This window comes from Bacillus sp. ISL-7 (assembly GCF_018613065.1).
Genome location: NZ_JAGGQW010000003.1, coordinates 1 through 57671, shown reverse-complemented (window position 1 = coordinate 57671; position 57671 = coordinate 1). Strand labels below are relative to the sequence as shown.

Sequence of the window (57671 nt, the reverse complement as noted above, 5' to 3'; positions counted from 1 at the left end):
AGTCCAATTGATGTACCGAATTTACCAAACGTTCCATCCTTATGCATTGGCAGGAGCATCCATTCTGGTGTAGTTACATGCGGACCATTTTCATAAACAATCGCCCGTTCCTTCCCTACTTCCGCGACCATCTTTACTTCGAATTGTTTTAAATACCTGAGACCACCGTGAACAAGCTTCGTTGATCGGCTTGATGTCCCAGCGGCAAAATCTTGCATTTCGACTAATGCCGTTTTCATTCCCCTTGTTACGGCATCTAATGCGATTCCAGCGCCTGTAATTCCCCCACCGATAACAAGTACATCAAATTCCTCAGCTGCCATTTTCTTTAAGATCGTGTTCCTATTTGAACCCGAGAATTTTAACATTTCCACTATAGTTACCTCCATTGGGGATAAAAAAAAGAGGCCACAACAATCACAATGATATTAAATCCATTGCTTTGTTGTGGCCTCTCGAGTTTCTCCCGCCAAAATATTAACTTAAGTATAGTTTACCATAGATTACGATTATTTAAAAGCCATAGCTGCGTTTACAGCCTTTTTCCAACCTGTATATAAATTGTTTCGATCCTCTTCAGCCATATCTGGTGTAAATGCTTTATCCATATTCCATTGAGTCGCGATTTCTTCTTGGCTTTCCCAATAACCTACCGCTAATCCTGCTAAATATGCAGCTCCTAATGCTGTGGTCTCTTTTATTTCTGGACGTTCCACTGGAACATCTAGCACATCGCTTTGGAATTGCATTAAAAAGTTATTAGCAACAGCTCCGCCGTCTACACGCAAAGCCTTAAGCGAAATACCTGAATCCGCCTCCATAGACGTTAAGACATCCTTTGTTTGATAAGCAAGGGATTCTAACGTTGCGCGAACAAAGTGTTCTTTCGTTGTACCACGTGTTAAGCCAAAGACCGAACCGCGTACATCACTATCCCAATAAGGTGTTCCTAACCCGACGAATGCTGGAACGACATAAACACCGTCAGTAGATGCTACACTAGTAGCAAATTTCTCGCTCTCTTCAGCGTTTCTAAACATACGGAGCCCATCACGAAGCCATTGAATGGCAGATCCGGCAACAAAGATACTTCCTTCTAATGCATATTCTACTTTTCCGTTAATACCCCATGCAATTGTTGTTAACAAACCGTGCTCTGATTTTACTGCTTGTTCTCCGGTATTCATTAACATAAAGCAGCCAGTTCCATAAGTGTTTTTCGCCATTCCTTTATCATAACATGCTTGACCGAATAACGCTGCTTGCTGGTCACCCGCCACTCCGGCAATTGGTACATTACAGCCAAAGAAGTGGTAATCAACTGTTTCTGAGTATACTTCTGAAGATGGGCGGACTTCTGGAAGCATCGAAGCAGGCACAGAAAGAATATCTAATAACTCTTCATCCCATTTAAGGTCATGAATATTGTACATCAATGTTCTCGATGCATTGGAGTAATCTGTTACATGGGCTTTTCCACCAGATAGTTTCCAAATAAGCCATGTATCAATCGTTCCAAATAGCAGTTCTCCACGCACTGCTTTTTCTCTTGCACCTTCTACATTATCAAGAATCCATTTAACTTTTGTTCCAGAGAAATAAGCATCAATTAAAAGGCCTGTTTTATCCCTGAATAATTGATCATATCCTTTTGCTTTCAATTCTTCACAAATCGCTGCTGTTTGGCGGGATTGCCAAACAATTGCATGATATATCGGTTGGCCAGTTTCTTTATCCCAGACAACGGCTGTTTCCCGTTGGTTTGTAATACCGATTCCAGCCACTTGTTCTGGTTTTACATTAGCCCCGGCCAAACAAGAAGCCATTACCGCTAGGATCGAACCCCAAATTTCATTTGCATTATGTTCTACCCAACCTGGTTGAGGGAAGAATTGTTGAAATTCCTGCTGTGCGACTTGGACAATCTTCCCTTCTTTATTAAAAAGAATAGCACGTGAACTTGTTGTACCTTGATCTAAGGATAAAATGTATTTTTCCATATATAAACTCTCCCTTTAATTAAAATTATGCACTGACTTTTTCTATCCGGGCCGTTTCCTGAGGTTTCTTTCCCATTACGGAAGCGATCGCAAGAACAACTACAATTGCCCCTATTATAAACCAAAGACTCATGTCTGTTTTACCGAGAAAGGCAGCTTTATAAAATAATCCTCCCAAACTTCCTCCAAGGATTGGGCCTACAATGGGAATCCATGAATATCCCCAGTTAGAACTTCCTTTTCCCGGAATTGGAAGAAGGGCATGTGCTAACCTTGGACCAAAGTCACGGGCGGGATTGATCGCATATCCTGTTGTTCCCCCAAGACTCAAACCGATACTAACAATAAGGAAGCCTACCACAAGTGGATTTAGTCCATCTGTAAATTTATTTGCACCAATCGCTAATATTCCTAAAACAAGAATAAATGTACCAATAATTTCACTAATTAAATTTGCAAAAGTATGCGGAATGGCAGGACCTGTTGCAAATGTACCTAACTTCGCCCCTTGATCCTCTGTTACCCTCCAATGTGGAAGGTATTGGAAGTAAATAATTGTTGCACCAATCATTGCTCCAATTACTTGACCGAAAATATACGATGGGACTTCTTTCCACGGAAGATCACCGGTAAACGCCAGCGCCACGGTTAAAGCAGGATTTAGATGGGCGCCACTAAATTTACCTACTGAGTATGCAGCAACGGCTACCGCAAATCCCCAACCAAACGTGATCACAATCCAACCACTTCCATTAGAGAGTGTTTTCTTCAGATTCACACCTGCACACACGCCAGCACCTAACGTAATTAAAATTGCCGTGCCAATTACTTCACCCCAAAAAGCTGTCATAATAAGCCTCCTCTTTTTTTAAAAACATCTTTATCCATTGAAAATAATCCAGAAAAAACAAAAGAGACACACAGAAATATCCCAAAAAAAGGGGAATTCCGTGAGTCTCTGGCTCTTCTTCACATATTATCAACTTAATTACTAGTATAATATTCATCTGAAAGCGCTGTCAACACATTCACAAAATCTTCATATTTTCACTCATTATTTGCCTATATTAATCTACTGTAGCTGCCGAAAACCAACATAAAAAAGCATTCTCTATGAAAATAAAGAATGACTTTTGAGTACAATTTAGTATTCTATTACTTTTTCTTTTCTGGCTCAAAATATTTCCATAAATCTTTTTTGGATGTTGTTACTGTAATTGCTCCAGCTGCAAATGCTTGTTCAACCTCTTCAATGGTGTCAATAAATCCTCCAGCAAATACTTCCCTTTGCGTTCGATTGCGAATATCCTTAATAATTTTCGGCATAATTCCAGGTAATACTTCTATAAAATCTGGCTTGGTACGATCGATTAACGCAAAACTCTTTTCGATCGAGCTCGTATCTAATAAAAACAGACGCTGAATTGATATTACACCTTTTTGCCTTGCTTTCAGAATAACGCTTCCCTTAGTTGAAATCAGTCCAAATGGTTTAAATTCCTGACAAATAAATTCTGTTGAGTATTCATCACTTTTTAACCCATGAATTAAATCCATATGGATAATCAACTTTTTATGGTTTGCCTGCGCCATTTGAAAAATGGGTTTCAGTCTGGAAACATGCAAATCCAAAATTACAAGATATTCATAATTGCTAGACATCATTTTTTCGACATCTTCTATTTTTCGAATTGCGGGTAACACCTTTTGTCCAAAGAAGCTCATCCCCATTGTTCACCTTTCATCTTCGTTCTCTTATTCTATTATTTTATAACACTTTTTGGCTTCAATACAGTCTTTAATTAGAAATACTATGCTTGGTGATGTCGAAACTGTGAATAAATGGAAAATCTCCATTTATCAGAGCTTGATTGAAAACATATTACATGCCGGTTTGCCAAATAGACTGAAACTTTCTAGTGGATATTAAGCCAATGCTTTTGATCGTTCATATGATTCTGCTACTATTTGCATTGGATGTTTAACCGCTTTTTCAGTCAGTTGATCGAGTTGATTTTTACACATACCACATTCTGTCACTGTGTAATCTGCATTTGCTTCCTTCACTGCTTCTGCCATGGGTCGGCCAATTTTCATCGAAACATCATATTTTTCCGTTTTAAATCCAAAAGTGCCACATTGCCCGCAGCAGCCAGCTCCGACGTCATTTATTTCATATCCGGGAATAAGCTCTAAAATATCCATTGCAGGATTTCCGATTCCTTGTGCTTTCATATGGCATGGAGCATAGTATCCTGCTCTTTCTTTCATTGGAGAAAATTCCATGTTAAGCTCTCCATTTTCCTTTAGCATGAACAAATATTCATCCGCATCATAGACATGGCCGGCGAATTCCTTTACTTCCTCTGTCTTCACATAAGCTACATACTCCTTTTTAAGCGTAAGGGTGCAGCTTGTACAGGTGACAACAATGTCAAAGCCTTGACGGGTATACTCTAAAAAGCTATTAATATTGTAGTTCGCATTTTTCAATCCTTGTTTCATTTGTCCGTTAGCGAACATAGGAACACCGCAGCATTTTTGGTCGGGTTTAACCACCTCGATGCCATTATGCTCCATCACTTTAATAAAGCTTTCTGCCACTTCAGGAGCATTATAGGTCGCATAACAACCAACAAAATATGCGACCTTGCGCTCCGTATAGGCGTACTTTCTGGTATAAACACGGTTAAAATTATTAAAACGATACTTTGGAAATTGTCGCTCTGCTGGAATTCCCATGACCATCTCCATCACTTTTCTTACAGGTTTCATGCCCATTGCAAGATTTGTAACAGGAGCAAACGCGGAAGCCAGTTTTCCTACCATTTCAGCATTACTTAACACCAAGTCACGGAATTTTGTTCCCGACTTCTCCGCATGAATCGCTTTTAAATAAGCGGTCAACGTCGATACATGGACATTCTCCGGACAAGACATGTCGCAATTGCCACATAACGTACATAATTCAATTCGTTTATCATCGAGGAGTTGTTGATTTTCCATAAGCCTTTTTAACTCAGGTCCTAAATGTTTCGGGCCGCCGAATTCCAACGATGTATTGGAAACAGGACAGCTTGCAACACAGGCATTACATTTAAGACACTTATCAAATGTGGATTCAGCAAATTGCAACTCAAGCACTACGTGTTCCCCCTAACATCATTTGCTGGCGAAGTTGTTCGATCATTTCATTAATCGATAAGAGGATAAAAACACCTCCGGTAATACCGTTCTGCGTAACCTGAATACCCCTGCTTGCACCTACTGGGTAGAGGTTGGTTGGACAATGAAGCAGTGCTCCCTTTTCATCTGTTTCCAGTCGTAAAGCCGTATCCTTTAACCCTTCCGTGGTTACTTCCAATCCACCACCTAAAATCCCTCCGGTTGCGAGGATAAATTGTTTCCCGTTAAGGTTCGTCAATCTATTTGTGGTATGGATAGTCAACGATTTGATTTCTTCTCCGTCAATGGTGCACCCAGTAACGGTGGTGTCTGCATAAAATCTCACACCTAATTTCACTGCTTCTTTTTTCAAACGTTCATAGAGACGGATGGCTGTCGTATTCGGTGGCATGCCAGGTGCCTCGGTGATCTTTGCATTAAGTTCAAAAGAAAACTGTTCCATTGTTTCTTTCCATTGCTCAACTCCAAGTGATGCTGGAAAGATAAACATATCGCCCTGTCTGATATTCTCTTCAACAATACGCCGTTTAATTTGGTTGATACAATGGTTCCGAATTTCCTTTTGATCCAATAGCCGTGCCGCATCTAATTGTGTCATCGTCCGCTGCGAGTGATTTCCTAACTTAATTTTTAATACATCTATAGCTAACTGAGGTCTAGCCTTTTGTAAATTCCCTTTAATATAAGCGGGCTGAAAATCGACTACTTCCTCAAACCCAACGATCACAACATGACCTTTTTCTGGAAGGGGAGAAATGGTCTCAGGGTAAAGTGCTGTCTTTTTCACATGGCCGGAGCCAGTAACAATGGAAGAGAGTTTCTCGATTTCACCCTCGTACGGATATCCTAATTTTTTCGTTAAAGTTTTAAATTGTTCTATTGCTCTTGTCAATTGAGATAGTTGCAAATTACTCATTTGACAAAGCTCTGCCCATTCATTTAATCCCTCCACTGATCCAGGGATTAGGTCCATCACCCCGGTTGATTGAATAATTTTCCCTGTTCCAGTGGCTACTAATGCCGTGCTATACCCCTGTTCTTTTGCCCAAATGGCAGAAATCAATCCCGATAACCCTTGACCTAAGACAACCACATCATACATGTTGATAATCCCCCTCTCCAAGTCCTAAAGAAACTTTATAAATCGTTTCCATCATCTGCAATTGCTTCGCGGTTTCACCCGTAGCAACCACATCCATACCTTTTTTCCTTTCAAAAACTGCCTGGTGAAGTGCCCATTCAGCCTCCTCAATCGTCGTCTTTCCTTTCTCAACAGCTAGTGCTGCTGTCCGGTGATTGCAGAAGGTTCCTTGACACGGTCCCATGCCTAAGCGGGTTCTACGTCGAATATCCCCTAGATGAAATCGGCCTTCCTCTGGTAAGACTGATTCAATTTCTGCCCAGGTTACTTGCTCACACTCACAAACGACAACATTTGAATGCTTCTCTTTTAAGGCTGATTCAATTTTCTTTGCCTTTGGACCGGCCCAATGAAATAATTTTTGTTTTGCAGCAGGAGCCATATCCACTTCTTTGAAAAACTCATCAGCGTTCCGGTGAGGGACCATTTCCTGGTCCGTGGCACAGTTTGCCTTTACCCCGAGTTTTCTGCAAATCAAATCGACTGTTTTTTCCGCCATAAAGCGGAAGGTTGTCAACTTCCCGCCTGTAATCGTGACTAATCCGTCCAATCCATCGCGTGTATGATGGTCTAATAACGCAACTCCACGGGTAACATTCCTCCCACTTACATCAGCCACATTCGATTCTTGATATAGTGGACGGCTGCCGCTATAAGCACGAATCAACCGTAATTCATTGATCTTTGGAATTAACTTTTTCCCTTCAGCCAGCATACCCTCGAGCTCTTGTCGACTTAAGGAAAAGTCATTCGGATCTTCGACATTCATTCCAGTTGTACCAAAGATTGTCACATTATGGGCCGGAACGAAAATGTCAGCATCTCCGGGCATGCGCAGACGATTAATAACTTGCTTATTGATACAATGGCTAAAAATCGCGAGCATTCCTTTATTATTAATCATTCTTAATGGAATACCGGCTAACTGTGCAATTTCCGCTCCCCATGGACCTGCTGCATTGACAACAAGCTGAGAGAAAATTTCCTTTTCCTCCCCTGTAAAAACATCGCGAACACGTACACCTATGACTCGGTTTTGCTCTGTTAATGCATCTACCACCTCATGATAGGTCAAAGCCTTTGCACCATGTTTCACCGCATCGGCTACCACATCAACAACCATCGTAAAACAGTCGACAGCACCATCTGGGACACGATACACGGCCTGCACGTCCTTCCTTAAAAAAGGTTCTTGCTGTAAGGCGTGGGCAACTGGAATTTCTTCAACAGGAATACCCACCTTTTGACAAGATGTCAGCCATTTTTGAATATATTGATCATCATCTTCAGGTATTTTTACGAATAAACCACCTGTTTGCTCGATTGAACCTGGAATCGTTTTTTTTAAGATTAGGTTTTCTCGATAACTTTCAATTGCTGCTTCTTCGTCACGAACAGCATATCGGGCACCCGAATGGAGCAGACCGTGATTTCGTGTGGAGGTTCCATGTCCCAAGTCCTGTTGCTCTATTAATGTCGCTTTTATGCCACGTAAGGATAGATCGCGGAGCACTCCTGCTCCCGTCATTCCTCCACCTATTACAATTACTTCCGTTTCTAGTTTTTGTCTCATATCCAATTCCCTCCCAACTTCATTCTTAAGGGTTATTTTTGCGCACAAAAAAGCCATAAAAACGCATAGGAATAGTAATGAACATTCCCAATGGTTTTTATGGCTTTCTCCGAGTCTCTAAGCCTGCTATTATATTTTCTACTTAAGCATATACCAAAAATATTTTTTTGCACAGATAAATGGCATGTCAAAATTGTGAATTTTAATTGAGATATATAGGGTAATGCTTGTATTTTTTTTTGATTACTTTTCGAATACTTCAATGTGGTAAATAATCGAGGTAAAATCTCTTTTTATCAATGGCAGCATTAATCCAATTTTCATAAGCTCATCGCCCACATATTCCTGTTCTCCCCTATTTACTCTATATAACTCATCCGACTTTAGTCCACGCAACTTCAGCCGGAAAAACGGTGGATTTGGTGTTGCCAACGTTTTAAAGTAAAAAACAGCAGCCCTTTCCTGATTCGGTGAAACATACATCCACGCCGAATCCATTCCATCAAACGGACTTAACAGCCTGAATAAGTCACCCAAACAGACGATATCCTTGATTTGATGATATCGTTTGATTTGCTCCATTACCACCTCCTTATCATCACTACTCAGCTTGTCGATATTTAATTCAAATCCCAAATTTGCAGCCATCGCCACATGGCATCTCATCAAAAGCGGTGTGGTTCTACCGACCTGGTGATTCGGCACATCTGATACATGCGCTCCCATTGTAATGGCAGGATAAATGAGACTTGTTCCGTATTGAATTTTAAGCCGTTCAACAGCATCAGTATCATCACTCGTCCAAGTTTGCGGCATATAATAGAGCATTCCAGGATCAAAGCGACCTCCTCCTCCGGAACAGCTTTCAAATAAAATCTTAGGAAATCGTTCGGTCAGTTTTTCTAGGATTCGGTACAAGCCAAGCATATAACGGTGTGCGGTTTCTTTTTGCCTATGAGGTGGAAGCGCAGCCGAACCCACCTCCGTCATATTTCGATTCATATCCCATTTCACATAGGAGATCTTAGCACTGCTAAAGACTTCGGTCAGCGTTTCGATTAAAAAATTACATACGTCTTCCCGGCTTAAATCAAGAATTAATTGATTTCTGGACTGTGTTCGGTTCCGTCCCGGTACATGGATACACCAATCGGGATGCTTCTGATACAAATTACTGTCAGGAGAAACCATTTCCGGCTCGACCCATATCCCAAATTGCATCCCCTTTTTTTGGATATAATCAGCCAATCCGTTTAAACCATTCGGAAGTTTTTTCTTAAAAACAAACCAATCACCCAACGAACTTTTATCATTGTCACGATGCCCAAACCAGCCATCATCCAATACAAACAGCTCTATACCCAACTCTTTTGCTGCATCCGCAAGGTCGATAAGTTTTTTTTCATTAAAATGAAAATAGGTGGCTTCCCAGTTATTAAATAGAATTGGGCGTGTTTTGTCGCGGTATACCCCTCGACAAACCCTTTCCCTTAGAAATTTATGATAAGTCCTGGACATTCCTCCAAGCCCGTCCGAGGAATAAACCATTAAAGCCTCAGGAGTTTGAAAGGTTTCCCCCGGCTGCAGCACCCATGTAAAATCAAAGGGGTTTATGCCAATGCTAAGTCTGAAAGTTTGATAAGGATCCACTTCGATGGAAGCTTGAAAATTCCCACTGTAGACCAAACTGATGCCAAATACATCCCCATATTCTTCGTTGGTGTCTTTTGAAAGCAGCGCAACAAAAGGATTATGTTGATGGCTGCTTGAACCCCGAGCTGATGAAATCATTTGAATCCCATGGTTAAGTGGCTGCCTTTCGATGTGACGCTCACGCCCCCATGTTCCATAAAGATGCAGCCAATCCCAATCTGATTGATGAATGTCGACTGACATACTCATACATTTATGTATTTCCACATCATGGCTGCCAAGATGCTCAAAGGAGACCGATCTCGTTATCACATCAAAATCACGATAAATTGTATAATGTAGATTCATCCCGATCCCAAGCATGGAATCTACCAGTGTTAGCACTAATGTTTCAGCATCAGAATTATCCTCGACATAAGCAGACGGCAATCCCTCAAGCGTATGTTTCCCTTGAAAAATTTCATGAGAATCAAAGACAAAGTCCGTTACCGTAGTTCCGTCAGCAGAACGGATCTGATAAGCCGGCGAACGAAAGTCCCCGTTCCCAAAAGCTGGATATTCCTGTGGTAGCGTATCAAGTGAAAATTGCGGAAGAGAAGGTTCAGTAGTCGGCGAAAAAGCCCTGCCTTTAAACGCCAGAATGGAAGATGGATGCAGCGTCTTAACCATCTTGCCCCAATACAAATGAGCGGGATATTTACCATGGACAATTTGAATCAAATAACTAATCTTGCTATTGTACAAATGAAAAATCCTATCCTTTTCATCCCAATCAATTGGCACGATCGCTCATTCCTCCATTGTTAGATAACCTAAATTACTTACTTATCTTCCTAATAAATATGATTTTCCCTATGTATATCAGAACAATAAATTTAAAAGGGTGTCAGGCACCGTTCGTGGACATTTGTCCACGAGCGGTGCCTGACACCCAAAACAACACAAAAATGGTTTTTATAGTGTAATGGTGAAGGTGGTTCCCTTCCCTTCTTCGCTGTCAACACAGATGGTTCCTTCGTGCATTTCGATGATTTTTTTTACGATGGAGAGTCCTAAACCGCTGCCGCCTTTTGACCGGTCCCTTGCCTTATCTGCTTTGTAGAATCGTTCAAATACATGGATCTGATCTTTTTTCGTGATGCCAATCCCCGTATCGGTAATTTTCACGATCGTTTTGTCATCGACCTGCTGGAGATGGACACGAATACTTCCGCGCTTTTCAGTAAATTTAATACTATTGTGAATCAGATTGGTCCATACCTGGCTCATCAAATCTTCATCCGCAATGATGATGACCTTCTCGAGGGACACATCCAGTTCCAGTTCCTTTTCAATCCAATGCGGTTCACAGGCCAATATAATTGTCCGTAATTGTTGGTCTAACCGATAGCTATGTCGCTCAAAGGGATGATGCTTGGATTCTAGTGAGGTTAGTTTTAGAAGATTATCACTTAATTTCGATAATCTTTTGCTTTCTGTTTCAATAATACTGAGATAATGACCTCTTTCATCAATCGAAAGCTGGCCATATTGAAGTGCTCTTGCAAAACCCATGATCGACGTCAGCGGCGACTGAATTTCATGTGAGACATTTGAAATAAACTCCTGCCGCATCTCTTCCAACTGCTTTAATTGCTTAGCCATATGATTAATATGGTCAATCAGACTCGTGAATTGATTTCTTTTACCAGCCTTTAAATCGAGGTATACATTAAAATCACCTTTAGAAATCCTATTTAATGCATCCAGTACTTCATGAAAGAGATTGCGTCGCCTTGAACGAGTGAATAAAGACATAAGAAAACCAACTAAGCTCATCGTCAATAAACTAGTAATTACCGATGCCATATGACGAAAGTAATCGGATGTATGAAAATCGAATAATCGATAAGTTCCGGAGACAATGAAATAGCCTGCTGAAAAACCAAAAGAGACAAATACAAAGAAAAAGACAACCCCAAATACATGTTGAAAAAAGCGCTTAATCTTCATGATTTTACCTCAAAGCGGTAGCCTAATCCCCAAATCGTCTGAATCCGGAACGGGAATTCTCTTTCTGGAAACCGCTCTCTTAACCTTTTAATATGAACATCTACCGTTCGTTCGTCTCCTCCATAGTCATAGCCCCAAATGTCTTCGATGAGCACCTCTCGTGAAAACGTCTTTCCAGGATAGCTGGCCAGTTTAAACAACAGCTCGAATTCCTTCAACGGAATCGTATACTCCTTATTTTTAAAAGAAATTTCATGTGTTTTTCGATTCAATTTAAATTCATTAATCGTAATCGTTTGCGAAACCGTTATATTATACCGTTTTAATAATGCTTTAACTCGAGCGGTTAACTCCATTGGGTCAAAGGGTTTAACTAGATAATCGTCCGCTCCCAACTCGAATCCTTTCAGCTTTTGTGTTGTTTCCCCTTTGGCGGTCAGCATTAAGATGGGAATATCACTAAATTCCCGCAGCTCTTTGCATAATTCCCAGCCATCCATATTTGGCATCATAATATCAATGATCGCTAAATCCATCTTTACTTTTTCCATCAGTTGTAATGCCATTACACCATCTGATGCCTCATAAAGTTCGAATCCTTCTTTTTTTAAAAAAAGTTGGATTAGTTCGCGAATATTGGCATCATCATCGACCATTAGAACTTTTGTCATTCATCCTCATTCCTTTCCTTCTATTAAGCAGGTTCGTTGATCCGTAATTGCTGCTCGGCAAATTCACGATACAAGGAGTGAGTTCTTAAAAGTTGTTCATGTGTACCGCTTCCGGTAATTTTCCCTTTATCCAAAAAGATAATTTGATCAGAATCGATCACCGTTGACAGACGATGCGCAATTACGAGGGTGGTTCTTCCCTTCATTAAATTTTGCAATGCCTGTTGAACAACACGTTCTGATTTGCTGTCAAGACTGGAAGTTGCTTCATCTAACATTAAAATTTGGGGGTCCCTTAAAAAGGCACGAGCAATCGCAATCCTCTGTCGCTGCCCACCCGATAATTTTATTCCTCTTTCACCAACTTCTGTATCATACCCGCTTGGCAGTTCCGCAATAAATTGGTCCGCAAAGGCCATTTTTGCCACCCTTTCGATATCTGCCTGCTCAATTTTTTTATCCATTCCGTAACAAATATTATCACGAATCGTTCCCACAATAATCGGGCTTTCCTGTGATACATAGCCAATTTGACTTCTCCAGGAAAACAGGGAGAATTGATTAATCGGTTCTTGCCCCAGACGAATTGCGCCTTGTTGCGGTTGATAATAACGCTCCAATAAAGAAAATAGGGTCGTTTTTCCGCTCCCGCTTGGACCGACAATCGCAGTCACCTTGCCTGCTTCTGCGGAAAAGCTAATATTCTTAAGTACGTCTTCCCCATTTTTATAAGAATAGTTCAGATCCTCTACAGTGATCGATTGATTCACATTATGAACATCCTGATTCGAATGGTCTTCTTCCTCGTTCATATCCATGATGGTGATAATTCGTTCTGTGGCACCGGTTGCTTTTTGAAATTGGGTAAAGAAGGCGGCTAATTGCCCCATTGGCATGACGATTTGAAACAGATACATAATAAAGGCAACTAAATCACCCGCCATTAATGCACCTGATGATACCCTCATTCCACCGTAACCTAGAATGACGACTAGTAATACCATGATTACTAAACCAATCAGGGGTGAGATTAATGCTTGAATCTTCGCCTCTTTCAACCCATATTGAAACAATTGTGTGATCCCGTTTTTACCATTCTTATACTCGATTGCCTCGGCGTTGGAAGCTTTGACTAATCGTATTTCTGATAAAACTTGCTGGAGAACTGAGGTAAAACGTGCTGTTTCGGTTTGCATCCCTTTTGGCACCTGATGCATCTTTCTTCCAAGTGTCATTAATATAACTGCTGCAAGCGGCAGTGCTATAAACATGAGCAAAGCCATTTTCCAATCCAATAGCAGCAAAACAACAATCGAACCAATGATGGAAATCGTTCCTGATAGGAAATTGGCGAGATGATCGGTAATTAATCCTTTGACCACCGCTGTATCATTGGTCATTCTACTGACGGTTTCGCCGGTTTGATTTTCATCATAAAACGGTACCGGTAAGACGAGCAGCTTTTTCCATAAACGGTCTCGAATCCCGGCCACAACAGATTGGCCGAGATGATTTAATAAATAGATGGATATCCCGCTAGCCACTGCTTGAATTAAAAGCGCAGTAACAAGAAGAAGAATCCTACCCGTACTTAAAGAGCTAATCGAAAAATCATTAATAAGATTTTTTGTAAACAGCGGGACCAATAGCCCCACTATTGTGGTACCTAAACTTAATAAAAGAGCGATACCAAGGAGCAATTTAGATGGGTTGGTATGTTGAACCAATCGAATAAATTGGCGCCAGCCCTTCTCTATCTTCACTTCCGTCATATATATTTACATCCCTTCTAAAGGTCACATTAATTTCAAGTCTACATTCTCAATTACAAACTCGATTATACAAAGAATATATGAATTGAATATGAACTGCCAATAAAGAATAGCTTAAAAAAGGTGTCAGGCACCAGCCGTGGACATTTGTCCACGGCCGGTGCCTGACACCCTAACAAGATCGACTTACTTCCACCTACTCTTTTGGAGTTGGAAATGAAGTCCCAAATTAATTATTGTTACTATCTAATAGCATACAATTTACATTTTTCATAGAAACTAGTTTTCCCAATTTCCAGTAGTTTAGCAGCCTCCAGCTTATTGCCATTTGTCACCTCTAATGCATTTAAAATGGCTTTCTTCTCGGCATGAGCAAGTGTTTCTTTCAATGAGAAAATCGGTAATAGCGGTTTTGGCGTCGTCTCAAGATTCTTGGTATTAGCTCCCTTAACAAAGTTAGTCTCCGGTTCCATGTCACGTAAGTATAATGGCAGGTGGACCATTTCAATCGTTTTCCCATCCAGAACATTGATGGATCGTTCCAAGACATTCTCAAGTTCCCGGATGTTTCCCGGCCATGAATGCTCCATTAGTCTCTCTTTTACCACAGTAGATAGCTCAATTCCTTTGCGGTAAAATTTCCCCTCTAACTTCTTCAATAAGCTTTTAGAGATTAGCGGAATATCCTCTTTTCGTTCTCTAAGAGGGGGAATTTCTATTTTGATAACATTTAATCGATAATACAAATCCTTACGAAACTTTCCTTCTTCCACCAGTTTCTCTAAATCCCGGTGTGTTGCTGCAATGATTCGCACATCTACTGTAATAGACTTTTGACCTCCGACTCGCTGAATCTCTTTTTCCTGCAGCACCCTCAAAAGCTTACTTTGCATCGAAAGTGGCATGTCGCCTATTTCATCTAGAAAAAGTGTACCATTGTTGGCAATTTCGAACTGCCCCTTCTTTCCGCCTTTCTTTGCTCCTGTAAACGCACCGTCATCATAACCAAACAGTTCCGATTCTAGTAAATGTTCAGGTATTGAAGCACAATTGATCGCAACAAAGGGTAAGGAGGCACGCATGCTGCTATTATGAATGGCATGTGCGAATAATTCCTTGCCCGTGCCAGAATCCCCGATCAATAAAACGGATGAGTTGCTTCCTGATATTCTTTCTGCTAGTTTTTTGGTTGCTAGAAAAGTAGAGCTCTTTCCAATTAAATCATTGAATTGGTACTTACTTTTCAGCTCTTTTTCCAGTTTTGTTTTATAATACTTTAATTCTTCAACTAGCCCCTGGATTTTTGTTTTATACATCCGCCATTCCTCAGGGGTACGGAACATGACAGTTCCCACCGCCCCGACGATTTTACCATCCTCAATGATTGGGAAACGGTTTGCAATCATTTCACTTCCATTAATCGGATGAAGAGCAGCAAGTTCTTTTTGTCCTGTTTTGACGACAATGTGCATGCGAGAATTTTCAATGACCTCTTGTACAGGCCGGTTGACAGCATCTTTAACAGTCGTTCCTAAAAACTCACAATATGCCTCATTTATATAAAGAATAGTCCCATCATGATCGACGACTACGATTCGTTCTGCTAATAGATGAATCATTTGCTCATGCCATTTATTGGGGATATTCTCAAATCCTTGGTACATTCTTTTCCACCTCTACACCTTAGATATTATAATTATACCAAACGAGTACGTTGATTTGAGTGAATGGAGGCATTTTCATACAATATGAAAATCCTATTCGAACAATCGAATAGGATTCTCTATTTGGAACTATTGGGCCGTGTAGCCGCCATCTAGAATGACTGCTTGACCTGTAACGCCTCTACCTTTATCACTGGCTAAAAAGACAGCATAATCAGCAATTTCTGTTACGGATAATAGCCTTCTTTGTGGAACCAGCGGGAAGAGTACTTCTTCAATCACACTGGCTAAGCTGACATTTCTTGTTTTAGCCAAGTCTCCCAATTGATTTCTTACTAGTGGTGTATCCACGTAACCAGGACATAAAGCATTTACGGTGATTCCGTCTGCTGCACCTTCCAATGCTGCAACCTTTGTCAAACCAATGACGCCGTGTTTGGCACTATTGTAGGCAGCCTTGCCAGCAAACCCGATTACACCATTAATCGAAGCCATATTGATTACTCTTCCAAAGCCTTGTTTCTTCATGATTGGGAATACATTTTTAATCCCAATAAATGGGGCGGTTAACATGATTTTTACCAGTAATTCAAATTTCTCAGTCGGAAATTCCTCAATTGGTGATACATACTGCATTCCTGCATTATTGACTAAAATATCAATACTTCCGAACGTTTTATAAGCTGACTCAAGACTATTTTTAAATGCTTCCTCATCGGTCACATCACATGGCGCCGATAATGCTTCAAATCCTTGCTCCCTTAATTCAGCAGCCACTTCTTCGCTTTTAACAACATTTAAATCGGAGATCACCACTTTTGCGCCTTCCTGTGCAAACGCCTTTGCGATTTCTAATCCAATCCCACTTGCAGATCCTGTAATAAATGCTGTTTTTCCTTCTAATGACTTGTTCATACGAGAATCCTCCTTTATAACTAGACAACTATTCTTCTATATTTACGCGCAATGTCTTTAGATAATCCCAAATAAAGTGTAAAGACCAATAACAAAGAAAACGGCTATGGTTTTAATAACTGTTACGGCGAAAATGTCGCGGTACGATTGTTTGTGTGTTAATCCTGTAACGGCGAGTAAGGTAATGACGGCACCGTTATGTGGAAGTGTATCCATACCACCGGATGCCATGGCGACAACACGGTGCATAACCTCTGGTGGAATATTAGCCGCAGTAATTGCCTGATTGTATTTATCAGCCATCGCTCCTAAAGCAATACCCATACCACCAGAGGCAGAGCCTGTAATACCTGCTAGTGAACTTGTAGTAACAGCACCGTTAACAAGTGGATTCGTAAAGGTACTAGAAATCCCGTCACTGATTTTTGCAAATCCTGGAAGCGAGGAAATAATACCGCCAAAACCGTATTCGGCACCTGTATTCATCGTTGCAAGCAATGCTCCGGCAATACTGAGGTTTAGTCCTTCTTTAAAGTTTACTGTCACACGCTTCCAATCGAAGGCAAGTGACGTGACGATCCCCACGACTAAGGCCATTTCAATGGCCCAGATAGCTGCAACAGTAGGAACATCTACTGTATATGCTTTTAAGCCAATCGCAGTAAAATCAAAACCGTTCGGGTACCATTTTGGTATGTAGGTAATGAACAATTTATTTGAAACAGCTACCAGCACAAGCGGTACAAACGCTAAAATTTGCTTTAAAACAGATTGATGAGTCGTTAAATCTGGAACGGTTACGTCCTTTTGACTTGATTCCGCCAAATCCAATGCAGCCGCAGTTTCGGCTTCAAATCCATAATAACCTTCCCCAGCTTTTGCTGCCTTTCTCCTTCTCATCTCCAGATAAAGCAGCCCTAGAGTTAAGACAAAAATAGCCCCGATAATTCCAAGTGTTGGTGCCGCATAAATATCTGTTTTAAAGAATTGAATTGGTATAACGTTCTGAATTTGTGGTGTTCCCGGCAGGGCATCCATAGTGAATGTGAACGCACCAAGTGCAATCGTTCCGGGAATTAAGCGTTTAGGAATATTCGCTTCCCTGAACATTTGAGCAGCAAATGGGTAAATTGCAAAAACAGCTACGAATAAGCTTACACCGCTATATGTTAATATGGCGCCTAATAATACAATGGTTAGCATCGCACGTTTTGCACCAAGCAAACGGACAATCGTCTTAGCTATGGATTCTGCAATCCCAGACATTTCAACTACTTTTCCAAAAATGGCTCCTAATAGGAACACTGGGAAGTATGATTTAATGAATCCGACCATTTTTTCCATGAACACACCGGAAAAGAACGGTAAAACATGGCTTGGGTCAACAAGTACAACAGCTAAAAGTGCACAGATCGGAGCAAATAAGATAACAGAAAATCCTCGGTAGGCAACAAACATTAAGAGCCCAAGTGACAAAAGAATAATAAATAATTGCATTTAAATCCCCCTTTTTACTTTTTGTATGAGCTTTAGCATCCCCTTGGTAAGCGTTTACAGGCTAAAGTTCACTTAAAAAAATGCAAGTTCCGTGCCAAAATCGGTTATAGTTTCTAAAAAATTTAAATTTTCTTTATTATCATACAAGTATTATACTAAATTAATAGTTTATAACTATACGTTACCAAAAACCACCCTTTATACTCTCGTTTATGATTCCGTAAATTTGGAAAATTCAGTGCGATCAGATTCCGAAAATCCGGAATTTTCCGTTTTTTCGGAATCGATTTATTTAAAACACTGGCTTTAAAAGCATTTGATAAATACCTAATCCCTCGCAATCTATGAAACTCGATTTACTTTTCATTTTCTATCATATTAATTAACCGTTTTTTTCTTTTAAAATAGCTGGATTGATCGTAAAAGCAGCTTCTGTTTTTTCCTTAACGGTATCAATTTCGACACCATCTTGAAGTTCCTCCAGTACGAATCCTTCAGCTGTTACACGAAAGACCGCTAGTTCCGTCACAATCAGGTCCACTACGCCCTTTCCAGTCAAAGGCAATCGACATTGTTCTAATATTTTGGATGATCCGTTTTTGGCCATATGTTCCATTGCTACAATAACTTTCTTTGCTCCAGTAACTAAATCCATTGCTCCACCCATACCAGGCACCATTTTTCCAGGAACCATCCAGTTAGCAAGGTTGCCTTTCGCATCAACCTCTAATCCTCCAAGGACCGTTACGTCCACATGTCCTCCACGGATTAATTCGAATGAGAAAAGGCTGTCGAAGAACGCACCTCCTGGATTAATACCTGAAGGCTGCCCACCCGCATTAACCATATCCGGATCAATATCTCCGTCTACAGGACCGAGTCCGATATATCCATTTTCAGATTGGAGAATGACGTTAACATTTCCAGGCAGGTAGTTTGGGACCATAGTCGGCAGTCCAATCCCCAGGTTAACTACATCTCCATCTTGCAATTCCTTCGCAACACGAGCAGCGATCATTTGTTTTGGATTCACTAGCGTTTTTATCATTATCGACTACCTCCCTGAACGAAAATTTTATCGACCAAGATTCCGGGTGTCATTACTTCATCCGGGTCAATTTCTCCAACTTCAACGATTTGTTCTACTTGAACAATCACGAGATCTGCTGCTAAGGCCATCAATGGGTTAAAATTCCGGGCCGAACGATGATAAATCAAATTGCCAGCTTTATCTGCTTTAAATGCTTTAAGAATGGCAACTTCAGCGCGAAGCGGTTTTTCGAGTAAATATTCACGGCCATCGACGGTGATCTTTTCTTTGCCTTCTTCGACTACAGTTCCAACACCGGTGGGAGTCAACACTCCGCCAAGGCCAGACCCTCCGGCACGAACACGTTCAGCAAGTGTTCCCTGGGGAACTAGTTCCACTTCCAGTTCACCAGCAATCATTTGTTTGCCGGTTTCAGGATTTGTGCCAATATGTGATGCAATTACCTTCTTTACTCGTTTGTTTACAATTAAAGGTCCAACACCCGTTTTTATGAAAGCGGTATCATTTGCGATTAGCGTTAAATCCTTCACATCTGCTTCAAGCAGGGCAGTTACCAGTTGTTGTGGTGTACCTACCCCCATAAACCCACCTGCCATAATGGTCATTCCATCTGTCAGAATGGAGGAAATTTCCTCTATTGAAATAATTTTATTCACTACAACGCACCTCCTGAAAGAATTAAATGAAATTAGTGTTAGTTACATACATTTATTATGCAAGAAGTGTGCCAAAAATAGAGTCCCTTAAGGCAATGTCCGAAGTCTTTTGAAAATCAATATTACGGGGAGCAATAGCCATAAAGTAGATTGGTGCGAATGCCAGATGAAAAATACTATAAAACAACCAAGAATCCGCTCCGTAAAACCCACTGCTAATAAGCATAAATACAGCCCACAGTACTGCTGTATAGGCAAGAGGAACAAGCCAAAGTAAAAAAGAGACCCTTCCGCATCACGAAAAGGTCCCTTTAAAGCTAGCTTATTTAATTAAAAACTATTTTGCTAACATCGTTAAAACCGTATCCAATAAAACATTGATCCCTTTTTCGCAATCTTCCCAAGTGGTTAACTCTTCTTCACAGTGGCTTTTGCCGTTAATACTAGGGACAAATAGCATGGCCGTTGGAACAAAGCTAGCAATGAATTGCGCATCATGGCCTGCACCACTAACCATTCTTCTATTAGAGTACCCGAGCGTCCGTGCCGATTCTTCTAAAAGTTGGCAGACTTCCGGTTCGAACCAAACGGTGTCCCGCTCCCATAATTTTGTTGTTTTTACCTCACAGCCTTCATTTAACGAGGTTAAATTCGGAAGTGCTTCGATGAAGTTTTTAACCGTACGGACAATTTCCATGTCCTTATGACGTGCTTCAAGAGTAAAGATGACCTTGTTCGGAATGACCGTATGGATGCTTGGATACACGTTTACTCTGCCAATCGTGAAGACTAAATCTTCATCTAAAACTCCTAACCGCCTGCGGATTTCATTGATTAAGTTATTAGTGGCAAACAAGGCATCTTTTCTCATCTTCATTGGAGTTGTGCCCGCGTGGTCGGATTCCCCTGTTACTTCAATCTCATAGCAAGCCATTCCTACCACACATTCTACGACACCGATTGAGAGTGCCTCTTTTTCAAGGATCGGTCCTTGTTCAATGTGGAGCTCTAAAAGGGCCGATGCCTCTTTTAATCGATTCTCCACATCGCCTTCGTACCCGCTCGACTTTAAAGCCTCCCCAAAAGTAACTCCCTCTGAATCTACCTTTTTTAACATAACTGACTTCTCAAATTTACCAGAGAGTACACCTGAAGCCATCATTGAAGGCTCAAACCGCGCACCTTCTTCATTCGTAAAGTTAACAATCGTGATCGGAATTTGTGGTTTAATTTGATTCTCCACCAACGTTCGAATCACTTCTAAGCCAGCCACTACCCCTAAGACACCATCGAAACGGCCGCCTTTTTTCACCGAATCCAAATGGGAGCCAATAAGAATTGGCGGTTTTTCTTCTTTCCCAGCCAGTGTCGCATACATGCAGCCCATATCATCAACCTTGACTGTCAACCCTAATTCCTCGCAGCAAGAACGGAAGTAATCCCTTACCCGGATATCTTCCTTGGATAAGGACAACCTTGTGACCCCATTGTTTTCTGTCCGGCCAAAGTTTGCAAATTGTTCTAATGTCGTCTTCAGTCTTTCTCCATTGATCAATAATTTTTGTCGTTGCATGATTAAACACTCCCCTTTTTTATCTGAGATTAAGTGCATAATTCAATGTTAAAAATCTCGTGGAGGATAAAAACAGAAATTTGCGGACTTTTGATTTTGAAGCTGTTCTGGGGTCCAAAGTAAGCCTATTATTAAATTTAAGTAAATATTCAGACAACAATTTAATTATACACCACTGCTAAGGCCTGTCATTAGACAAAACATCAAATCTTACATACAAATTGTTTTATAGTTTGTATGTATTGGTAACATCACAAAATATAAAAAGGTGTCAGGCACCGCTCGTGGACATTTGTCCACGAACGGTGCCTGACACCAAATTTTAAATACCAATCTACTTATTTTTTCTTTGCGTGTTTACGCATGTCAAAGGCTACTGCGACGATGATGATTAAGCCTTTTACGATGAATTGAATGTATGGGCTTACGCCAAGGAAGGCTAAACCGTAGTTGATGACTTGGAAAATCAGTACCCCTGTGATAACACCAGGGACGGTTCCAATTCCACCTGATAGTGATACACCGCCGACTACGCAGGCTGCGATTGCATCTAGTTCATACATGTTACCTGTGTTATTTGTTGCACTACCTACACGTCCAGCTTCCAGTGTACCTGTTAAGCCGTAAAGAAGACCTGCGATCGTGTAGATGATAATCAGGTTTCTTGCCACGTTTACACCCGAAACCTTAGCAGCTTCTGGATTGCCACCAATGGCGTACATATTTTTACCTAGCTGTGTTTTATTCCAAATTACCCAAATGATAAGTGATACTACAATGGCATAAATAATGAGGTATGGAAATTCATATTGGCCAATTTTTATACCGCGTTGCGCAAACGTTGTAAAGGCTTGGCTTAAACCACCAATTGGCTGCGCACCATATGGCGGGCGGTCAAAATAAATTGAAGTCAGTCCGTAAACACCAATCATCATACCTAAGGTAGCAATGAATGGAGGAACGTGAAATTTTGCTACAATAACACCGTTTAATGCTGAAATGATACCTGTTGCTACCATCGCAATGACAATCGGAACAATTAATGGTAATTCCGGCAGGTTTGGATACATTCGATAAGCATAATCCCCTGCTTGCAGCATCGAGGCTGATATGACGGCAGCAAGTCCAACCATCCGGCCCGCTGAAAGGTCAGTACCTGCAGTAATTAAGATACCTGCTACCCCAAGTGCGATAATAATACGTGAGGATGATTGACTTAAGATATTAATTAAGTTTGTCATCGATAAAAAGTCCGGAGAAGCAGCGACAATTCCGACGACAAGAAGGATTAAAACTACATAAATTACGTTATCAACAAGCCATTTTGATACGCTTGATTTTTTTGAAGCTTGAGTATTCATATCCATTCCTCCTAATACAAAGCTGCTAATTGCATAATTTCTTCTTGAGATGTTGCGTGAGTCTCAACAATTCCAGCTGCTTTTCCATTACTCATGACTAAAATTCGGTCGGTTACACCCAAAAGCTCAGGCATTTCGGAAGAAATCATGATAATTCCTTTTCCTTCCGCAGCTAATTGGTTAATGAGCTGATAAATTTCAAACTTTGCCCCGACATCAATACCCCTAGTTGGTTCATCTAGCAATAAAATATCTGGTTTTGTTAGCAGCCATCGGCCAATAATTACCTTCTGTTGGTTACCACCTGATAGACTTCCAATCGATGTCTTTTGAGAAGGTGTCTTTACCTTCATGGAGTCAATTACCCACTGGGTATCATCGGCGACTTTGCGGTCAGATAAGAATCCGCTTTTTGTTTTATATTGCTTCATGTTAGAAATGATCGAGTTAAAGCTAATGCTTAGTTCTGGGAAAATACCGGTTGATCTTCTTTCTTCCGTCACAAGGGCAAAGCCATTTTTGATGGCTTGCTGCGGTGAATGGTTTTTAACTACCTTGCCATTTAATTCAATCGTTCCTGATGTTAGCGCCCTCATTCCAAATAATGCTTCAACCACCTCGGTCCGTTTCGAGCCAACCAATCCGGCAATACCTAAGATTTCGCCTTTTCTTAACTCGAAGCCGACATTAGAAAAAGAAGGCTGTGTTTCTGCAGTCAAATCTGATACTTTCAATATTAATTCCCCTGGTTTGTTTATTTTTTCAGGGAACCGTTGTGAAAGGTCACGTCCTACCATCAATTTAATAATTTCATCGGTTGTTAGGTCCTTCGAACTTTTTGTTGCTATATACTGACCATCACGCATGATCGTTACTTCGTCTGAAATCTTTAAGATTTCCTCCATTTTGTGTGAAATATAGATAATCGCAACGTTCTCACTTTGAAGCCTTTTGATGATTCTGAACAGATGATTTACTTCCGTCTCTGTTAGAGAGGAGGTTGGTTCGTCCATTACTATAATTTTAGAATGATAGGAAACAGCTTTTGCAATTTCCACCATCTGCATTTCGGAAACAGAAAGCGTACTCACCTTACTGCGTGGATTAATACTGATATCAAGACTTTTAAAAATAGCCGCTGTATCTTCGTACATTTTCTTTTCATCGATGAAAATGCCCTTTTTCGGATAACGCCCCAGCCAAATATTATCCATAACATTCTGTTGACGTACCTGATTTAGTTCTTGATGTACCATGGAAACTCCGTTTTCGAGGGCTTGCTTCGAATTGGCAAAGGAAACTTCTTTCCCACCAAAGAGAATTTTGCCTTCATCCATCGAATAGATGCCGAATAAGCATTTCATCAACGTCGATTTTCCTGCACCGTTTTCGCCCATTAAGGCATGGACCGATCCAGGCTTTACTTTTAGGGAAACATTGTCTAAAGCGAGTACCCCTGGGAACCTTTTGGTTATATTCAGCATTTCTAGTAAATTGGTTGTACTTGATTCTGACATGAGCGAACCTCCTCTGAAACCATTTAAAAAAATATGAGAGCTCCATGGGATGCTTCTCAAACTTTTAAAGAGAGTAATAATTTTATTGCGGTATCCAGCTCCAAATATTTGGAGTCTTACCCCGAACGAAGGAAAAGCGTCTGCTTTTCCTTTGTTCGAGGAGCGCCAAGGGGCTGATTCCAGCCCCTGGACATGGCGCTTCTGCTTTTCTTACTGTCTAGCTCCAGCGCCTAGGGGCTCGGGGTCATAAGCCAATCCGTCAAGAGGTCAAAGAGCAACCTTCTCGCCGGCTCGTCTTATGCCTGTCGCCCCTGGGCAGGCGCTTCTGCTTTTCTTACTGTCTAGCTCCAGCGCCTAGGGGCTCGGGGTCATAAGCCAATCCGTCAAGAAGGTCAAGAGCAACCTTCTTGACGGCTCGTCTTATGCCTGTCGCCCCTGGACAAGGCGCTTCTGCTTTTCTTACTTATAAGCGTCTCTACCAACTTGGATATTATCTTTTGTTACTTCAATGTAAGGAACACGAACTGCTTTATTATCGTCTAGCTTCCACTCAGTTCCGTCTAATACATCTTTGCCGTTTGCTGCATTTGCTGCTAGCTGAATAGTGGCGCTACCTTGGTTTTTCGCATCATTTAAGATGGAACCAACCATTTTGCCATTTTCAATCATTTCAAGTGCTTCAGGAATCGCGTCAACACCTACAACAGGCATGAACTTGTCGCCGGAGAAGTAGCCTGCTTTTTCAAGAGATGCAATTGCACCTAATGCCATACCATCGTTGTTGGCAATAACGAATTCGATTTTGTCATTGTATTTTGCAAGCCACGCATCCATTTTTTCAGTTGCCTTCATTGCATCCCACATCGCTGTATCCATAGCTAATTCTTCCACTTGAATCCCTTTTTCTTTTACAGTATCCACTGCAAATTTTGTACGAGCTTCTGCATCTGGGTGTCCTGGCTCACCTTTTAGTAATACATATTGAAGCTTGCCATCTTTGTTTTTGTCATATTTATCTTTGTTAGCTTCCCAAGCTTTTGCAATCAGTTCACCTTGAAGTACACCTGATTCAGAAGATGTTGTTCCAACATAGTAAGCTTTATCATAGCCTTTTAATACACTTGCATCAGGCTCTTTATTAAAGAAGATAACCGGAAGATCTTTTGCTTTTGCTTTGTCCACAATTGTTTGCGCCGCTTTTGGATCAACCAGATTAATTGCTAGAGATTTTGCTCCTTTAGCAATTAGGGTATCAACTTGTTCAATCTGTTTTGCTTCGTCGTTTTGCGAGTCATTTAGCATGAGCTTTACTTTATCTTTTGCTGAAGTCTCCATTGCACGGCGAACATAGGACATGAAGTTGTCATCAAATTTGTAAATGGTTGCCCCAACTGCTGGAAGACTGTTGTCCTTGCCTTTTCCAGAATCTGTACCGCTTGTTGAATCACTGCATCCTGTTGCTAATAGAATACTAGATGCAACTGTTAAAGATAGAATTAAACCTTTTTTCTTTTTAAACATGTTGTCATTCTCCTTTTACTATTTAGTAAAGACTCTGGTAAGGCAGCAGAACCGATCCACTTAACCCCGTTGTAAGCCCTTACACTTATGTTAGCATGGGGGGATTCGCTTCAATAGGTCAAAAGTCTAGCATTAATTTGTGATTACCTAGACTTTTTTGCAAACGCTTTATTTTTTATTAAAAAAAATGAGACCAATCCAATACGACGGATTGATCTCATTAGAGAAATAGTATTAACCTACTGTTACTTTGCGAAATTCTGTTGGCGATAAGCCTGTATGCTTTTTAAACACGCGGCTAAAATAGTTTGGATCCTTGTAGCCAATCGAATAGCATATTTCCTTCAAGCTCTTTCCTGGGTCAACCATTTCAGCCTTGGCATGCTTGATTCTTATTTCCGTCACATAATCAATAAAGGTCATCCCAAAACGATCTTTAAATAATTTGCTAAAATAATAGGGACTGAGCTCCACATATTCTGCCACTAATTCCAATGTAATCGAAGCAGCATAATGGTTTTCGATATATTCCTTTGCCTTATGGAGCATGCCCTTAGCGTGATTGTTTCGCCACACCTGGACATGATGAACGACGGCTAATAAATGGGCCTTTCCTTTTTCAAAAACCGCCATAATATCCTCAGACTCTTCCACTGCAGGTGTTCGTTCATAGCTTATACCTAAATCATGGAGCATTCGGGAAATGAGAATAAACAATTCATCAAATGACTTTTTAACTAGTGACCCTTTTATTTTCTTATCATCTGCCAGCATCGTTGCAAACGATTCAAAAATGACCAAGACTTGATTGACATCTCCCTGCCGAACAGCTTCTAATAGTTTCTTCTCAATCTCTAACACCCCTGATTGAGAAGGGAGCTCAGTAGACCCTTGTTTAACTGCAAATAAATATTTTCGATTGGGAGTTTTTACGAGGTGCTGCAGAGCCATTAGCGCGTCATGATAGGATTTATTTAGTTCATGTGCATGGTTGTAGGGAAGACCGACCCCAATCCTTAGTTCCGCATCCAAGTATTTCTTTTCAAAAAGACTGTTCAGACCATCGATGACCGCCTGCGCATAAGTTTTAAATTGAACCTTTTCCGTCGTTTTTTTACAGAGGAATAAAACAGGTACCTGTGCGTCAGTTAACGGGCCAACCATCATTTCCTGTTTCAGCACGATAGAATTAAGGGTATCCTTAAGCCACAAATACCAGTTCTGTTTTTCAACTGCTGCAAGTTCCGTCATGCCCCGTGGCCTTAGTGAGAAAAGCATGATATACCCCGAAGTAATCTCAACCCCAAGCAGCTGGCCCCATTCATCAAAGGTGATATCCTGAACTTGATTCACCAATACAGTTGATACCCATTCTTTTTGGGCGATCGATACGGCACGGTCCAGGTTTTCCCGCAAATTTTGCTGCTCTTCCCGTTGTTTACTCTCCTCCAGGATGTCACTAGAAACGCGGTCTAATGCCGCAAGAATATCTTGTTTTCTGCTGGGTTTTAAGATGTATTCCTTAACCCCCTGCTGCATTACTTCCTTTGCATATTCGAACGTATTAAAGGCGGAAACCATAATAAACCGAATGCCAGGGTCGATTTTTTTTATCGCTTTGACGGCTTGAACGCCATCTATTCCCGGCATTTTAATATCCATAAAAATGATATCAGGCCGATGTTCCATGGCCATTTCAATTGCCTTTCTCCCATTGGGGGCTTCTCCAATGACGATTACGTCCATGGATGAACGGTTAATGATCTTCGTTAATGCCGTCCGCTCCAGGACTTCATCATCCACAATAAGAATTTTCAACAAGGCCTTTTCCCCCTTTGGCAACAACAGGAATCGTAAGTCTAAAATTGGTTCCATGGTCTACTTCTGATTCAATTTCAACAATGTCATTTCTCTGATAAAAGAGCTGCAGCCTTCTGATCACATTTTTCACACCAATACCCGTTGATTGACCTTTTGATTTTTCAGCTTCGTATCTTTCCTCTGGTTCGATGCACTCTACATATTTGAGCAATCTTTTCTTGGTAGTATCGTCCATTCCCGTACCGTTATCAATGACTTCGACGTAAATCTGATGAATATGCCTGTATACATGAAGACGGATGATCCCATTTTCTTCGTAGGATTCAACCCCATGCATGAATGCGTTCTCAATTAATGGCTGTAAGATTAAACTAGGGATTTCAATATCTAAACAATCATCCTCGATGTCGGTCACAAATTGAATCCGTTCCCCAAAACGTGTTTGTTGAATATAAAAATACTCTTGAACAATTCTCACTTCTTCTCTTAGCGTTGAGGCTTTGTCGAAATCACTCAAGTTATACCTGAGTATGGCAGCAACAGCTTCTATTAATCTTGTAGTCTGCTCCGCTTCTTCCAAATAGGCCATTTTTGAAACCGTATTCAAAGTATTGAATAGGAAATGAGGATTGATTTGATTTTGGAGACTCTTTAACTCCAATTCTTTTAATAACTTATCCAACTCCCCTTGTTGTTTGATTTCCGTTACGAGCTGTCTAAGGTTCGTACGCATTTGATTAAAGGTTTCTGTTAATGGCTTAAGCTCGTCCTTTGTCGTAATTTTTATATCCTCACCTGCTAAGTTTCCAATTGAAATCTCCTTAGCTGCATGTGATAACAATCTAATTGGCTTCGTAATCCCGCCGGAAATCCATAATGCTAACAAAGTGCTTAGAACAAAAGCTGCTGCAAAAAGGGAAATCGACATGAGCTTATAATAATGGTTTTGCTGCTCCATTTGATCATAAAATTTTTGATAGTCCGTCAGTTTATTGTTTAATAGTGCAAGAGTGCTTTCTTGAAGAAATGAGTTTATCTTCAATACTTCATTAAAATGACCCGAATATTGATTAATCTCGTCCTGCTTAAATGCACCAACAGTGGCATCCCCTTCATCCAAAAAACTATCAATCATATTTTTATAATTTGTAAGCGTAATCTCATTCGTATTGATTACTTTATAAAGCCTCTTTTGGTCCTTAATAAGCTTTAGCTTTTCTTTTCGATAGTCTTTTAGGTAGGATTCATCCTTATCTAAAATATACCCATGAAGCTTTTCCGTAAGTAAATTGGATCTTTGCGAAATATCATTCAGCAAAAGAAATCGTTCAAAGCTGTCATCATATTCCGTCACCAGCTTTTCACTGCTGTTATAAAAAAAGAACCCGACCGAAGTTAACAAAACTACAAGGACAATGAAATAAAGCAGCAATTTTGATCTAATCCGAAATAACATCATTCATGCTCCCCCATTCTGCCATTATTCACGGATAAATCGCTTATTCTCAAAATTCGAGTATCCGTATGGACAATAGGCGAAACCTTTTTCCCCTCAATTAGATCAATCATCATTTTTACTGCCCCATAACCCATTTGAAATGGTTCCTGGACAACGGTTGCCTTAATGGTTCCCTTTCTTATCAACTTAAGCGTTTCCGGTAGTGTATCAAAGCCAATAATATAAATTTGATTCTGTTTTTTATATTTTTCGACCACTTGGGCAATTTCGATGCCATCCAAGGCACTTGTCCCAAAGAACGCGTTGACCTCAGGGTGATCCTGCAAAATTTGGTTGGCCTTTTCCGCTGCTTTTACTCTGCTAATCTCTGACTCTTCCACAGCAATGATATGGATTCCTTTTTCTGCTTTTACAGCATCCTGAAATCCCTTAACTCGCTGCTGCATATGATTCGCATAAAAGCTCCCCGTAATAATCGCTACATTGGCATTACCCTTTGTATCCGCTATCAAAGCTTTCCCTGCTAAAAAGCCGGAATAATAATTATCCGTTCCAATATAGGCCAGCCTTTTACTGTTCGAGGTGTCCGTATCGACCGTGATAACAGGGATTCCCTTCGCTACGACCCGATTAATAAGCGGAGTAAATTGTTCGTCACTCAATCCCTGTGTAATGATCCCATCAACTTTTGAAGCAGCTGACATTTCAATTGTTTTTACATGATCATCAATATTTGCCTGCTTCGGCCCAGCATATTCCAGCTGAACACTATATTTTTCTGCTGCCTTCTTTGCCCCTTTTTCAACAAGCTTCCAATATTCATTATCTAACTCTTCAGGAACAAGAATAAGATGGTAGCTATACTTTTTTACTGCACTTTCCTCCTTAGGTAAGTGGTGGGTAACGATCTTATATCCGTAAAAGATTGAAAGTGAGCAACTGACAAGAAAAAACAAACTTCCAACTGTATAGGCAACGATGGATAACTTGCTCATATAACATCCCCAATCCCAAAGCATAGTTAAGCCTATTATACGGAACATAGCAATAATCGACAATCTCCCAAAATATGAAAATGTTTTGATTACCATTTCAAATTGAATCTCATTTTTAAACCACATTTACCAATAAAAAAACAGCCTTCATTCAATTTCAATGAGGGCTGTTCACCAATGTCCTTTTTAGGATTTATTTGGTAAGCGGTTCAAAATCAACTTTAGGTGCCAATGCCTCGTTAACCTTTTCAACAACCATATCGTGGTCTACCGTAAACGTTGCTGTTCCTTTAATGTCTTCTGAGGATGCCCCCACTTTTACTGTATATGTGCCTTTTTCAAGAATCCATGCATTTTTCTCTTCATCGAAGGAGGCAAGGTCTTTGGCATTTAGATCGAATTGAAGCAGCTCACGTTGATGCGGCTTAAGGTCTTTTGTTTTACCAAAGGCCTTTAGTTCAACTGCAGGTTTCTCAAGCTTTCCATCTGGGGCGGAAACATAAACTTGGACGACTTCTCTCCCAGAAAGCTTGCCCCTATTTTCGACCATAGCAGAAACCTTAAGCTTGTCCTTAAATTTCTTTCCTTCATTGATATCTACATGGCTAAAGTTGAAGCTTGTATAGGACAATCCATAACCAAATTCATAAGCAGGCTTCACATTGAACGTGGTATTGTAGCGGTAGCCGACATAAATGTCTTCGTTATAGATCACCTGTGTTGGGTTCTCAGCAGGTGTTCCAGGGAAGCTATCTGCCGATGCAACATCGCTGTATTTTACAGGGAAGGTAGTTGGCAGTTTTCCGGACGGATTGACTTTACCGGAAATAACATCCGCTACAGCATAACCTGCCTCCTGGCCTGGCTGCCATGCTAATAGGATAGAGTCAACCTTATCCCGCCAGCTTGCTACATCGATAGGTCCGCCAATATTCAAAATAACGGCTACTTTTTTACCCTGCTTGTGGTATTCTGCTGATACTTTCGAAATCATGTCTTGTTCTGCATCACTTAATAGGTAATCCCCTTTTACCACTTGACGGTCCGCACCTTCTCCTGAATTACGGCCAATAACAATGACGCCGATATCCGATTCTTTCGAAGCTGCGGCAATTTCATTATCTGCTAGAGGCTTTTCAGGAATGGCAGGGATTGACTTGCCAAAATCCTCACCCCATGGACTTGGTTTAATTTTATATTGTTCCTGCGAGCGCAGTGTATCAATATATGTCTTATATTCCTGGAATTCGGTTTGATTTAATTCGTATCCAGCACTCTTTAAGCCTTCTGCAATCGAGGTGGTGTAAGCTGCATTAACATCACCGCTTCCTGTTCCACCTTTAACCGTCTCGATTTGTGTATTGCCAAATAACGTGACCTTTTGATCTTTGCTGATTGGCAGCGGCATATTGTCGTTCTTTAAAAGAACCATTCCTTCCGCAGCTGCTTTTCGAGCTGTTTGTGCATGAGCAGCTAAATCAGGCTTGTCGGAGTTTTGGTACTTTTTAAACTCAGGTGTTTGGATGACGATCTGGAGAATGTTCTTAATATTGCGGTCAAGCACTTTTTCGTCCAAATTTCCACCTTCAACAGCTGCTTTAATTATATCGGATTGGTACGATGCACCCGGCATAATCATGTCATTGCCAGCCTTCATTTGTTCTACCGGATTATCTCCGCCAAACCAGTCTGTCATGACAAACCCTGTGTAGCCCCAGTCCTTACGCAAAACAGTTGTTAACAAGTCAGCATTTTGGGAAGTGTATGTTCCATTAAGTTTGTTATAGGAACTCATAACGGACCATGGATGGGATTCCTTAACAGCAATTTCAAAGCCTTTTAGATAAATTTCCCTTAATGCTCGTTCAGAAACGACGGTATCAATGCTATTCCGGTTTGTTTCCTGGTTATTAGCAACAAAGTGCTTGATTGTTGCGCCAACACCGTTCGATTGTATTCCATTCACCATCGCCGCAGCTATTTTCCCTGAAATTAAAGGATCCTCTGAATAGTATTCGAAGTTTCGTCCATTTAATGGATTACGGTGGATATTCAGTGCCGGTGCTAATAAAAGGTCGACACCATATTCTTTCACTTCATTTCCCTGAGCTTTACCTACTGCTTCTGCAGTTGCAGGATCCCAAGTGGAGGCCAGCGCCGATGCAATCGGGAAAGCGGTTGCATAATAAGTTTGAGTTTGTCCTGGCCTTGTTGGACGAATCCGTAGTCCTGCCGGACCGTCAGCAAAACGCAGTTCAGGGATCCCTAACCGAGGAATTCCGTAGGTGCCTCCTACTGCTCCGGTTACTTCAAATGGAGGCATTCCCCCAAATCCAGGCATTCCTACCCCGACAACAAATTTAGCTTTTTCCTCTAAGGTCATCGCTTGAATAACAGTGTTAATAGATGCTGCGTCTGTTAAGTAAGGTGCTGTTGTCTGTACAGTAGAAGTTTGTTTTTGTTGTACGGTTGATGGATCTTGACTCTGAGCGGATGCAATGTCAAAAGTGAGTCCTGAGAGAAGTAATGAAGATGTAAGAGTAATGGCTAGTAATTTGGATTTTTTCTTCTTCTTTAGTCTTTTTAACATAATTCTAATTCCCCCATCAAATTAGTCTGAACTTTTTACACTTGTAAATTAAAACGCTTTCATAGTTAGTTTAACTTAAGTAAAGTTTCAGACTATTAATAATCTTCTGGATTATATTGCGAAAGTCTTCACTATTTTGTTTTAGTTGAAAGAGATTAAGAATCGATAGAAAGAGTTTAAACAGGCTTCCTTTACAGTTTTATAACTCTTTCTCTTAAGTATTGTCGAATAATGTCTAGGAAATATGTATAATTCCTCTTGATTATTTAATAATTCATTGAATTTTCAGTCTACAACAAATTAATCTAGTAAAACACAATTTAATGCTACCTCTTGTAACTTATCGAATTACACTTTACATGTTAACTTCTTGATTGTAAGGGTTTTCATTTAAATGAAGGGGTTGTTAGGTATGAAAGGTTATTACAAAGTACTAAGTTCATCCATGTTTAGTCTAATGCTATTGTCTTCTGGTAATTCAGGAGTACTAGCAGCGGAACAGCCACAAACGCAAGTTAATGCGGCTGCTGTTGCCACAGAAAATAGTAGTGTACAAACTGGTGCTGCCCAGGAGCAAATACCGATGTTAGTGGACCAAGCTTCCATTCCAGCAGTTATTCGGGCGATGACGCTGGACGAAAAGGTGGATTTGATCGGAGGAGCTGGTGCGGCAGTAACAGGGGCCGCTGGAGGAACGTTTCCAATTCCACGGCTTGGTATTCCAAAGCTTACTTTTGCCGATGGTCCAGCCGGGCTCAGGTTTGGATCAACAGCAAATAAGTCGACAACTGGTTTCCCAATTCCCTCGGCATTATCTGCTAGTTTTAATAAGGATTTAATGTACCAGGTTTCTAGTGCGATGGGAAAAGAAACCCTTGATTATGGCGTAGATGTTATATTAGGACCCGCATTGAATATTCACAGAGATCCAAGAGGTGGAAGAAACTTCGAATATTATTCGGAAGATCCATACTTAAGCGGTGAAATGGCAGCTGAGTTTACTAAAGGCGTGCAAGACCAGGGTGTTGGTGTAAGTATGAAGCACTATGCAGCAAATAATCAGGAAACAAACAGACAGTCAGTAAACGAAATCATTTCTGAACGTGCCTTAAGAGAAATTTATTTAGCCGGATTCGAGCGGGTGGTTAAAGAAGCAAATCCTTGGACCGTAATGAGTTCCTATAACTCGATAAATGGTCCATTTTCTGCTCATAATTCATGGCTGTTAAATGATGTACTAAGAAGTGACTGGGGCTTTAACGGAATGGTTATGACAGACTGGGGCGGATCTAAACAAAATGGAGTAGCGATGTTGAACGGCGGAAATGACTTGTCCATGCCAAGTTTAAATGCGGTTGGTAAGGCAGCAGTTAAAGCGGCCATCTTAGACGGTTCACTTCCAGAGGAGAAACTTGATACGGCCATCGAGAATATTCTTAATTTAGTGGTTAAGTCACCTACATTCAAAAAATTAAGTAGCGTTGATGATACGAAACAAAGTGTAAGTGCTGACCTTACAGCTGCTAATGCAAAACTTTCAAGAGAAGCTGCACCGGAAGGAATGGTTTTATTAAAAAATAAAAATAAAGTGCTTCCGTTTACAGATAAGGTCAAGAAGGTCGGTTTAGTCGGCAACTCGTATACCATGCCAAGCTGTGGATTTGGTACCCCTGCTTCTGCGTGTACGACGGATAATGCTGCTACGAAAATGTTCTTAATGGGAACAGGAAGTGCCTATGTAACTCCAACACATACTGTCCAGCTTCCTGAAGGACTGAAAAATGGAGGCTATACTCCTGTTTATACGAACGCAAGCGGGACAGAAATCAATGAAAATCTGACGATCGAAGATGCGGAATATATGGCAAACAATTCCGATATCGGCGTGGTAGTAATTGCACGAGGATCCGGGGAGGGTGCGGATGGAAATTCGAGTACCTTTGAACCAACTACAAAAGAGTTAGAACTAATAAAAAAGGTTTCTAATGCATATCACGCGGTTAATAAAAAGGTTGTCGTGGTCTTAAATGTTGGCGCTCCTTTTAACACGACAGACTGGAAGGACTATGCCGATTCCATTTTATTATCTTGGCAGCCAGGAATGGAAGCAGGTAATGCCCTTACAGATGTTCTTTCTGGCAAAGCGAATCCTTCTGGTAAACTTCCGGCAACCTTCCCAGTTCATTTAGAGGATGCGCCAAGTTATGCGAACTTCCCAAGCTCTGATGGCAATCCAAATCTAGTCAAATATAGTGAAGATATTTATGTCGGCTACCGTTACTACTCGACATTTAATGTACAAACCGCCTATGAGTTTGGTTATGGACTATCCTATACAGCTTTTGATTATAGCGATTTTAAATTAAATAAAGACAACTTATCTAATAAAATCAAAGTCTCGTTTAAAGTGACAAACTCCGGGGCATTGGCTGGAAAAGAGGCACCACAACTATATGTAAGTGCACCAGATGGGAAACTAGAAAAACCATCCATCGAACTTAAGGCCTTTACAAAAACGAGAGAGCTAAAGCCGGAGCAAAAAGAAACAGTTAATTTCTTTATAAGTCCAAAAGATATTGCTTCCTTTGATGAAGATACTTCTTCATGGATTTTAGAAAAGGGTTCCTATCAATTCCATGTAGGTTCGTCTTCAAAGGATTTCAGAGGCACCTTAACCTTTAAAGTAGATAAAGACCTAGTTGTTGAAACGGTTAATAACAATGGTCCTGAAGTTCAATTAGATAGGCTATCAAAGTACAATCAATAGAAAGATAGATAGACTTAAAAGGAAAAAATGAGGAGGCAAAATAAATGATAAAAAGATTTATGTTCTTACTGATAGCCATTATGATGGCCTTTCCTTTCAGCTTAGGGGCACTTGCTAAGGAAGTTAAGACGCAGCAAACCTCTTACCGTACGGTTACAGAGATTGAAGATTGGGGAGCGGCCATTACAAAAGTAATCGTCGATGCAGGCAGACCGATTCCAAAAGACTCCGTAACAACAGATACGTTCAATGTTCATGTTGTTAGAAGTGACAGCAGGTTAAAGACACCATTTCTGGAAGAAGGTGACCGCACCGTTACAAAAGCATTTGTTTCGGATAAAGACGGAAACCCTGCAGTTGCAACAGGAAAATACGTGGTATTAGAAATGAAGATTGGACCAACTGAATCTTTAGGTTCCCCGCTCAACTATGATTTTGCTGGAACCCGATTTAATGATTGGATTGATAGCAAATATACGATCACTCAACAAAAAGACATTGTGACTAGCGCTGGAACCATCTCAGGGTTAGTGGTTGACACATTTGCAGGGGAAAAAAGAGAACTTGTCGATGACTTCACTACCGGGAAAGCAATGTTTGATAATACTACATTAACTTACGCAGATTATGCACCAGCAAAAGACAAAGGAAAGAATCCACTAATTATCTGGCTCCACGGCGGCGGTGAAGGGGGAACAGATGCAACCATTCCACTTTCTGCAAATAAAGCTGTAAGTCTTTCTACTGATATAATTCAATCTTACTATGGTGGAGCTTATGTTTTAGCACCTCAGGCACCTACTAGATGGATGCATGGTTCTATAACGGGTGGAGCAGATGGAACTTCTATCTATGAAGAAGCTCTTATGGCACTAATTAAAGATTATGTTTCAAAAAATCCTGATATTGATCCAAATAGAATCTACATTGGCGGAGCTTCAAATGGTGGATATATGACAATGCTAATGGTTCGTGATTATCCAGGATACTTTGCAGCCGCTTATCCGGTATGTGAAGGGTTAAATGATACATTGATAACCGATGCTGACATCCAAAAAATTAAAGAAACGCCAATCTGGTTTGTTGCAGCTAAAAATGATACGACATTGCCTCCTGCAATCAACACAGTACCAACCTATGACCGATTAATCCAAGCTGGAGCAAAGAATGTACAATTATCGTTATTTGATGACGTACATGATACTTCAGGCTTATATAACAATGCAGATGGTACACCATATCAATACGCTGGACACTGGTCATGGATTTATGTATACAACAATGAACCTGCAGCATCTATTAATGGCAAAACAACTACCCTTATGGAATGGATGGCTGCTCAGTCGTTAAATAAATAAATAAATGGTGTCAGGCACCACAAAAAGACAACATGCCGATTTGTCCACCTCAGGTGGACAAATCGGCATGTTTTAATTTTTTCTTAGGTTAAAAGCTGCTGTTACGAATGATTAGTTCGGTTGCAATGAATATTTTTTTGGCTGTTTTTCTGCCTGCGATTCTCTCCAAAAGGGTGTCAACGGCGGTTTCTCCCATGATTTCGGTATACACCTTAACCGTGCTTAACGCTGGATAGACATATTTAGAGATACTGATGTCATTCACACCGATGATGTTAACCCGTTCTGGAACAGAAATTCCTGCCTCCAGTAAAGCCCTCAATGCCCCAACTGCAATCGAATCATTACCTGCAAAAAAGGCGGTTGGCAGGTTGTCCCCATGTTCATCAATCGCCTTTTTCATCATGACATGACCTTCATCGGCTGAGAAGGTTCCTACATACATAAAAGCTTCATAGGGCATCCCTTTACCTGTTAAATAGCGCTTGAACGCCGATTCCCTTGGGTCTTCTATGATGGAAGTTTTATCTTTAAACACTTCTCTTCCGCCGATATAGCCGATTTTCTCATGACCCTTCTTCATAAAATGATCAAGTACCTTTATTGTTGCCCTTTCAAAGTCAATGACGATCGAATCAAACCGATCTTCGTCTGGTGAGGTGTCCACAAAGACAATATTTTTGGTTATCTTAAGCAGCTCATTCACTTGCTTCTTGCTAAATTTCCCAATCGCAATCAGCCCTTGAATATCGTCTTCCTTCAAATCCTCATAGTTGTCTTGAAAATATTTGGCCACTTGAATCCCTTGCTGTCGGCATTGGTTTTCAACCCCAAGCCGGATCGACATGTAATACAAATCTTCCAGTTCTTCTTTTTCGGTATACCATTGCAGGAGAGCAATTTTCCCCGCCCCCTGCTTGCGGGCTGGTTTCTTTTTATACGATAATTCCTCTGCCACTTCGAAAATTCTTTTTTTGGTTTCATCGCTGACAGAAAGTGTCGTATCATAATTCAAAACACGGGATACTGTGGCGATCGATACCCCTGCCATTTGTGCAATATCTTTGATGGTAGCCATTAATCAATCTCCTAATGTATTAGCAAAAAAACGATACACTGTTTTGGAATAGTATACTTCCTCCGGGTTTAAAATGACAGAGGGGAACTCCGGATGATGGATAGCATCTGGAAATCCTTGCGTTTCCAGACAGACACCCAAATAGTTTCTTGACCTGACACCTGCTATGGAATAAGGTCCTTCTAATTGATTCCCTGTATAAAGGACGACGCATGGCTGGTCGGTCGAAACAAGCAGCGAACGGCCGCTTTCCTCATCACTAAGCATGATAGTATTTTCACCCTTTTTGGTAAAAACAAGTGGGTGGTCGTACCCACTACCAACAAGCACATTTTGTGGATGAGACGAAACCATCCCAGAGCGTAACCTTCTGCCATGCTTAAAATCAAATGGGGTATTTTTCGTATCAATCATTTTACCAGTAGGGATAAAACCTTCGCCCAGTTCTAAAAACTGATCACTTTCTAATTGGATAATATGTTCAGAACAGTCTCTTTTTACATTTCCACTCAAGTTAAAATACGAGTGATTCGTTAAGTTGACAACTGTTTTTTGATCCGTTTTCCCTTCAAAAGTAATATCGAGTTCATTTTTATTGTTTAGAATATAGGTAACAGTGGTGTCTAGATTACCAGGATAGCCTTCGTCACCGTCTGGACTATGATAAAAAAACTTCAAACCGACTGCATTTTCATCCTCTATTATTTCGGTTTTCCAAATCACAGAGTTAAAGCCCTTCTTGCCCCCGTGTATATGATTGGGATAATCATTGTCTGCAAGATGGTATTCTTTTCCGTCCAACTCAAAGCTGGCACCATTAATTCTTCCGGCTACTCGTCCCACAACTGCGCCAAAATACGGGGACCATTCTGTGTAATCTTCGAAGTTTTCAAATCCAAGCACTACATTTTCAAAGTTTCCATGACGGTCAGGGACGATGATTTTAGTAATCACACAACCATAATTAAGGCAAGAGACCATCATGCCGTAATCATTGACTAAGGTATACTCAGTAACGGACTCACCCTCGTAACTGCCAAATATTCTATCTAATATTTTCATCGCGTTATCACTCCATATTTTTCAGAAGGTATTCTAATTCATTTCTTTTTAAAAACTAGAGCTATCAACAAAGTTCTGGGCCGATTATGTTTTTTATAACGTACTGATAAACCGCTGGAACCCAGCTGCACCCACTTCATTTCGCTTAAACACTCCTGCATCTTCCAAGCACCTTAAAAACTTCTTTCCTACTTCTTCTCTTACCAGACCATCCACATTCGCTTCATTAGCAATAGCTTGATAGCGTGCTTTTAACGCTTCCGCCCAGTCTAAATGATAGTCTGCTACTGTCGATGATTGACCTAGGATATAATGTTCCACTTCTCCTAGTTCATCCTTTAACCGTGCTGGTAAAACCGCCAGCCCCATCACTTCAATTAGGCCAATATTTTCCTTCTTAATATGATGTACATCGGCGTGAGGATGGAAAATGCCAAGCGGATGCTCATCACTCGTCCGGTTGTTACGCAGAACCAAATCCAGTTCAAATACATCCCCATTTTTACGTGCAATGGGTGTAATTGTATTGTGCAGGGTTTCGCCAGTCCTCGCCTCAATTCCTAAACCTTCATCACTGTACTTTTTCCATTTGTCTAAAATATGTGATCCGGCTTCAACGAGCGTACTAATTTGATCGGAACGCAGGCGAATAACGGACATAGGCCATTTAACAACCGCGCACTCTACATCCGGATATCCAGCCATTTTAAATGCCCAGTCATCCCCTGCCTTCGCCATCGCAAATTGATAATTCCCGCCTTGATAATGATCATGGGATAAAATCGAGCCCCCTACAATCGGCAGGTCCGCATTAGAGCCGACAAAATAATGTGGAAATTGCTCAACAAAGCTTAACAGCCGTAAGAATGTCGTTGGACTAATAACCATATCGGTATGTTTTTCTGCTAACACGATACAATGCTCGTTGTAATAGACATATGGTGAATACTGCAAGTACCATGTGTTTTCTAATAGATTTACACGAATCATGCGGTGATTGGAGCGGGCAGGGTGCCCGATTCTTCCCGCATATCCCTCATTTTCCACACAAAGCAAGCATTTCGGATAGTCCATTTGCTTCATCGACCGTTCGAGTTCAATACTTTTAGGATCCTTTTCGGGTTTGGATAAATTAATGGTAATATCAAGTTCACCATATTCTGTAGCGGTCTTATATTCAATGTTATTTCGAATTCGCTTCATTTGAATATAGTTGCTATTTTTACTTAACTCATAAAAATACTGTGTTGCTGCTTTTGGATCCTGTTTATATTTTCCATAAAAAAGCTGATTAACCGCTGATGGCCGGGCGATGAAACAGTTCATAATTTTACTTGAAAAAATCTCTTTTTCATCAAATAATTCTTCAATAATCCCTTGATTGCAGGCATAATCTACAATTAAATCGAGTAAATCAGGGATATCAAAGTTACTTTCCCCTGCTGCGTCCACTTCCTTAAACTCCGTTAGATGGAGGAGTGACAATATCTGATTGCGCGCATAGATTTCATCTTCCCGCTCAATTAATTGAGTGGTTATTGCTTGATTGATTAATTGTTGTATTAGTTGATAAATCATCATGTTCACCTCTATTTCTGATATCCATTCGGGTGGTGCTGATGCCAGTTCCAGGCATTGCTAATCATTTGATGAATCGATGTTCTCGTTGGATTCCATCCCAATATCTTTTTTGCTTTTTCCGAAGAAGCAATTAATGTACTTGGGTCTCCAGCTCTTCGTTCACCGATTCTTACCGGGATATCAATTCCTGTAACCTCTTTAGCTGTCTCAACAATTTCTTTTACCGAGAATCCTTGACTTGAGCCAAGATTGAAATGATTACTCTCCCCGCCATTTTGTAGATAACGGAGGGCTAATATATGGGCATCAATTAAGTCTTCTACATGAATATAATCACGAACACAAGTACCATCTGCTGTATCATAATCTTCCCCAAATATCGTTACGGCAGGCCTTTTGCCTAATGATGCTTCTAATACAACAGGGATGAGATGCGTTTCTGGGTTATGGTCCTCGCCAATTTGTCCGTCGCTTCTTGCCGAAGCTACGTTAAAATAGCGAAGGGAAACATAGTGAAGATCAAACGCTTTTTCGCACCAAGCCATCATTTTTTCCATTGCCAGCTTGGTTTCGCCATAGGTATTCGTTGGAATGGTTGCCGCATCCTCTGTAATCGGTACAACTTTCTGCTCTCCATAAACAGCTGCTGTCGAAGAAAAAACGATGTGCTTGACGCTAAATTCCTTCATCATTTCAAGGACAACTTGTGTCCCATAAACATTGTTATCAAAGTATTTTAACGGTTCAACCATGGATTCCCCGACAAGGGAATTGGCGGCAAAATGCAAGATTGCTTCAATGTTTTCTTTTTCAAAAACAGAGCGCATAAACTCACGACTGCGGATATCCCCTTCATAAAAGCTTGCCTTTGGATGAATTGCATCGCTATGGCCTGTTTGCAAATTATCAATCACGACCACCGGAAACCCCTGATCAATCAACTGGTAAACAGCGTGTGAACCGACATAGCCCGCTCCACCTAATACAAGGATACTCATTTAGATCCCCGCCTCCATTTGAATTTCTTTTGCCCCGTCACCAATGCTCGCTGCATAAAATTCTGCCTTGTAGCCAATTTTCTCGTGATAGGCTGCCCCAACATTTGCAATAAAGTTTTCAACCTCGTCATTTTCTACAATTGCAATAGCACAGCCGCCGAACCCTGCACCAGTCATCCGCGCCCCTAGAACTCCCGGTTGTTTCCATGCAGCCTCTACTAAACTGTCAAGTTCCACTCCTGTCACTTCATAATCATCTCGTAAGGATACGTGTGATTGGTTAATCAATTGTCCAAATGCCTCTAAATTTCCTGCCTTCAGCTCTTCTAGAGCCTTAATTGTTCGCACATTTTCATTGACAGCGTGCTTAGCTCGTTTGCGGACCGTTTCATTGGTAATTAGGTATTGATTTTCATCAAACTCCGCTTCAGATAATTGACCTAGAGCCTCAATCGGAAGTTTTTGCTGAAGTTGCGCTAGCGCCTCTTCACATTCTCCTCTTCGCTCATTGTATTTCGAATCAGCTAATTCCCTGCGCTTGTTCGTATTCATAATTAAAATTTTGTAATCATCAAGGTGAATGGGTGCGTATTCATAGCTAAGAGTCTGGCAATCTAGTAAAATTCCAGCATCTTTCTTCCCCATGCCAATCGCAAACTGGTCCATAATGCCGCTGTTCACACCAATAAATTCATTCTCTACCTTTTTACCAAGCTTGATGAGATCAAGCCTAGGAATTTCTAATTCAAACAAGCCGTTTACTAGCACTCCGGTTAACAGCTCAATGGAAGCCGACGAAGATAGTCCTGCACCATTCGGGATATTGCCTTCAATGGCACAATCAAATCCCGTTGGAATCTCATATCCCGCCTCGATCATGTACCGAATCATTCCTTTCGGATAGTTGGCCCAATTGTGTTCTTTCTCATATTCTAGTTCGTTTAAGTTAAATTCGATGATTCCTTTTTCAGGGAAGTTCGTTGAGTATAGACGAATCACTTGGTCTTCCCGTTTCCTTGCTACAGCGTAAGTACCGTAGGTAATCGCACATGGAAACACATGACCGCCATTATAATCGGTATGCTCGCCAATTAAATTAATCCTCCCAGGAGCAAAAAAGGCTTTTCTAGGTAAAATATGAAACATATCTAAAAATACTTTATTAAGTGCGGTAACGTTCATTTTAATTCCTCCAGAAATTCTGTTTCTTGTAAGTAAATTATTAATTTCAACTTAATTTTATAACGGTTAGTAAAAATATTCAACTATTTTTACTAAAAGTTTACTTAAAAAATATAAGGAAAGCGCATGAATAATTTCATGCGCTTTCACAGAGCTGTTTTTTATTCCACTACCTTCCTCCGGTCTTTTGCAAATAAAAAACCTGGGACTGGAAGTCGCCGCCACGCTCGACACTCCCTCCATTGACACCGTTAAACTCCGTTGGAAGCGGCAGTCCCACGTTCATGAGCTCATCGCCATAATACGTTCGTTCGCTTCCAGCCACTTTATACATCTTCGATTCAGCTAGTCCACTGAGACGAAGCGTTTGCTGCTTTTTAGGATTCGACGTAGCCAAAACCTTATACCAGCCAATCAAGGCTTTCGATTGGTCCTTGCTCACGACCATCCAAGCCGTTTCATTATTCGAAAACGGGCTCAACAAGCGATAAAATTGACCATCGCGAATTAATCCTCGATGCTTTTTATAAAAAGCAACCTGCTCTTTAATTTCTGCCCGCTCTTCTTCGGTTAATTTCACTGGATCTAATTCATAGCCAAAGGTTCCAAAGTAAGCAGTATTTGCCCTTGTTGCTAACGGTGTCGTCCGCAATGTTTGGTGATTCGGAACAGCCGACACATGAGATCCCATGCTGTAAACTGGATAGGCGAAGGAGGTACCGTATTGGATTTTTAGCCTCTCAATCGCATCCGTATCATCACTTGTCCATGCTTGCGGTGCATAATACATCATCCCTGGGTCGAATCTTCCCCCGCCTCCTGCACAAGATTCAAACAACACATGCGGGAATTCACGTGTTAACCGTTCATAGAGATCATAGACCCCTAAAATATAGCGATGGAAAAACTCGCCTTGCTGATGAACAGCTAGTTTTTGTGAGAATGCTTCGGTAATGTTCCGATTCATATCCCATTTAATATAAGCAAGGCTTGTTTTTTTAATAATATCGGACATTTTTTCATAAAGATAATCAACAATTTCTGGTCTTGAAAAGTCAAGAACCAGCTGATTGCGACCCAATGTATAATGTTGACCTGGAACACCCACGGCCCAATCAGGATGCTCGCTAAATAATTCACTGTTCGGACTAATCATCTCCGGCTCAAACCACAGCCCAAATTTCATTCCAGTCGCAGATATTTTCTGGGCTAAGCTTTCTAAGCCATCCGGAAGTTTATCTAAGTCCACATACCAATCTCCAAGGGAGGTGGTATCATCATTCCGTTTTCCAAACCAGCCATCATCAAGGACCAGCAGTTCGATTCCTAATTCACTTGCTGATTTCGCAATATTAACGAGTTTTTCCTCAGTAAAATCAAAGTAGGTTGCTTCCCAGTTATTAATCAAAATCGGACGCACGGCCTTCTTCCATTGCGCTTGAATCAGGTGCTCGCGATAAAGGCTATGAAAGGCCTGGCTCATCCCATTTAAACCTTGATCGGAATACACCATTACTACTTCCGGGGTTTGGAAGGACACGTTCGGCTTTAGATTCCACTTGAAGCCAAACGGATGAATCCCAACCATAAGTCTTGCTGTGTCGTAATGATCCACTTCTATTTGCATCAAAAAGTTACTGCTATATATAAAATTAAAGCCGTATACCTCACCTGTATGTTCCGTCGCCTCCGGACGCTTTAGTGCCAAGAACGGATTATGGTGGTGAGAGCTGGCACCTCGCAGACTGGAAATAGACTGAATGCCTGTTTCCAGTATTCTCTCTTTTACATGCCGCTCCCGTGACCATGCACCCGCTAAGTGGGTAAATAAAAAATCTTTATCCGGAAGGTCGAGTGATGCTCCCATTAATCGATCAATAACCAATTCCTCTTGACTTTCATTTTTCAAGGAAGCACTTCTCGTTATGACAGGCATATCAAGGAATATTGTATAATTTAACGTCAATTCTGCTTGGAGGAATTCATCCTTTAAGATAATTTGAAGTGTACTAGCGTCCTGATTGTCCTCTGTATAGGTTGCCGGCAGACCTTCAAGACGAGGCTTTCCGTCTATAAGTTGATACGAATCGTATTTGAAATTAGGAACATGATTAGCCGTCGTTTTACTCACACTGATTGCCGGTTCGCGGAAATCAGAATTTCCGTAGGCAGGGTATTCTTGACGGAGCGTTTCCAAACCAAAAGCAGGATCATCTGCATACACGTGTGTAGTAGCCCCTGTTGGCACATCATACGTCTGCAAGTGAGAAAAATCTTCTCTGTGGTGCAATGCCTTTCCATAATAAAGATGGCCTAATTGTCCATTTTTCATCACGTGAAAAATATAACTAACTTGGCCATTTGTTAAATGAAACTGTCTGTCCTCTTGATTAACATGAATAAGCATAACCTTCCGCTCCTTAAGTTTGTCATGTAAAGGAAAGAGCCTGTCTATTTCAGGCTCTTTTCTTGTAAATGCTAATTTTCAAGCTTAGATTCGATCAATGATAAACTCGAATTCCATGTCTTGATTGGCAGGAATGAGGTGTTCATCATGCACCGGTGCACCCCAGCTGTCGTCTCCTCCGACGCCCATCTGCTTGCCTGCGACCGTCACAACCGTGTAATGGATATTTGGAAGCTCATATTGATGCTGAGCATTCTCGAGTTCAAAAGCCGTATAGGGAGAAAAATTGCACTCTAATGGTTTAGTCGCAGCTGAAATTTTTATTCCCTGTCCTTCCTTGTTGGTCAGACTAACTCGGCGCACTCCCGTCCGGTTGCCCGATTCTTGCGGCATGACATATCCGGATAAATTCTCAATTACTTGATTTTTAAATATTCCAAGTCTTGCTCCTTGCGCCCGGTCTGAGTAATTTTCTTCAGGACCCATCGCATACCATTCCAGTTGGTCATAATCGGCAGGCACCTTGAAGGATACTGCAAAAATCGGCAGCTGCGGGAGATTTTCCGCCCCCTGATAGACCGACTTCACACGAACACTGCCGTTGGCAAGAACGGTATAATTTACTTTCACCACTACTTTTTCACTAATCGATAATTTATAAGTAAAAGCAATGCTCACCTGACCATTAGCTTGTTCGACATCCATCCCAATGCATTTGCGCGCAAGACTGGCTGCATACCAAAGACCCGAATGATAGCCTTGAGAATAGCCGCGGTCATTATCCGTCGTCGCCCGCCAGAATAACGGTGCCGGCGGAAGAGCAATCATTTCTTTCCCAGCGTAGTTAAGTGAAACCAGGCTGCCCGCCTGTTTCGAGAACAAGATGGTGAAGTCAGGGCCGTGGACACCAATATTAACATCGCCAGTGACCACCCGTAATTCCCCGTGAGCTGCCATTTGCTCAACAAACGCCTCCGTTCTGAACACATATTGTCCGAACGCAAGCTCGTAGCCAGCGTCCGCCCAGAGATTACTTTCCTTCAGCTTAAAAGAAGTTTGTATACAATATTCGCCAGAAACGCTGGTGATTTCTGCAGGTATTTTAAATTCAATGCGCCCTTCACTCTGTGGTGCCACCACCACATCGAGCTGATTCCGATACAACTCTTTACCTTCAAGGTAGAGAGTGTACTCCAAATCATAATCGGACGTATCTACGAAAAGACTTTCATTCTGAATGGTTACCCCCGTACGATCCGGACTCAGTTTGATATTTTGATATAAATACTTTACTACCTGCATCTTCGGTGACAACTCTCGATTGGCATACACAATCCCATTCGTACAGAAGCCATAATCCGTTGGGCGATCGTCAAAATCACCGCCGCAGGCCAAAAATTCCTTGCCATAACGGTCTTTTTTAATAATTGACTGATCAATATAATCCCAAATAAATCCACCTTGATACATCGGATACTTCCGCTCTAAATCTGTATATTTGTACATCCCGCCGAGTGAATTTCCCATGGCGTGCATATATTCACAGCTAATGTATGGCTTTGACGGGTTATCGTTCAAATAATTCTCAATGTCAGCTGGCTTTGCATACATGCGGCTTTCCATATCACTCGTATCATTGTAATCACGGGCATGGAAAACACCTTCATAATGAACCAGGCGACTTGAATCAACACGCTTAAAATACTTAGAAACATTCAGAATCACTTCACCCGCATAGGATTCATTGCCACAAGACCAAATGAGAATGGATGGGTGATTCTTATCCCGTTCATACATAGATACCGCCCGATCCATAACAATATTCTCCCATTCCGGCTTATTTCCAGGAATGTTCCAAGACGGCTCAACTGCCCCCATCTTTTGCCATGAACCGTGCGTTTCAAGGTTCATTTCATCGATGACATAGACACCGTATTCATCGCATAACTCATACCAATAACTCTGATTCGGATAATGGGACGTCCGGACAGCGTTAATGTTGTTCTGTTTTAACGTTTTTATATCCCAAATCATGTCTTCCTTTGTAATCGCTCGGCCCGTACGACAATTAAATTCATGGCGATTGACACCCTTGAATACAATTCGTTCACCATTAAGACGCATGATTTTATCGGCCATTTCAAATCTTCTGAAGCCGACATTCTGCGGAATAACCTCTACCAAATGACCTAACTCGTTATATACCTGAATATAAAACTGATATAAATAAGGATTTTCCGCGCTCCATAGCTTTGGATTATTGATCATCATTAAAACTGTCCAATTTCCGTCAGTGAAATCACCGTTTTGTGCTGCTACTAAGTGCCCCTCGGTATCGTACAATTCAGCAACTATTTTTATTGGAGAAACCACATCAGATAAAAGCTTTAGGTCTGCCTGAAGCGTCCCTTTCGTAAAAGTCGGATCCAGCTCTGCGCGAATACCGGCGTCATAAACATGAATTTCCGGAACTGTGTAGAGGTAAACATCACGGAAAATACCAGAAAAACGCCAGAAATCCTGGTCCTCGAGCCAGCTGCCCGTGCTCCGTTGGTAAACCGCGACGGCAAGCTTATTCTCACCCTCTGTAAGAAATGGGGTAAGCTCAAATTCTGCAGGCGTAAACGAGTCCTCACTATAGCCGACGAACTCCCCGTTTAACCACACATAAAAGGCCGACTCCACACCTTGAAAGGATATATACAGTGGCTTGTTTTCCATTTGAGGGGGAACGGTAAACATCTTCACATAGCTTCCAACCGGATTATGGTCGAGTGGAATTTCTGGCGGACGAATCTCGTTAAGCCCGTCCCATGGGTACATCGTATTCACATATTGTGGTTTTCCGTAGCCCTGAAGCTGGATGTGGCCTGGGACGGTGATGTCCCCCCAGCCCATGCAGTTAAAATCCAGCCGGTGAAAATTCTCCGGACGATTGTCTGGATTAACGCTATAGTTAAATTTCCAGTTACCGTTTAATTCATGGCGCATTGCCATTGGGCCTGCAATTTTTGCCTGCTCCAGTGTTTCATAATATCGGTGGTCTGAATGTGCTGGAAGTCGATTAAAGGCAAACACATTTAAGTCGGTAAGCCAATCTATTTTTGGAATGGTTGTCATCACTATCACTCTTCCTATCTACATTTTCCAAAATTTTATTATTTAACTGAACCCATCATCCCTGCAACGAAATGCTTTTGCATAATGAAGAAGATAAGTGCTGCCGGCAGGGTGGCAATCACAATCGCTGTCATAATCATTCCAAAGTCGGGTGAGTAGCTTGAACCAAGGTTTGAGATTAACAGCGGAATGGTTTGGTTCTCGGGTGACTGCAACACAACCAGCGGCCATAAATAACTGTTCCAGCTAGCCATGAAAGTAATGATGGCAGCTGCCGCGTAAGTCGTTTTCATTGTTGGTACATAGATTCGAAAGAAACATCCCAATTCAGAGAGACCATCAATTCTTCCCGCTTCAAGAATTTCCTTCGGAAACATCTTAGTGCTTTGTCTAAAGAAAAAGATCAGATAGGCGGTTGTAACCGTCGGTAATATGACCGCTGCCATTGTATCAATACCAATAATCGGTAAGGATTGTGAAATGGTAGCAAACATTCTAAAGAGCGGTACCATTAAAGCCGCAAAAGGAATCATCATAGAAACTAGTAAAATATTAAACACAAAGTCCTTCGACTTACTTTTGTAAATTTCAAATCCATATCCTGCCAAGGATGCGATAAGCATGGCAAGGATGGTTGTTAAAATCGAAATTTTCGCCGAATTCATTAATGCAGGTACAAGCTCAACTGTATCTAGTAGATTGTGAAGGTTTTCTATAAAATGACTGCCTGGCAGCATCCTTCCTTGCGTCACATCTACAGACTTGTTTGTCGAGCTCACAATCATCCATAGAAACGGAAACATAGAAACAATGGAAGCGATGATAAGAACTGTATAGCTGAATGAGCGTTTAAGGTTATTCATTTTTATCACCTGCCACTTTGAACTGAATGATTGAGAAGATGACGATCATAATGACAATGGCATAAGAGACAGTAGCTGCATATCCAAAGTCAGGGGTATACTTAAATGATAAATTATAAATGTACTGAGAAATTGTCATGGTCGCATTTCCCGGTCCACCCTTGGTAATATTCATGACCTCGTCAAATAGCTGAAGCGTTCCAATTGTTGAAGTGATAGATGTAAATAGGATAATCGGCTTCAACATTGGGATCGTAATCTTGAAAAATTGTTGAACTGGCGAAGCCCCATCTATCCTAGCTGCTTCATAGATAGATTCATCGACGTTTTGAAGAGCGGATAAATAGAAGATCATGTTATAACCTGTCCAACGCCAAGTGATAGCCACAATAATGGCAATTTTGGCCCAAAACGGATCGGTGAGCCATTGGATGGGCTCAGAAATTAGTGAAACTTTCATTAACATGATATTGATAATCCCATCTTGACCAAACAAATATTTGAAAATGACGGAATAGGCAACAAGTGAGGTTACGCATGGTAAGAAGATGGCTGTTCGAAAAAAGCCCTTGAACTTCAACGTTTTATTATTTAGTAAAACGGAAAGAAATAAAGCAAGTAGAATCATAACTGGTACTTGGATGATCAGATAGATCACCGTATTTTTTACCGTTGTAAGGAACGTTGGATCCTTAAATAAACGCGTATAATTATCGATACCTGTAAATGTTAAATTCGCACCTACCCCTGATTGAAATGACAAAATAAGAGCCTGAACCATTGGGTAGAAGTAAAACAAAAAGATCATTACGGCAGCGATAATCACAAAGGACCAGCCAATAACATTATTTTTTAACCGAAGCTTCCGACCTGAATTTGCTTTTGGAAGAGTTTGAGTGTGGTTTTCTTTCGCAGTTATCAATTTTAGTCAACTCCTTACGTTGTAATTTCAAGAAAAAAAGAAAAGAGCCTCAGAAAATCGCCTGACACATCAGATAGCTCCAATTACTGAAGGGTTGAAGCCGGCGAATTCCAAAGGCATAATCTCTTTACAAAGATGTGTTACTTGCTAATTTGTTGTGTTATTTAATTTGTTCTTCAGCTTGTTTTTGAGCATCTTCTAATACTTTATCTAGATCTTTACCCTTAAGGTAGTCCTGCATTCCAACAGCTAAAATATCCTCAATTGCATAAGTATGCATTCCATAGTTTACTTGAGGAATTTTCTCTGTCCAGGCAGCAAAGTCACTAACGACCTTTTGACCTCCGAAGAAATCGTCCGCAGCCTTATACGCTTCGCCTTCAGCAGCTGGCTTGTAAGTACCAATCGCTCCCATTTCCTTATTCAAAGTCTGATAAAAATCAGCATTAGAACCAAAAGTTTTTGCTAAGAAGTCAGCAGCCTTTTCTTTACCAGGAATGTTAAGCACGTACCAAGAGCTTCCGCCTAAGTTAGAGGCGTTCACGGAACCTGAAATTCCAGCTTGTTTTGGCATCGGAACAACTGCCCACTTACCTGCTTGTGAGCTTTCCGCTTTGATGGATGGAGTAATCCAGTTCCCAGTAGGAACCGTAGCAACTTCGCCACTGTTAAATCCTGCTACAAATTGGCCCCAATCAGAGACAGGTTTCACTAAATCCGCATCTAAAAGCTCTTTATATGTTTGGAATGCTTCCTTTAAAGAAGCGTTGCCTGCTATGTCAGGTGTAACCCCGTCATTCTTTAAATACCATGAACCGCTTGACTGAACCATCATTCGAATAAGACCAAGGTCTTTTGGATCCTGTGTAAGCATTTGTTTCCCCGTTGCTTCTTTTACCTTTTTACCAATTTCAATGTACTTGTTCCAGTCGATATCTTTTAAATCATCAACCGTGTAGCCCGCTTTTTCCATGTAATCCGTTCTAACGTATAGTCCTGTAACACCCGTATCGAATGGAAGGCCGTAGTTTTTGCCGTCCAAGCTCGTAGGGGCAATTTTATACTGAGCGAAATCATCCGCTTTAAAAGAGCCAGTTAATTCATGGAACATATCTGGATACGCTTTAAGGAAGCTTTGCGCCCGATAATCTTCAATTAAAACAATATTCGGAAGTCCTTTTGTAGTTCCAGAACTTAAGCTCGTATTAAGCTTTTGAATAATGTCATCTTGAGCATGTTCAATAACTTTAATGTTTACATCTTCGTTTTCAGATTTATAAGCTTCTTTTGCTAAATTCATTGCTTTAATGTTAAAATTCGGGTCCCATGCCCATACTGTTACTTCATTTGTATCTTTGCCGCTGTCGGAAGTCTCTTTATTTGATCCCGAAGAACAGGCAGTTAGCATCAATATACTAACTAAAAAGAGTGCTAGTACTTTTTTCATTGATATTCCCCCAACATTCTATTTTTGTAAGCGTTATCTAACTTACAAATACAATGTTATCACCTGTTAGGAAGTAACCGTTAGGACGATATTTTTAATGGTTGGTAATATTTTTATAACATGAACACGCTTCCAATTGATTTATTTGGATTATTTTTAGATTTTATGACTATTTTCACTTAGTTGAAACTGGAAGTGTCATCCGGACCTTTGTCCCTTCACCCAACTCGCTAGAAATTGTCACCCCATACTGTTCCCCGTAAATCAGCTGGATACGCTCATGAACATTCCGCACACCAATCCCAGAAAACATCTGTTGCTTACGCTTTGTAGTCGGGAGTTTATTCTCTGCAGAGACTTCCATTCCATCTCCGTTATCCACGACTTCACAAATCAACGTATTCTCCTCTTTCCAGACAAGTACATTAATATAGCCACCAGTCTTATGATTGAAGCCATGAAAGAATGAATTTTCCATAAAAGGCTGCAGGATAAGCTTTGGTACGTGATATTCCAAACAATCTGGCGCGATAAAATAGTTAACATTAATCCGGTTACCGTACCTCTTTTGATTAATAAGGGCGTAATTTTTTAAATTATCCACTTCCTGGACAATGGTATTCGTCTCGCTGACATTGCCAATTGTATTCTGAAGCAAGGATATTAAAGCATTAATTGTTGCTTCGGTTTCTTCTTTTCCACCTTGCTGCACCATGAATTTTATTGAAGTTAACGTGTTGTATAAAAAATGAGGATTAATTTGCTGCTGCAGCGCAGCCAATTCCGCATTGCGCTTTTGCTTTTGTGATTCCACAAGCTGTTCAACATACAAGTGGAGCTCATCGAGCATGGAATTAAAGGCATTGCCGATTTTCATGGTTTCATATGTGCCGGTTGCAGTAACATATTGGTGGAATTCATGTTTTGACGCATCTTCTATCTGCTTAACAAGACTCGATAACGAATTTGTCAATCTCCTCGTCGCTAGTAAGACAATGATTAACGCCACAAAGACGATACCCATTGAGATGAGCACGATATCTTTCTTATCAATAAGGTCTCCAACTGCTTTTTGCTTATCAATTATATTAAATAGGTACATGTCAAACGATGGAAGGTATTCCATCGAGATAATCTGATCCTTTCCCATAAAATTATCAATGATATAATGGTCTGAACTCTTTTCAATTTTTCCCACATAGCTAAGCAGGCCTTTGGGTGCTTGCCCTATGAGGTTTGTTTGGTTGCTAGAAACAATAACTCCCTGCTTATCTACGACAAACACATTATTACCAGGTCCTGTATAGCTTGTGAAGAACTGTCTAAATTGACTTTCATCAAACGCAAAGAACATCGATCCATAAACAGTACCGTTGATCCGTTCCATTAGTACCTTTGATGCCACAATGAACTGGCGATTCGTTCCATCATTTCGCTTGTCCAATTGGTACACCAGTTTCTTTGGTTCCTTAAACGTATTACTAGTAAGTCTGCTAGTCCTTAATTCCTCATCCGTTATTGGCCAGTACGTCCGATCCGTTGCAAAACTGAATCCATTTTTCCCCATGACTAGAATGCTTTCTTCATATGCATCTAAATTAGTTTCAATTCGCTTTAACTGTTGGCCAGCATTAAAATAGGCATTAAGTTTCTCTTTATTGCTATATTGCTCCTTCATAAGAATTTTTTTAACCGTGTTGCTTTGAAGGAGATTGTTAGATGCTAGGACGACCGAATAGTTAAAGGATTCGAAACTTCCCTTTACCTGACTCATTACTTTGGAGTTTGTAATGCTAAACTTTTTAATAAAAAATTGCTCCGACATCCGAATCGTTGTCCATGTAATAGTGATCGAAACTGTGATAATCATCATAACCGTAATGAAAAACATAACGATAAACAATCCGTTATGTTTAAAACGTTCGGGAATAAATCTCATAATTCACCATCTCTTATCTTAGTTTTTGCTTTCTTTTGTATTGGCTTGGAGACAATCCCTTTATTTTCTTAAAAACTTTACAGAAATAACTGTGGTCCGAATAACCGACCATTCCACTAATTTCTGAGATAGATTCCATTCCCTCCATGAGCAGTTTCGTCGCTTCTTCGATCCGCATTCTATTTAGATATTCGATGAATCCTTCCTTATTATGCGTTGAAAAATAGCTTGAAAGATAAGATGGATTAAAATGAAAGTGCTTTGCGACCCCAGTAAGGGTAAGCGGTTCGGCATAATGTTCTCTAATATATTCCATCAGTTTTTTCATATTTATATCTTCGGGCTCACTCTGGACCAAAAATATACATTTTTCCGCCTCTTCAATAAAGCGATTCATTAGTTCAACCGTGGCCTTCGCCGAAGGTGCTTCATCAATCGACCTAAAATATGAATACTTGGCTTCTTCCAATTCTGTTACGTCAAATTTCATATTACTTAGGAGAATGGTAATGTTAAAAATAATGTTGCCAAAAAAAGCTTTATATTCAAAGACATCCATCGTATAACAAGAAGACATTACCTTTACATGGTCTTGTAGATATTTGAAAGCGGAATCAAAATGTTTTCTCTTTAATTCTTCTGTAAACCAATCCAAATTAAAATTTTCGGGTTTGGGCGGCACTTTTGGAAGATTCTCTTTCATTAATAACGGTTGGTTTGGAAAATAAAAGCGATAATCTAACAATTTTACGAGACTTTCTTTGTAGTTGCTTCCTAGTTGAGAAAGGTCTGAAAACTCATCCGTCAAAGCAATACTCATTCCTGGTATAGACTCTGCAAGTTGGCTGGCCAATTTAATAAACTCTTTATCATTCTGCTTGTTTATATTAATTAAGTATCCAATGATATTCTCTTCAACGCTTAAGGGCTCGTAAACAACTTGATTTATGATATGTTGCAATGCCTCTTCGATTTTCGCCTTGATACTTGTTTGAAATTCTGCACTATTTCTAGACTGGTGATTCCTTAAATCAGCTCCAATTAAACAATAATGGCTGTAAGGCAAAGCTTTGGATACTAACTCCGAATCATAATTCACTTCATATCCTGAAATCAGTTTATTGATAATCTGCCCAATTGGGAGATTGCCTGTTAATCTTTGATCCACTTTCTGAAAGGAAGGAATTCTGCTTGCGGCATTTTTCAGCGCCTTTAAGAGACCGTCTGCATTGAGCTTCGGCTTTAAGATATAATCAACGACACCACTTTGGAAGGTGGAGCGAACATAATCGAATTCTCCAAAACTGCTTAAAATAATGATTTCAATGTGAGGATATCTTTCCTTCACAATTCTTGTTAATTCCTCACCATCCATGATTGGCATCACGATATCTGTAATGATGATATGTGGGGCGGTGGCCTCAATTAATTCCAGTGCTTCTTGACCGTTCGAAGCTTCCCCAACAATCATAAAGCCCTCTTGCTCCCAATTGATATAGTGCTTAATCCCTTGTCTGATTAACATTTCATCGTCTACAATAAGTGTTCGGCATAGTTCCCCGACTGTCAACACGATCCCTCCAGAATATGACCTGCACAATTAGAAATTTCAGTATTTTTATTATACTATAATCATACTGAATTACCTTTTCATAAAATTGTTCCAATTAGTTGCACAACCGCAGAATACAAATAGGGCCCTATCCCAATCATGGGTAGGGCCCTGATGTCCTTCCGTTTCATCCAGAAAGGTACTAGGTCTTTATATATTCGTAAAATTTCACACAGGTCAAAGGGTGTCAGGCACTGCTCGTGGACAAATGTCCACGAGTGGTGCCTGACACCTTTTTATTCTCCATTAAAAATTAAGTTGGATTTTTTGTGCTTCCTCCAGCCTTTCGTGTTTATCATTAAAGACGTCACTGGTTAGAATACTAATCCATTCTGTTTTTTTGCTGCCAGCTTGGTCAACTATAAAGCCTAGACTCCCCCGTTTTATTTGATTTCCTTCGATTTCTCCATTTAAATGTTCAAGATACATATCCTGATTCCAGTCCATTTTCTCACCTGTATTCGTTTCAAAAAGGGCGATTGGAGCAAAATTCCGTTTTTCTTTGGATTGATTTTTTATATCCACACTTAATTTAATAAAGTCAAATTCCTCGGCTTCCGTTAACGGATGGAAATAGTCAATTAAACTATAATCAGGTCGGTAGTGAAGTAGTTTCATTTCTTTGATCGTGTACTCGATATCCCCAAAATGATAAACCTTATTTATTTGTTTGATTGCTTTTAATGTAGCCTCTCCTTTTTCATCCGTAACAGATTGGCCGGGTTTTTGTAAGGTTGAATCATCCGTAACCTGAGGGCTATTATAATAAGCGTCATGATCATCTTTCGAGATTTTTTTGGTAGCTGTGGAAGTATTCTCTGTTTTTGCATCAGTTTTCTCATTAGTTGGCTGAATTGAAATAAACGAACAGCCCGTAAGTAGAAAAACAAATAAAATAGTTATCATTGCCTGTTTCACATCAATTCCTCCCATCAAGTAAAACTCCTTTTTAGAAAGATATCCCGCTGCTAAAAAGGCAACGGGATATCATATTTTCCAATCCTAATCTGCTTAATTTTTAAACTTACTTGTCTTCGATGACTGTTTTTCGGCTGCCTTTTTCAAGAATGTCAAAGATGATTTTGGCATTATCCGTATTATCAATTTGACCGGCAAAGCGTTCGCTGGCGGGTCCGAATGCATATACATTTACATCTTCGCCTGTATGTCCGCCCGTCGTCCATCCAGTGAATGAACGGGTATCAATAATTTGTTCGATCGCATTATCGATATCCACTACTTTCTTCGTACCCGCAGCATCTTTCACAGACTGAATCTCTTTATCTGTTAATGTGAGATTAATATATTTAGACAAAGTTTCTTTCACATCTGCCCCATTAGCAATTTGCTCTGCCATAAAATCAGGCGTACGTTTTGTTGCATTAATTGGTGCACTAAACCAGTTGTACTCTCCGCGGGCACCGATCGAGTAACCGCCAGTTGAATGGTCAGCTGTTGCCACTACTAAGGTATGTCCATCCTTTTTGGCAAACTCAATGGCTGCTTTGAACGCTTTTTCGAAATCTTCCATTTCACTCATTGCGCCTACAATATCATTATCATGACCTGCCCAGTCAATTTGGCTTCCTTCCACCATCAGAAAGAAACCTTTTTTATTTTGATTTAAACGCTCAATGGCAGAAGTCGTCATATCTGCTAGAGAAGGCATCTCTGCCGTCCGGTCAATCATTTTTGGCATGCCTCGTTTCGCAAATAATCCAAGAACCTGGTCATTTTTGTCTTTTTTCAATTCTTGAAGGTTGGAAACATAACTGTATCCGTCTTTTTTGAATTCATCTGTAAGGTTACGGTCTGTGCGGATAAATAAATCTGAGCCGCCTCCCAATAGGACGTCTATTTTGTGTTTTCCGTTAACCATTTCATTATAATAATCATCCGCAATGGCATTCATGTTATTACGGTTTACATCATGAGAACCAAACGATGCAGGTGTGGCATGTGTGATTTCTGACGTAGCAACAAGTCCGGTTGATTTCCCCTTCTCTTTCGCTGCTTCAAGGACTGTTTTGACTTCAGATTTGTCATTGTCAACTGCGATGGCGGCATTATAGGTTTTGACCCCCGCAGCCATGGCCGTTGCTGCAGATGCTGAATCCGTTACATTTTGCTTCGCATCCTCTGGATATGTAGTCTGTTGTCCAACTAGAAATTTATCAAACTCAGTTGGCTCTACTCTTTTAGTAGACGGGTCATCTTTTAAATAACGGTAGGCCGACGTATATGAAACACCCATTCCATCCCCGATTAGAAAAATGACATTTTTTATATCTGCATTGTTTTTATCTGCTTTTTCGGATTTAGCGTTTGCGGTTCCTGTTCCAACAAGACTGCTAAAAGCAATGCTTGAAAGGACAGCAACTGGAAGAACCTTTTTTATAAGTTTTTTTTTAAACAATTCGATTTCCCCCTCAAAAAAACTTGAATATGTTGTTTTACGATTTTCATTATAGCGGGGGTTTATTAAGCGATTGTAAACAATTGTAAAGGCGAATAAATCGGAAGTGCTAAAATATAGGTAATTTGTATGAGAGTAAATCACTTTTAAACAAAAAAAGCTACATTTTCCATTAGGTTGTCAGATCAACTCCTCCTTAAATAGGCCTATTTTTCTTTATATTTTCTTAATAAAAATTGAACATTTGAATAAGTGTAGACCCACCAGATAAAAAAACTGATTCGACGATGTGAACTGCACCCGAATTGTTG

General features: G+C 40.6%; 40 protein-coding genes (1 of these 40 running past the window's edge). 2 read left to right on the top strand and 38 right to left on the bottom strand.

Going from position 1 to position 57671, the window contains the following annotated elements; translation table 11 throughout:
- The 24 genes from J7E66_RS01370 to J7E66_RS01255 form a co-directional block, all read right to left on the bottom strand.
- Window positions 1-368: the beginning of a glycerol-3-phosphate dehydrogenase/oxidase gene (locus tag J7E66_RS01370; protein WP_214997693.1), read on the bottom strand. It extends 1294 nt beyond the left edge of the window; 368 of the gene's 1662 nt are visible here — the first part of the coding sequence; the start codon lies at window positions 366-368; its stop codon lies beyond the left edge, outside the window.
- A gap of 141 nt (window positions 369-509) precedes the next feature.
- On the bottom strand, window positions 510-2000 hold the full coding sequence (glpK, locus tag J7E66_RS01365; RefSeq protein WP_214997668.1) for a glycerol kinase GlpK: 1491 nt from the start codon (window positions 1998-2000) through the stop codon (window positions 510-512).
- Between the two features lie 25 nt (window positions 2001-2025).
- Complete coding sequence (locus J7E66_RS01360) at window positions 2026-2850, bottom strand: MIP/aquaporin family protein (RefSeq protein ID WP_214997667.1); 825 nt, start codon at window positions 2848-2850, stop codon at window positions 2026-2028.
- 305 nt (window positions 2851-3155) lie between these two features.
- Window positions 3156-3725 carry a glycerol-3-phosphate responsive antiterminator gene (locus J7E66_RS01355; protein ID WP_214997666.1) on the bottom strand — a complete coding sequence of 190 codons (570 nt, stop codon included), beginning with the start codon at window positions 3723-3725 and terminating at the stop codon, window positions 3156-3158.
- A 201-nt stretch (window positions 3726-3926) separates the two neighbouring features.
- Entirely contained in the window at window positions 3927-5144 is a 1218-nt protein-coding gene (locus J7E66_RS01350; RefSeq protein ID WP_214997665.1) for an anaerobic glycerol-3-phosphate dehydrogenase subunit C, read from the bottom strand.
- The gene (locus J7E66_RS01345; protein WP_214997664.1) at window positions 5137-6288 is read right to left on the bottom strand and encodes an FAD-binding protein; all 1152 of its coding nucleotides are present in this window, start codon (window positions 6286-6288) and stop codon (window positions 5137-5139) included. Before J7E66_RS01345 ends, J7E66_RS01350 begins: the two co-directional genes overlap by 8 nt.
- A complete protein-coding gene (gene glpA / locus J7E66_RS01340; protein WP_214997663.1) occupies window positions 6281-7900 on the bottom strand; it encodes an anaerobic glycerol-3-phosphate dehydrogenase subunit GlpA in 1620 nt (539 codons plus the stop codon). The genes J7E66_RS01345 and glpA overlap by 8 nt, the downstream gene beginning before the upstream one ends.
- A gap of 243 nt (window positions 7901-8143) precedes the next feature.
- A complete protein-coding gene (locus J7E66_RS01335) occupies window positions 8144-10336 on the bottom strand; it encodes an alpha-galactosidase (RefSeq protein ID WP_214997662.1) in 2193 nt (730 codons plus the stop codon).
- Between the two features lie 171 nt (window positions 10337-10507).
- Window positions 10508-11545: a sensor histidine kinase gene (locus J7E66_RS01330; RefSeq protein ID WP_214997661.1), complete on the bottom strand. Its 1038-nt coding sequence runs from the start codon at window positions 11543-11545 to the stop codon at window positions 10508-10510.
- Window positions 11542-12216, bottom strand: coding sequence for a response regulator transcription factor (locus J7E66_RS01325; RefSeq protein ID WP_214997660.1), 675 nt, complete (start codon window positions 12214-12216; stop codon window positions 11542-11544). Before J7E66_RS01325 ends, J7E66_RS01330 begins: the two co-directional genes overlap by 4 nt.
- A 23-nt stretch (window positions 12217-12239) precedes the next feature.
- Window positions 12240-13988 carry an ABC transporter ATP-binding protein gene (locus J7E66_RS01320; RefSeq protein WP_214997659.1) on the bottom strand — a complete coding sequence of 583 codons (1749 nt, stop codon included), beginning with the start codon at window positions 13986-13988 and terminating at the stop codon, window positions 12240-12242.
- 242 nt (window positions 13989-14230) lie between these two features.
- Entirely contained in the window at window positions 14231-15652 is a 1422-nt protein-coding gene (locus J7E66_RS01315) for a sigma-54 interaction domain-containing protein (protein WP_214997658.1), read from the bottom strand.
- Window positions 15653-15781: 129 nt separating this feature from the next.
- Complete coding sequence (locus tag J7E66_RS01310) at window positions 15782-16567, bottom strand: 3-hydroxybutyrate dehydrogenase (RefSeq protein ID WP_214997657.1); 786 nt, start codon at window positions 16565-16567, stop codon at window positions 15782-15784.
- A gap of 57 nt (window positions 16568-16624) precedes the next feature.
- Window positions 16625-18064: a GntP family permease gene (locus J7E66_RS01305; protein ID WP_214997656.1), complete on the bottom strand. Its 1440-nt coding sequence runs from the start codon at window positions 18062-18064 to the stop codon at window positions 16625-16627.
- A gap of 382 nt (window positions 18065-18446) precedes the next feature.
- Entirely contained in the window at window positions 18447-19112 is a 666-nt protein-coding gene (locus tag J7E66_RS01300) for a 3-oxoacid CoA-transferase subunit B (RefSeq protein WP_251032689.1), read from the bottom strand.
- Window positions 19112-19771, bottom strand: coding sequence for an acetate CoA-transferase subunit alpha (gene atoD / locus J7E66_RS01295; RefSeq protein ID WP_214997655.1), 660 nt, complete (start codon window positions 19769-19771; stop codon window positions 19112-19114). Before atoD ends, J7E66_RS01300 begins: the two co-directional genes overlap by 1 nt.
- A 337-nt stretch (window positions 19772-20108) precedes the next feature.
- Window positions 20109-21344, bottom strand: coding sequence for a Zn-dependent hydrolase (locus tag J7E66_RS01290; protein WP_214997654.1), 1236 nt, complete (start codon window positions 21342-21344; stop codon window positions 20109-20111).
- 338 nt (window positions 21345-21682) lie between these two features.
- Window positions 21683-22705: a galactose/methyl galactoside ABC transporter permease MglC gene (gene mglC / locus J7E66_RS01285; RefSeq protein WP_168241726.1), complete on the bottom strand. Its 1023-nt coding sequence runs from the start codon at window positions 22703-22705 to the stop codon at window positions 21683-21685.
- 11 nt (window positions 22706-22716) lie between these two features.
- The gene (gene mglA / locus J7E66_RS01280) at window positions 22717-24222 is read right to left on the bottom strand and encodes a galactose/methyl galactoside ABC transporter ATP-binding protein MglA (protein ID WP_214997653.1); all 1506 of its coding nucleotides are present in this window, start codon (window positions 24220-24222) and stop codon (window positions 22717-22719) included.
- A 459-nt stretch (window positions 24223-24681) separates the two neighbouring features.
- Entirely contained in the window at window positions 24682-25743 is a 1062-nt protein-coding gene (gene mglB / locus J7E66_RS01275) for a galactose/glucose ABC transporter substrate-binding protein MglB (protein ID WP_214997652.1), read from the bottom strand.
- 234 nt (window positions 25744-25977) lie between these two features.
- Entirely contained in the window at window positions 25978-27564 is a 1587-nt protein-coding gene (locus J7E66_RS01270) for a response regulator (RefSeq protein WP_214997651.1), read from the bottom strand.
- The gene (locus tag J7E66_RS01265; protein WP_308162440.1) at window positions 27539-29023 is read right to left on the bottom strand and encodes a sensor histidine kinase; all 1485 of its coding nucleotides are present in this window, start codon (window positions 29021-29023) and stop codon (window positions 27539-27541) included. The genes J7E66_RS01270 and J7E66_RS01265 overlap by 26 nt, the downstream gene beginning before the upstream one ends.
- Window positions 29020-30018, bottom strand: a complete 999-nt coding sequence (locus J7E66_RS01260) for a sugar-binding protein (protein WP_214997650.1) — start codon at window positions 30016-30018, stop codon at window positions 29020-29022. The genes J7E66_RS01265 and J7E66_RS01260 overlap by 4 nt, the downstream gene beginning before the upstream one ends.
- A gap of 193 nt (window positions 30019-30211) precedes the next feature.
- The gene (locus tag J7E66_RS01255; protein WP_251032688.1) at window positions 30212-32608 is read right to left on the bottom strand and encodes a beta-glucosidase; all 2397 of its coding nucleotides are present in this window, start codon (window positions 32606-32608) and stop codon (window positions 30212-30214) included.
- A gap of 412 nt (window positions 32609-33020) precedes the next feature.
- Between J7E66_RS01255 and J7E66_RS01250 the strand changes: the two genes are divergently transcribed.
- Entirely contained in the window at window positions 33021-35375 is a 2355-nt protein-coding gene (locus tag J7E66_RS01250; protein ID WP_214997649.1) for a glycoside hydrolase family 3 C-terminal domain-containing protein, read from the top strand.
- Between the two features lie 44 nt (window positions 35376-35419).
- Window positions 35420-36733 (top strand): prolyl oligopeptidase family serine peptidase, encoded by a 1314-nt coding sequence (locus J7E66_RS01245; protein WP_214997648.1) that lies wholly within the window; start codon window positions 35420-35422, stop codon window positions 36731-36733.
- Between the two features lie 88 nt (window positions 36734-36821).
- Here J7E66_RS01245 and J7E66_RS01240 read toward each other — a convergent pair whose 3' ends face one another.
- The 14 genes from J7E66_RS01240 to J7E66_RS01175 all read right to left on the bottom strand — a co-directional run bounded on the left by J7E66_RS01240 (window position 36822) and on the right by J7E66_RS01175 (window position 57360).
- The gene (locus J7E66_RS01240; protein ID WP_214997647.1) at window positions 36822-37811 is read right to left on the bottom strand and encodes a LacI family DNA-binding transcriptional regulator; all 990 of its coding nucleotides are present in this window, start codon (window positions 37809-37811) and stop codon (window positions 36822-36824) included.
- A 3-nt stretch (window positions 37812-37814) separates the two neighbouring features.
- The gene (locus J7E66_RS01235) at window positions 37815-38873 is read right to left on the bottom strand and encodes an aldose epimerase family protein (protein WP_214997646.1); all 1059 of its coding nucleotides are present in this window, start codon (window positions 38871-38873) and stop codon (window positions 37815-37817) included.
- A gap of 93 nt (window positions 38874-38966) precedes the next feature.
- On the bottom strand, window positions 38967-40451 hold the full coding sequence (galT, locus tag J7E66_RS01230; RefSeq protein WP_214997689.1) for a UDP-glucose--hexose-1-phosphate uridylyltransferase: 1485 nt from the start codon (window positions 40449-40451) through the stop codon (window positions 38967-38969).
- A gap of 11 nt (window positions 40452-40462) precedes the next feature.
- Window positions 40463-41452 (bottom strand): UDP-glucose 4-epimerase GalE, encoded by a 990-nt coding sequence (gene galE / locus J7E66_RS01225; protein WP_214997645.1) that lies wholly within the window; start codon window positions 41450-41452, stop codon window positions 40463-40465.
- A complete protein-coding gene (locus J7E66_RS01220) occupies window positions 41453-42634 on the bottom strand; it encodes a galactokinase (protein WP_214997644.1) in 1182 nt (393 codons plus the stop codon). It abuts the gene before it with no gap.
- Window positions 42635-42803: 169 nt separating this feature from the next.
- Entirely contained in the window at window positions 42804-45041 is a 2238-nt protein-coding gene (locus tag J7E66_RS01215) for an alpha-galactosidase (RefSeq protein ID WP_214997642.1), read from the bottom strand.
- A gap of 84 nt (window positions 45042-45125) precedes the next feature.
- A complete protein-coding gene (gene lacZ / locus J7E66_RS01210; protein WP_214997688.1) occupies window positions 45126-48161 on the bottom strand; it encodes a beta-galactosidase, LacZ type in 3036 nt (1011 codons plus the stop codon).
- A 38-nt stretch (window positions 48162-48199) separates the two neighbouring features.
- Window positions 48200-49024 (bottom strand): carbohydrate ABC transporter permease, encoded by an 825-nt coding sequence (locus J7E66_RS01205; RefSeq protein ID WP_214997641.1) that lies wholly within the window; start codon window positions 49022-49024, stop codon window positions 48200-48202.
- Window positions 49017-49865 (bottom strand): carbohydrate ABC transporter permease, encoded by an 849-nt coding sequence (locus J7E66_RS01200; protein ID WP_374102967.1) that lies wholly within the window; start codon window positions 49863-49865, stop codon window positions 49017-49019. The genes J7E66_RS01205 and J7E66_RS01200 overlap by 8 nt, the downstream gene beginning before the upstream one ends.
- Before the next feature lie 241 nt (window positions 49866-50106).
- Window positions 50107-51393 carry an ABC transporter substrate-binding protein gene (locus J7E66_RS01195; protein WP_214997640.1) on the bottom strand — a complete coding sequence of 429 codons (1287 nt, stop codon included), beginning with the start codon at window positions 51391-51393 and terminating at the stop codon, window positions 50107-50109.
- A 175-nt stretch (window positions 51394-51568) separates the two neighbouring features.
- Window positions 51569-53332: a sensor histidine kinase gene (locus J7E66_RS01190; RefSeq protein WP_251032687.1), complete on the bottom strand. Its 1764-nt coding sequence runs from the start codon at window positions 53330-53332 to the stop codon at window positions 51569-51571.
- Window positions 53333-53345: 13 nt separating this feature from the next.
- Window positions 53346-54905 carry a response regulator gene (locus J7E66_RS01185; RefSeq protein ID WP_308162439.1) on the bottom strand — a complete coding sequence of 520 codons (1560 nt, stop codon included), beginning with the start codon at window positions 54903-54905 and terminating at the stop codon, window positions 53346-53348.
- A 285-nt stretch (window positions 54906-55190) separates the two neighbouring features.
- A complete protein-coding gene (locus J7E66_RS01180; protein ID WP_214997686.1) occupies window positions 55191-55862 on the bottom strand; it encodes a hypothetical protein in 672 nt (223 codons plus the stop codon).
- 106 nt (window positions 55863-55968) lie between these two features.
- Window positions 55969-57360: an alkaline phosphatase gene (locus J7E66_RS01175; protein ID WP_214997638.1), complete on the bottom strand. Its 1392-nt coding sequence runs from the start codon at window positions 57358-57360 to the stop codon at window positions 55969-55971.
- Between the last annotated feature and the right edge of the window lie 311 nt (window positions 57361-57671).

Coding starts and splice junctions, on each gene's coding strand:
- galE (WP_214997645.1), bottom strand. CDS start 41,452: ATGAGTATCCTTGTATTAGGTGGAGCGGGCTATGTCGGTTCACACGCT.
- J7E66_RS01305 (WP_214997656.1), bottom strand. CDS start 18,064: ATGCAATTATTTATTATTCTTTTGTCACTTGGGCTCTTAATGTTTGTT.
- J7E66_RS01215 (WP_214997642.1), bottom strand. CDS start 45,041: ATGCTTATTCATGTTAATCAAGAGGACAGACAGTTTCATTTAACAAAT.
- J7E66_RS01235 (WP_214997646.1), bottom strand. CDS start 38,873: ATGAAAATATTAGATAGAATATTTGGCAGTTACGAGGGTGAGTCCGTT.
- glpA (WP_214997663.1), bottom strand. CDS start 7,900: ATGAGACAAAAACTAGAAACGGAAGTAATTGTAATAGGTGGAGGAATG.
- J7E66_RS01315 (WP_214997658.1), bottom strand. CDS start 15,652: ATGTACCAAGGATTTGAGAATATCCCCAATAAATGGCATGAGCAAATG.
- glpK (WP_214997668.1), bottom strand. CDS start 2,000: ATGGAAAAATACATTTTATCCTTAGATCAAGGTACAACAAGTTCACGT.
- J7E66_RS01265 (WP_308162440.1), bottom strand. CDS start 29,023: ATGATGTTATTTCGGATTAGATCAAAATTGCTGCTTTATTTCATTGTC.
- J7E66_RS01250 (WP_214997649.1), top strand. CDS start 33,021: ATGAAAGGTTATTACAAAGTACTAAGTTCATCCATGTTTAGTCTAATG.
- J7E66_RS01245 (WP_214997648.1), top strand. CDS start 35,420: ATGATAAAAAGATTTATGTTCTTACTGATAGCCATTATGATGGCCTTT.
- lacZ (WP_214997688.1), bottom strand. CDS start 48,161: ATGACAACCATTCCAAAAATAGATTGGCTTACCGACTTAAATGTGTTT.
- J7E66_RS01240 (WP_214997647.1), bottom strand. CDS start 37,811: ATGGCTACCATCAAAGATATTGCACAAATGGCAGGGGTATCGATCGCC.
- J7E66_RS01195 (WP_214997640.1), bottom strand. CDS start 51,393: ATGAAAAAAGTACTAGCACTCTTTTTAGTTAGTATATTGATGCTAACT.
- mglC (WP_168241726.1), bottom strand. CDS start 22,705: ATGAATACTCAAGCTTCAAAAAAATCAAGCGTATCAAAATGGCTTGTT.
- mglA (WP_214997653.1), bottom strand. CDS start 24,222: ATGTCAGAATCAAGTACAACCAATTTACTAGAAATGCTGAATATAACC.
- J7E66_RS01355 (WP_214997666.1), bottom strand. CDS start 3,725: ATGAGCTTCTTTGGACAAAAGGTGTTACCCGCAATTCGAAAAATAGAA.
- J7E66_RS01220 (WP_214997644.1), bottom strand. CDS start 42,634: ATGAACGTTACCGCACTTAATAAAGTATTTTTAGATATGTTTCATATT.
- J7E66_RS01260 (WP_214997650.1), bottom strand. CDS start 30,018: ATGAGCAAGTTATCCATCGTTGCCTATACAGTTGGAAGTTTGTTTTTT.
- J7E66_RS01190 (WP_251032687.1), bottom strand. CDS start 53,332: ATGAGATTTATTCCCGAACGTTTTAAACATAACGGATTGTTTATCGTT.
- J7E66_RS01330 (WP_214997661.1), bottom strand. CDS start 11,545: ATGAAGATTAAGCGCTTTTTTCAACATGTATTTGGGGTTGTCTTTTTC.
- mglB (WP_214997652.1), bottom strand. CDS start 25,743: ATGTTTAAAAAGAAAAAAGGTTTAATTCTATCTTTAACAGTTGCATCT.
- galT (WP_214997689.1), bottom strand. CDS start 40,451: ATGATTTATCAACTAATACAACAATTAATCAATCAAGCAATAACCACT.
- J7E66_RS01205 (WP_214997641.1), bottom strand. CDS start 49,024: ATGAATAACCTTAAACGCTCATTCAGCTATACAGTTCTTATCATCGCT.
- J7E66_RS01360 (WP_214997667.1), bottom strand. CDS start 2,850: ATGACAGCTTTTTGGGGTGAAGTAATTGGCACGGCAATTTTAATTACG.
- J7E66_RS01345 (WP_214997664.1), bottom strand. CDS start 6,288: ATGTATGATGTGGTTGTCTTAGGTCAAGGGTTATCGGGATTGATTTCT.
- J7E66_RS01300 (WP_251032689.1), bottom strand. CDS start 19,112: ATGATAAAAACGCTAGTGAATCCAAAACAAATGATCGCTGCTCGTGTT.
- J7E66_RS01320 (WP_214997659.1), bottom strand. CDS start 13,988: ATGACGGAAGTGAAGATAGAGAAGGGCTGGCGCCAATTTATTCGATTG.
- J7E66_RS01255 (WP_251032688.1), bottom strand. CDS start 32,608: ATGTTAAAAAGACTAAAGAAGAAGAAAAAATCCAAATTACTAGCCATT.
- J7E66_RS01290 (WP_214997654.1), bottom strand. CDS start 21,344: ATGCAACGACAAAAATTATTGATCAATGGAGAAAGACTGAAGACGACA.
- J7E66_RS01325 (WP_214997660.1), bottom strand. CDS start 12,216: ATGACAAAAGTTCTAATGGTCGATGATGATGCCAATATTCGCGAACTA.
- J7E66_RS01310 (WP_214997657.1), bottom strand. CDS start 16,567: ATGAACAAGTCATTAGAAGGAAAAACAGCATTTATTACAGGATCTGCA.